This is a genomic window from Helicobacter pylori (assembly GCF_011140715.1).
In the GTDB taxonomy this organism is placed as follows: domain Bacteria; phylum Campylobacterota; class Campylobacteria; order Campylobacterales; family Helicobacteraceae; genus Helicobacter; species Helicobacter pylori_DA.
This window is the reverse complement of the sequence record NZ_SFZZ01000051.1, coordinates 1-56,343: the sequence shown is the minus strand read 5'-3', so window position 1 is coordinate 56,343 and position 56,343 is coordinate 1. Positions and strand designations below refer to the sequence as shown.

The window sequence follows — 56,343 nt, the reverse complement described above, 5'->3', positions numbered from 1 at the left end:
TTCTGCCAAAGCTTGTGAATTGAACGATGCTAAAGGGTGTTACGCTCTAGCAGCGTTTTATAATGAGGGTAAAGGCGTAACAAAGGATGAAAAGCAAACGACAGAAAACCTTGAAAAGAGTTGCGAGTTAGGATTAAAAGAAGCATGCGATATTCTCAAAGAACAAAAACAATAAATTTTCACCCCCAATCAAACCCCATTAAACAACTTTCGTTTAACTGGTCGCTTTCATAATGTCTAACAAACCTTTTGTCCTTTCAAAAAGAGGGAACGGCGATGGGATCTCTTGGTATCTGGCTTTTGGGGGTCTTTTGATCAAAGTGTTAGCGCATTTGGAAAAATCAATCAAATCCATCGTCGTTTTGATGTAGCTAGGCAAGTTTAATAAGCATATTTCAAAGAGCTTGTAGCTCGCTAAAGCGTCCGCGTAGGCTCTGTGGCTGACTTCTATGCCAAACCCTAAAAGCTCTTTTAAAAAACTCAAAGAATAACGCATGGACAAAATAGCGCGTTTGGATAAATCCAGAGTGCAAAGCTTTAAATTCAATAAAGGACAATGCAATTTTTCTACAAAATAACGCCCTAAAAAGTTGTAATCAAAATTAGCGTTGTGGGCTACAAACACGCTATTGCCTAAAAAAAGCCGCAATTCCTGTAAGGCTTCATGTGCGCTTGGGGCGTTTAGGGTGTCTTCATAGGTGATGCCTGTAAGCTCAGCGATATAATCAGGCACGCTTTTGACTTTCACAAGGGTTTCAAAACGATTGATAATTTCCCCCCCCTTCACTTGCACGGCCCCGATTTCTAAAATCTCATGTTTTATGGGGCAAGAGCCGGTGGTCTCTAAATCAATAAAGGAAAAAACCTCATCTTTAAGGGGGGTTTTAAGGTTTTTGAGCGTGATTAAATTTTCACTCGTTTCTATGAAATTAAGCCCGCATGCTTTTAAATACTCCAAATTGATTTCATCATAAATAAGGCGAGAGAGCGATTTTTCTAGCATGCCTAAGCTTAAATCCTGGTGCTTTAAGCGAGCGATTAGGACTTGAATATCTTTATGCAAGAGATTGTCTGACATTCTGTAAGCCTTCAATAGCCAGCTTACGATCTTTGGATTTAAAAATATAACTCCCTGAAACCACCACATCCACGCCCGCTTGTTGGAGTTCAAAGATATTTTTATCATTCACGCCCCCATCCACTTCTAAAAGACAGCCAGGGTTGTAGCGCTTAATCAATTCCTTGACTTTCAGACATTTTTCTAGCACCAGATCTAAAAACTTCTGCCCACCAAAGCCTGGATTCACGCTCATTAAAAGCACTAACCCCACGCTTTCTAGCAAGTATTTAATGCTTTCTTCATGCGTGTGGGGGTTTAGGACAACGCCTGGCGTGATGCCTGAATTTTTAATGAGTTGCAACACCCTGTGGGGGTGTTTTTCATTTTCTGCATGAATGCTGATGATTTGCGGTTTTAAAGGGGCGAATAATCCTACAAAAAAGCTCGCATTTTCTACCATTAAATGCACATCTAAAGGCACTTGGCTCATTTGAGTAACATCCTCTAAAACCACAGGCCCCATGGTTAAATTAGGCACATAATGCCCATCCATCACATCCACATGCAAAAAATCAGCGTTACTCACGCTCTCTATCTCTTTGGCTAAATGCATAAAATCAGCACTCAAAAGGCTCGGAGCTACTTTCAAAATACTTCCCTATTTTCAATGTTTTCAAGTAAAATATTAGCATCTTTAATCAAATCATAAAAGGGTTTTTATGGATTACAAACATTTTAAAGGCAAGCATGCAAACATCGTTATAGAAATCATCAGTCTTTTAGAAAAAGGGGTTAAAAAAGCCCAAGAGATTTTAGAAAAGCCGGACGCTGGGAGTTACACTAAGTTAGAAAACAGCAGCGGGGATACGCCTATTAAAGCGGATTTAGCCCTAGACAAATTTTTAGAAGAAGCTTTTTTGAGTTTAGAAAATGTCAAAAGCGTTTTTAGCGAAGAAAAAGAAACGCCTGTTACTAAAGAAAACGGCTTTTATCTGATCGCTTATGACCCCTTAGACGGGAGCTCCGTGATGGAGGCGAATTTCTTAGTAGGCACGATTATAGGGGTTTATGAAAAGGATTATAAGGCGCAAAATCTAGTCGCAAGCCTTTATGTGGTTTTTGGGCATAAAATTGAATTAGTGGTGGCTTTAGAAGAAGTTTATCGTTACTCGTTTTACCAGAACAAGTTCCATTTTATAGAAACCATCGTTTTAGAAAATAAGGGTAAAATCATCGCTAGCGGAGGCAATCAAAAAGATTTTTCTTTGGGCTTGAAAAAGGCTTTAGAAGGGTTTTTTGCAGAAAATTACCGCTTACGATACTCAGGATCTATGGTGGCTGATGTCCATCATGTGCTCATCAAAAAAGGCGGAATGTTTTCCTACCCGCAAAAGAAATTGCGAAAGCTTTTTGAAGTCTTTCCTTTGGCCTTGATCATTGAAAAAGCTAAAGGGGAAGCGTTTTATTTTGATAAGGGGGTTAAAAAGCGTTTGCTAGAGCAAAGCGTGGAAAGCTACCATGAAAAAAGCGAATGCTATTTAGCCAGCCAGCATGAAGCTCAGATTTTAGAAAAATATTTAAAGGGAGAATGATGCAAAATAGCGCTAAAAAATTAGAATATGAAGAGCGTTTTAATGACGCTCTTTTGAAATTACAAGCATGCCAAGAGGAAAAGCAAGTAACGAGTTGCTTGAAATGCGAGAAGGTTTTAAAATGCGAGATCCGCAACAGCTATGTGGATGCGGCTTATGAGAGCATGAGTTTAGGTGAAGCGGGTGGGTTTGATTTCAACTAAAATGGGATTAAAATGGTTAGTAATACTACCTTGCAAAAGAATTTAGACGCTTTTTACACCCACCCCAAAATCGCGCGATTTTGTTTGGATTTATTAAAAGATCTCATCAATCAAAATCTAGGGCTAGACTTAAACGCATTCCATTTTTTAGAGCCAAGTGCAGGGAGTGGGAGCTTTGTTGATGCATTAAAAGAATTAGGGATTGCTGATTGGGACGCCCTTGATATTGCCCCTAAAGCTCAAGGCATTCAAAAAAAAGATTATTTGTTGGAATTGATTGAGTTTGATAAAAAGCGTATTATTATTGGCAACCCTCCTTTTGGGCATAGAGGGAAATTAGCCTTAGATTTTTTAAACAAATCTTTAAACGAAGCGCCTATTACAGCGTTTATTTTGCCCAATTTATTCAAACGCTATTCTATTCAAAAACACATTGATAAGCGTGCAAAATTGGTTTTAAACGCTGATTTAGAGAAAAACGCTTTTATTTTTAATGAACGGCCCTATGATGTGAAATGCGTTTTTCAAATCTATATGCATAAAAATATCGCCCTAAATCTTAAAGACGAACGCATCATTGCACCCCCTAAAATCCGCCATAGTGACTTCATCACTTACATTCATAACAACACGCCACACACCCTAAAATATTTCAACAAAGAAAAATACCAATGGGATTTTGCGGTGGTGAGACAAGGCTTTTATGACTACAACGAAAAGATCACCAATGCAAATTTACTGGTTAAAAACCGACAATATTTTTTCATCAAAGCCCATTCTAAAGAAGCTTTAAGGATTATCCATAAAATTGATTTTAACAAACTCGCTCATAAAAACACGCAAGTTTTAGGGTTTTCTACTTATGATTTTGTGGAAGAATATTGCAAATTAAAGGAAATGCATGCTTGAAAAAGTGTTCCAAGAAATTACCAATAAAAGAAAGTTTTTTGCAAGTTCTAGCACAGGGGAGCAGTTTGAAAACCAATTTAGGAATGAATTAAAAAAACACTTTAGCGAAATCAATGGCGATTTAACAGAAGAATTAAGCCATATGAAGAAAAGCCTAATAAAGAAATCAAAACCGCTTTTAACCAACTCAAAAAGCAAGTTTTAGAAAAAAACCACCCACACACCCTTAAAAACCCTTTTTCAAACCTTACAAGCCATTTTTTATACCAGCCTTTTGGCTCACAAAATTACCCTGATTTTTTGGTTTTTATTTTTGATCATGTGGTGGGGATTGAAATTAAGTTTTCTAAAAACGATAAGGGTGAAAAAAATCTTCAAACTTCTCGCCCCATGTGGAATTCAAACCTGCCTAAACCCAATGCGATTTATGTGTATGGAGTCGCTAATGCAGACATCACTTTTTTTAAAGGCTCAGATATTTTGAGTTATGAAACCAGAGAGGTCTTACTCAAGTATTTTGATACTTTAGATAAAGATGAAGAAAGTTTGAAAAACGCCTTAAAGGATTTAGAAAACCCCTTTGGGTTTGCCCCCTACATCAGAAAAGCTTATGAGCATAAAAAGGAATTTTCTAACCACCACCAGATTGAAAGCTTCTTTTCGCATAATCACATTTTAAGAGAACAAAATGTCTTAAAATTTTTGAAAACGATCTCTCATTAGCATATTTGCTCTTATTTATCTATTTCTTGTAAAACACGAGTTTATTTTTAATATAAAGAAATTGATGATCAGTCTCATAAACAAGATAAATAAAGAAAGTTAAAAAGTTAAAAGAAACAACCTTTAAAGGTTGTTTTTCAAAAATCTCACTTCATTTGCAAAGCCACTTCTTCAGCGAAATTTTCTGCCTTTTTCTCAATGCCTTCGCCCAATTCAAAACGCGCATACTCAGTGATTTTTAAATCATCATCCCATTCTTTGGAACAATCAGCGATGACTTGAGCGATAGTTTTTTTATCGTCCATGACATAGAATTGCCCTAAAAGGGTCAGGCGTTGATCAATAAGGGTGTTATCGGCGATAAACCTTTCCATTTTTCCAGGAACGATTTTATCCCAGATTTTTTCAGGCTTGCCCTGCTCTTTTAGTTCGTCTTCAAAAGCCTTTTTTTGATGGGCTAAAACTTCATCGCTCAATTCAATGCGGCTCCCAAAAGCGGGGATATTTTTCAAAGGTTTGCCCAAGCGTTTAGCCTCTTCGTTGTCTTTTTCAATTTCAGCGATCAAGGCTAAAGTTTCTTTTTTGACAAAATCAAGGCTAAAGTCTTTGCAATCTAGCACTTGAGGTTTCATCGCTGCGGCATGCATAGCGATATTTCGGGCCAGTTCCACCACTTTTGGAGCGTTTTTCTCATTATCGTATTTTATACCGATTAACACGCCCACTCTGGCGTTAGAATGCGCATAACCATTGACAATATGAGAGCTAGGGGCTTTTAAATGAGCGATTTTCCTCACTAAAATGTTTTCACCGATCACAGCGATTTGAGAGTGCAAATATTCTTCAAAAGGCTTGTTTTCTAACGGGCTTTTAAGCAGCTCTTCTGTGGTATGAATGTTGTGGGCTTTGATCGTTTCTAAAGTTTTTTTAACCAATTCCTTAAAGCCCTCATTTTTAGCTACAAAATCCGTTTCGCTATTGATTTCTACCATCATCGCGCTTTTAAAATCAGGCGCTACTTTTAAAGCGACTACGCCCTCAGCAGCGATCCTATCGGCTTTTTTAGCGGCTTTGCTCAAGCCTTTTTCACGCAAGAAATCAATGGCCTTTTGCAAATCCCCAGCCACTTCAACAAGGGCTTTTTTGCAATCCATCATGCCCGCATCGGTTAAGTCCCTTAATTTTTTGACTAGTTGAGCGCTAATTCCTGACATTATTCGGCTCCTTGAGTGATTTCTTTTTGGATTTCAGCGAGCATTTCTTCTTTTTCTTCATTGCTCACGAACTCTATCTCTTCGCTATTTTCATCCGCATGGACAATTTCTTCTTGCATGAGTTCTCGCCCCTCTAAAATCGCTTCGCTCATTTCTTTACAAAATAGCCTAATAGAGCGGATCGCATCGTCATTTCCAGGAATGGGGTAATCCACTAAATCAGGATCGCAGTTAGTGTCTAAGGGAGCCACGATAGGGATATGGAGTTTTCTGGCTTCAGCGACAGCGATTTTTTCTTTAGCCACATCAATCACAAAAATCATATCAGGGATTTTTTTCATGTGGCGCACCCCGCCAAGATACTTATCCAGCTTTTCTTTTTTCCTTAAAATCATGAGCTTTTCTTTTTTGGTCAATAAATCAATTTGACCGCTATTTTCCATTTCTTCAATGATTTCTAATTTTCTCACTGATTTTCTAATGGTGCTAAAATTAGTCAGCATGCCACCAAGCCAGCGGTAATTGACATAAGGGACTTGAATGCTTTCAGCAAATTCTTTCAAAGTTTCATTGGCTTGTTTTTTAGTGCCTACAAACATGATGCTTTTGCCTTGAGCGCTCGCATCGCGCACGATGTTATAAGTGTATCTAAAATAGCGCAAAGTTTTTTGCAGATCAATAATATGGATATTTTTCCTAACGCCAAAAATGAATTTCTTGGTTTTAGGGTTCCAACGCCTTGTTTGGTGTCCAAAATGCACACCGCATTCTAATAAATCTTTCATGGTTACCATGAGAATATTCTCCTTAAAGTTATTTTGGTTCTCTTCCTCCATGCTCATTTGATTCTTAAATTTCTTAAGAACACCTAAATACAAGGATTAGCATGTGTGAATTTGACGCTGTCTTTGCCTTTGTTCCTATTAAAATGATAGAAAAAACGACAAAACCCTATGATTATAGCAAAAGATTAAAGTTTTTTAGCTTAAGTAAAAAAGGCTTTTAGGCTATAATAAAGGCAAAATAGAAATTTGGGGTAGCTCTAATGGATACAAAAAGACAATGCATGGCCTTAAAGGCTTCAGCAGGGAGCGGGAAGACTTTCGCTTTGAGCGTACGGTTTTTGGCCCTATTGTTTAAGGGGGCTAATCCTAGCGAGATTTTAACGCTCACTTTCACTAAAAAAGCCACCGCCGAAATGAAAGAGCGCATTTTAGACTATTTAAAAATTTTGCAAAAAGAAAACCTTGAAAATGAAAAAGAAAAATCCCAAAATATCCTAAAAGAATTAGAAGAAAAATACCATTTAAACCCTGATTTAGTGCAAAATAGCGCTCAAAAAATCTACCAACGCTTTTTAAACGCTGAAATCAGAATCAGCACCATTGACGCGTTTTTCCAAAGCATTTTGAGGAAATTTTGCTGGTTTGTGGGGTTGAGCGCGAATTTTGAAGTCAATGAAGACACCAAAGCGCACCAACAACAGCTTAATGAGGGTTTTTTGAGCGCTTTAAATAACGAACAGCTTGAGGAATTGAGCGTTTTTATCGCTCAATGCTTGAGTTATGATAATTACACAAGCGATCCTATTTTAGAGCGGTTGCGTTTTTTAAAAAACAAGCTCTATTTATTTGATCCTAATAAGAAAGAGCCTGCATTTGATGAAGAGGGTTTTTTAGAAAAACTAAGAAGCTTAAACAATCAAATTCAAAGCATAGAAACAGCGTCAAATGAGGCTAAAAAAGCCATTAAATGCGATAGTTTTAGGGGATTCTTAAACAGCTCTTTAACCTGGCTTAAAAAAAAGAGCGAATATCAATCTTTCAAAAAACTTAAAAGTGAAATCCCCACTTTAGAGAGCGAATGCGAAGAGATTGAAAACGATTTAAAACGCTATTATGAAGCCAAAGAAACCGTAATATTTAAAAAATTCCCTAAATTCATCCAACTTTATGATAACGCCACTTCTAAAATCCAAGTCTTAGATTTTGACGCGATTAAAGATAAGGTCCATGTCTTATTGAATGGTTATGAAGAAATGCCGGCGGAGTTTTTTTATTTTAGGTTGGACAGCAAGATCGCGCACATTTTGATTGATGAATTTCAAGACACGAGCTTGAACGATTATAAGATTTTAGCCCCTTTTATTGATGAGATTAAAGCCGGGATAGGGCAAGCGAAATGGCACAGGAGCGTGTTTTTTGTGGGCGATGTCAAGCAGAGCATTTATGCCTTTAGGGGGAGTTTTAGCTCCTTATTTGAAAGCGTTGCTAAGGATTTTTACCACGATAATTTACAATTCAACCACCGCAGTGCGCCTTTAATCATTAATTATGTGAACACCATTTTTAAAAAGGCTTATCAAAATTCCCCCACCGCTTATTTGGAGCAAAAATACCCTAAAACTTCTCAAAATAAACATGTTACAGACGGCTATGTGAAAGTCTCTTTAGTGGCTGATGAAAGAGAATTGCTATTAGATCAGGTCTTACAAGAAGCCCAAAACCTTTTAGATCATCGTATTGATCCTAAAGACATTACCATTTTATGCGCCACCAATAAGGACGCTTTAGAAATCAAAAATTATTTGCAAGAGAATTTGAGTGCCATTCGCCCAAGCACGGAATCTAGCGCTAATTTGTCTCAATTTGTAGAGTCTAAAATCATTAAGAACGCTTTAGAATACGCTCTAGCGGAAGAACCTTACAAGCCCTTTTATAAGCACAGCGTTTTAAAACTCGCTGGATACTTGCATGATGATGTGATCGCTTTACCTGGTTTTAACCCTAAAAAAGAGAGCGTGGCAGGCTTTGTGTGGAAGGTGATGGAGCAATTTGAGCTTTATGGAGAGCCTGCGCAAAGCTGTTTGGAATTGGCGGTTGGGTGCGAAGATGCCGATGGATTTTTAGAAAAATTAGAGGCTAAATCGATCGCTTCTTTCAATTCAAAAGGCGCTCAAATCATGACCATCCATGGATCTAAAGGCATGCAATTCCCTTATGTGATCGTGTGCGAACGCTTGGGCAAGCCTAATTCAAGCCATGCCAATCAACTCCTTGAAGAATATAACGGCGCAGAGCTTCTTCGCCTTTATTACAGAATGAAAAATCGTGAGGTGGTGGATAAAGATTACGCTAGGGCTTTAGACAAAGAAGAAGCGGCCAAAGATCACGAAGAAATTAATGTGTATTATGTCGCATTCACTAGGGCTGAGTTAGGGCTGATTGTCGTGGCCAAAGACAAGAAAGAAAGCAAAAAAGAAAGCAAAAACAAAAAAATGCGCGAACAATTGGATCTTGCGCCTTTAGAAGAGGGAGAAATTATGCCGGTTATTTCTCCTCAAAAAGAGCCTTTAATTACAAGCGCTCTCATCAAGCCCCATGCCTATGGCGAGCAAGTCCAAGAGATAGAAGAAGAGCCAGATAGCGATTATGAAAAGAATAACGACCAGGAAGCGATCAATTTTGGTATCGCCTTGCACAAGGGATTAGAATACCAATACGCTTATAACATTCCTAAAAAAAGCGTTTTAGAATATTTAAACTACCATCATGGTTTTTATGGTTTGGATTACCAAGCGTTAGAAGAAAGTTTAGAGCTTTTTGAAAACGATGCAGAGATACAAGCTCTTTTTAAAAATTATATTTTAAGGGGCGAAGCGGCTTTTTTATTTGAAGGGGTTGTGTCTAGGATTGATGTTTTGTTGTGGGATAAGGGGCAAAATTTGTGTGTTTTAGATTATAAAAGCTCTCAAAATTACCAACAAAGCCATAAGGCTCAAGTGTCTCATTACGCTGAGTTTTTGAAAACTCAAGCCCCCCAATTTAAGATACAAGCGGGCATCATTTACGCTCATAAAAGACTGCTTGAAAAATTATGGGTTTGAAATTAAAAATTTTAAGGTTGTCTATGAATCTCAAAAAAACAGAAAACTCGATCAGTGTAACGCTTAAAAGCTTTATTAAAAGCGAGTCTTTTGGAGGGATTTTCCTCTTTTTAAACGCTGTTTTAGCGATGGTGGTGGCTAATTCGTTTTTAAAAGAAAGTTATTTTGCGCTATGGCACACCCCTTTTGGGTTTCAAATAGGGGATTTTTTTATCGGCTTTAGTTTGCACAACTGGATTGATGATGTTTTAATGGCGTTATTTTTTTTAATGATAGGCTTAGAGATCAAGCGAGAATTGTTGTTTGGGGAATTATCCAGTTTCAAAAAAGCTTCTTTTCCTGTGATTGCGGCTCTTGGGGGCATGATAGCTCCAGGATTGATTTATTTTTTCCTTAACGCTGATACGCCCTCTCAGCATGGTTTTGGGATCCCTATGGCGACGGATATTGCGTTCGCTTTAGGCGTGATCATGCTTTTAGGCAAAAGGGTGCCAACCGCTTTAAAGGTTTTTTTAATCACTCTAGCGGTGGCTGATGACTTAGGGGCTATTGTGGTGATCGCGCTCTTTTATACCACGAATTTAAAATTCGCATGGCTTTTAGGGGCTTTAGGGGTGGTTCTTATCTTAGCGGTATTGAACCGCTTGAATGCCCGCTCGCTCGTCCCTTACTTGCTTTTAGGGGTGTTGCTTTGGTTTTGCGTGCATGAGAGCGGTATCCATGCGACGATCGCTGCGGTGGTTCTAGCTTTTATGATACCGGTGAAAATCCCTAAAGATTCTAAAAATGTAGAGCTTTTGGAATTAGGCAAACGATACGCAGAGACAAGTTCAGGAGCGCTTTTGACCAAAGAGCAGCAAGGAATCTTGCATTCTATTGAAGAAAAAGCGAGCGCCTTACAAAGCCCCTTAGAAAGATTGGAGCATTTTTTAGCCCCCATCAGCGGGTATTTCATCATGCCCTTATTCGCGTTTGCAAACGCTGGGGTGAGCGTTGATTCTAGCATCAATTTAGAAGCGGATAAGGTGCTTTTTGGGGTTATTTTAGGGCTTTGTTTGGGCAAGCCTTTAGGGATTTTCTTAATCACCTTTATGAGCGAAAAGCTCAAAATCACCGCGCGCCCTAAAGGCATCAGCTGGTGGCATATTTTAGGGGCTGGGCTTTTAGCAGGGATTGGCTTTACCATGTCTATGTTCATTTCTAATCTGGCTTTCACGAGCGAGCATAAGGACGCTATGGAAGTGGCAAAAATTGCGATTTTACTCGGATCTTTGATTTCTGGGATCATAGGGGCTTTGTATTTATTCGCGCTAGATAAAAGAGTAACTTTAAAGAAATAGTGAAAAATGCTATAATTTGAGATTAAAACATCTTTTAAGGAAATTTAATGGGACAAATTAGAGACATTCTAACAACGCTTTTACCCCTTGTGGTGTTGTTTCTTATTTTTTATTTTTTGATTGTTCGTCCGCAACGCCAACAGCAAAAAAAGCATAAAGAAATGATAGAGGGTTTGACTAAGGGCGATAAAATTGTCACTCAAGGAGGGCTCATCGTTGAAGTGCTTAAAGCGGAAGCGAATTTTTTTAGCGTGAAACTCAATGATGACACCACCGCTAGACTTTCTAAAAACTATGTAGCGTTCAAATTAGACGAATTGGATCAATTTGGTTTGGCAGAGCCTATAGCCATTCAGCAAGGCAGAGAAGAAATTCCGGCAAGATTATCCGGTGCTAAGACTTTGAAACAACGCCAAATAACAACTAAATGAAACTTTTTAACGCTCGTTTAATCGTTTTTATTTGCGCGCTTCTTTTAGGGGTAGGGTTTTCTGTGCCTTCTTTGCTAGAGACTAAAGGCCCTAAAATCACTTTAGGTTTGGATTTAAGGGGAGGGTTAAACATGCTTTTAGGGGTACAAACCGATGAAGCTTTAAAAAACAAGTATTTAAGCCTAGCGTCCGCTTTAGAATACAACGCTAAAAAGCAAAATATCTTGCTTAAAGACATTAAATCCAGCTTAGAAGGGATCAGTTTTGAACTTTTAGATGAAGATGAAGCGAAAAAATTAGACGCGCTTTTATTGGAATTGCAAGGCCATAGCCAGTTTGAAATCAAAAAAGAAGCGGAATTTTATAGCGTGAAGCTCACCCCTTTAGAGCAAGAGGAATTGCGTAAAAACACGATTTTGCAAGTGATAGGGATCATTCGTAACCGCTTGGATCAATTTGGTTTGGCAGAGCCTGTAGTCATTCAGCAAGGTAAAGAAGAAATTTCGGTGCAATTGCCTGGCATTAAGACTTTAGAAGAAGAGCGGCGCGCTAAAGACTTGATTTCAAGATCCGCTCATTTGCAGATGATGGCAGTGGATGAAGAGCACAATAAAGATGCGATGAAAATGACGGATTTAGAGGCTCAAAAATTAGGCAGCGTGTTGTTGTCTGATGTGGAAATGGGGGGTAAAATCTTACTCAAAGCGATCCCCATTTTAGATGGCGAAATGCTTACAGACGCGAAAGTGGTGTATGATCAAAACAACCAGCCGGTGGTGAGCTTCACGCTAGATGCTCAAGGGGCTAAGATTTTTGGGGATTTCTCAGGCGCGAATGTGGGCAAACGCATGGCAATCGTTTTAGACAATAAGGTTTATTCAGCCCCAGTGATCAGGGAGCGTATTGGCGGAGGGAGCGGGCAAATTAGCGGGAATTTTAGCGTGGCTCAAGCGAGCGATTTAGCGATCGCTTTAAGGAGTGGGGCGATGAGCGCGCCCATTCAGGTTTTAGAAAAAAGAATTATTGGTCCGAGTTTAGGGAAAGACAGCGTTAAAACTTCCATTATCGCTCTCATAGGGGGCTTTATTTTGGTGATGGGTTTTATGGTGCTTTATTACTCTATGGCGGGAGTGATCGCTTGTTTGGCGTTAGTGGTCAATCTTTTTTTGATCGTGGCGGTCATGGCGATTTTTGGAGCGACGCTGACTTTACCGGGAATGGCGGGGATTGTTTTAACCGTGGGGATTGCCGTGGATGCTAATATCATTATCAACGAGCGCATTAGAGAAGTCTTAAGAGAGAATGAGGGTATCGCTAAAGCGATCCATTTAGGCTATATCAATGCGAGCCGGGCGATTTTTGATTCCAATATCACTTCTTTGATCGCTTCAGTGTTGTTATACGCTTATGGCACAGGAGCGATCAAAGGCTTTGCCCTAACCACAGGCATTGGGATTTTAGCCTCTATTATCACCGCCATTGTAGGCACGCAAGGGATTTATCAAGCCCTTTTGCCTAAACTCACTCAAACAAAAAGCCTTTACTTTTGGTTTGGCGTGAATAAAAGAGCTTAGGAGGTTTTATGGAATTATTCAAACAAACTAGAATCTTAAGCTTCATGCGTTATTCCAATTATGGGGTGGTTGTTTCAGCGATCTTAGTTCTTCTAGCGTTAGGGCTTTTGTTTTTTAAAGGGTTTTCTTTAGGGATTGATTTTGCGGGGGGGAGTTTGGTGCAAGTGCGTTACACCCAAAACGCTCCCATTAAAGAAGTGCGCGATCTTTTTGAAAAAGAAGCTCGCTTCAAAGGCGTGCAAGTGAGCGAATTTGGCTCTAAAGAAGAAATTTTAATCAAATTCCCTTTTGTAGAAACGGCTGAAAATGAAGATCTGAACGCTATTGTGGCTAACATTCTAAAACCCAGTGGCGATTTTGAAATCCGTAAATTTGACACCGTGGGGCCTAGAGTGGGGAGTGAATTGAAAGAAAAAGGCGTTTTGTCGCTGATTTTAGCTTTAATAGCGATCATGGTTTATGTGAGTTTCCGCTATGAATGGCGTTTTGCCTTAGCGAGCGTTATTGCGCTTGTGCATGATGTGGTTTTAGTGGCAAGTTCAGTGATTGTTTTTAAGATTGATATGAATTTGGAAGTGATTGCGGCCTTGCTCACCTTGATCGGGTATTCCATTAATGATACGATCATTATTTTTGACAGGATCAGAGAAGAGATGCTCTCTCAAAAAACCAAAAACGCCACTCAAGCCATTGATGAAGCCATTTCCAGCACGCTCACGCGCACGCTTTTAACTTCTTTAACCGTGTTTTTTGTGGTGTTGATTTTGTGCGTGTTTGGGAGTAAGATCATCATTGGCTTTTCATTGCCCATGCTAATAGGCACGATTGTAGGGACTTATAGCTCTATTTTCATCGCCCCTAAAGTAGCGTTATTGTTAGGCTTTGATATGGGTAAATATTATGAGAATGAGGCTAGAAAAATCAAAAAAGCTCAAGAGAAAGAAAAAATGCGCCGTTTGTATGAGGGCGGTCAAGTTTAAGGAGTTTCTATGGATTGGGGTCGGGTCGTTCATGTGCTGTTTAGCCTTATTTCTTTAACCACCATTGCAGGGTTTTTGTATGAGCCTAATACGGTGGTGTTGTTTGTAGCGTTAGCTTTAAACCTTATTTCTGTTACGCTCAAAATTGGGGTGTGCAAGCGTTTCGCTTCAGAGCTGTTGGCCAGCTCTTTAGCTACCGTGTTGCACCTCATACCGGCGTTTGTGTTTTTACAGATTTTAAATAATTTGGTTACCGCTTACATGCTCATGATTGGGGCGTTGATTAGTAACGCTTTCAGCCTCATCTTTTTGTTGATTGAAAGCGTTGTAACGAGCGAAACGGATTAAGGGGTAACGATGGATTTTATCAATATAGAAAAAAAATGGCAAGAATTTTGGTGGAAAAATAAGAGTTTTGAACCTAAAGACGATTTTAATCTCCCTAAAAAATACATTCTAAGCATGCTGCCTTATCCTAGTGGGGAAATCCACATGGGGCATGTGCGCAATTACACCATTGGCGATGCGTTGGCGCGTTATTATCGTTTACACCATTACAATGTGTTACACCCTATGGGGTTTGATTCTTTTGGTATGCCTGCAGAAAATGCGGCCATTAAGCATGGTATCCACCCTAAAACCTGGACTTATGAAAACATTGAAGCCATGCAAAAAGAGTTTGAAGCTTTAGGGTTTTCTTTTTCTAAAAACAGGGAATTTGCCACTTCAGATCCGGATTACACGAAATTTGAACAGCAATTTTTCATTGATTTGTGGGAAAAGGGGCTGATCTATCGCAAGAAAGCCATGCTCAATTGGTGCCCTAACGACAAGACCGTTTTAGCTAATGAGCAAGTCATTGATGGGAGGTGTTGGCGTTGCGATACAGAAGTCATTCAAAAAGAACTCTATCAATATTATTTGAAGATCACAAACTACTCTGAAGAATTGCTAAAAGACTTAGAAACTTTAGAAAATCATTGGCCTTCTCAAGTCCTAACCATGCAAAAAAACTGGATAGGGAAATCTAGCGGGTTGCAATTTGGTTTTAAAATCGCTGATGAGTGCTTGAAAGCTTGCAATGGCATTCAAGAAATTGAAGTTTTTACCACAAGAGCGGATACCATTTATGGCGTCACTTACATTGCAATCGCCCCAGAACACCCTTTGGTAGAGCATGCCATCAAGCGAGTGAGCCAAGAAGATTCAAAGATAATTAAAGCGATTTTAAACACGACTCAAAGAGAAAGAGCTTTAGAGAAAAAGGGGGCGTTTTTAGGCATTTATGCTATCCACCCTTTAACGAAGCAAAAAATCCCTGTTTGGGTGGCTAATTTCGCCCTAGCCAATTATGGCTCTGGAGCGTTAATGGGCGTGCCAGCTTGCGATGAAAGGGATTTTGAATTCGCTAATCTTTATCATATCCCTATTAAAGTGATCACTCAAAGTTCTCAAAGTTTGCCCCACACCAAAGAAGAGGTTTTAAAAAATAGCGGGGAGTGGAGCGATCTTTCTAGCTCAGTGGCCAGAGAGCAAATCATCGCTTATTTTGAAAAAGAAAACCTCGGTAAAAGGGTGATCAACTACCGCTTGCAAGATTGGGGAGTGAGCCGTCAAAGGTATTGGGGAGCGCCCATCCCTATGATTCATTGCAAACATTGCGGGATTGTGTCTGAAACCCAACTGCCGGTAACTTTACCCGAAGACATTGTGATTGATGGGGAGGGCAATCCGTTAGAAAAGCATGCGAGTTGGAAATTCGCTCAATGCCCCAAATGCCACAAAGACGCTTTAAGAGAAACAGACACCATGGATACTTTCATCCAATCCAGCTGGTATTTCTTGCGTTATACCACGCCCAAAAATCAGCGTGAAAATCAAGCGTTTGATCAAAATTACTTGAAGTGTTTCATGCCAGTGGACACTTATATTGGCGGCATTGAACATGCGATTTTGCACTTGTTATACGCGCGCTTTTTCACTAAGGCTTTAAGGGATTTGGGCTATCTTCATTTAGATGAGCCTTTCAAACAGCTTATCACTCAAGGCATGGTCTTAAAAGATGGCGCTAAGATGAGCAAATCTAAAGGCAATGTCGTTAGCCCTAAAGAGATACTTAAAAAATACGGGGCCGATGCGGCAAGGCTCTTTATCCTTTTTGCTGCCCCACCGGCTAAAGAATTAGAATGGAATGACAGTGCTTTAGAGGGTGCACACCGGTTTATCAAGCGCTTATACGACAAAGCGAACGCCATTAGCCCTACTACTTCTAAGCCTGAATTTAAAGAAGTTGGCCTGAATGAAGCGCAAAAATTAGCCCGCAAAAAAGTCTATGAAGCGTTAAAAAAATCGCATGAAATTTTCAATAAGGCTGAAAGCGCTTACGCATTTAACACTTTGATCGCAAGCTGCATGGAGGCTTTAAACGCTTTGAACGCGCAAAGTGATGAACGAATTTTATGCGAGGGTTATTTTGTGTTGTTGCAAATTTTAGAGCCTATTATCCCGCACACCGCATGGGAGTTGAGCGAGAGGCTTTTTAAAAGAGAGAATTTCAAGCCTATAGCGATCGATGAAGACGCTTTGATGGAAGATTTTATGACTTTAGGGCTTACCATTAATGGCAAAAGGCGCGCGGAATTGAAAGTCAATATTAACGCCAGCAAAGAAGAGATTATTGTTTTGGCTAAAAAAGAATTAGAGAAATATTTAGAAAAGGCGAGCGTTAAAAAAGAAATTTATGTGCCTAATAAGCTTGTTAATTTTGTTACCGCATGAGGGCTTTACTTTTTTTTATTGTGTTGCTTTTGTTCAAGGGCTGTGGGTATAAACCCATCGCCACTTACGCTCAAAACGCGCTTGGCGATAGCGTGTATGTAAAACTCATTGTGAATTTGCCTAACCCTGAAAACTCTGTGGAGTTTAAGGATTTGATGAATCGTTTAGTCGTGCAACGCTTCCAAAACCGCCTGGCGAGCGAAAAAGATGCGGATTCTATTATCATTATAGAAATCACGAATGTAACCGATACGAGCATCACGCAAAATAAAGAAGGTTTTACGACTTTCTATCGCGCAACCGTGTCTGTGAACTACACCTATGATAATAAAAGAGGCGTTAGAAAGACTTTTCAAAATAGCGGATACTACAATTACGCCGTGAATTTGCAAGACCCCCTTAACACTTTCCAGAACCGCTATTACGCGATCAATCAGGCTGTGGAACAAACTTTGACTAAATTTGTGGCTCAAATCGCTTATGAGGGGAAATTCAATAATGAAAAATAGTCATGGGTTGAAGGCGTTTTTAGAAACAAAGCCTAAGGAATACCATCAGTTTGACCCTAGCCGTTTCATTCAAATTTATAAGGATTTTAAAAACGCTTTTTTTGAGGTTCAAGCCAAAGTCATTCATGTGGTAGGGACTAATGGTAAGGGCAGCACAGGGCGGTTTTTAACCCTTTTATTAGCCGATCAAAATTTTAAGGTGTTGCATTTCACCTCCCCTCATGTTTTTGAATTCAGGGAGCGCTTTTATTTGAATGGCTCTGTTGTTAAAGAAAGCGTTTTAGAAAACGCCCACCAGCAATTGCAATCGCACGCTTTCAGCAACGCTTGCTCGTATTTTGAATACGCTACCTTACTAGCCGTCATGCTCGCTAAAGATTGCGATTATTTAGTCTTAGAAGCGGGGCTTGGGGGGGAGTTTGACAGCACGAACGCTTTAGAAAAAACCCTAAGCATTTTCACCCCCATTGATTACGATCATAAGGAATTTTTAGGGGATAGTTTAGAAAGCATTGCGCAAACCAAATTAAAAGCGATGGGCTCTCTTAGCATCATCGCTCCCCAACAAGAACTGGTTTTAAATGTGGCTCAAAAAATCGCTAAAGACAAACGCGCGCAATTGATTGTGGTTCAAAATGAAATTTCAAAAGGAGTCAGGGATTATATTGAACGCCACCATTTAGCCCATTTTTTAGCGATGAATTTAGAAGTGGCCCTAAAAGCGTTTGAGACGCTAGTGCCATGCAATAAACAAGAAGTTTTAAAAAACCTAAAGCCCCTAGATTTAATCGGCCGTTGCGAGCTTTTAAGCCCTAACATTTTAATAGATGTGGGGCATAACCCCCATAGCGCTAAAGCCTTAAAAGAAGAAATCAAACGCATCTTTAACGCTCCAATCGTTTTGATTTATAATTGCTATCAAGATAAGGACGCTTTTTTGGTGCTAGAAATTTTAAAGCCTGTGGTTAAAAAGGTTTTGATTTTAGAATTGCATAATGAAAGAATTATCCAATTAGAAAAACTTAAAGGGATTTTAGAAACTTTAGGGTTAGAACACGCTTTGTTTGAAGATTTGAAAGAAAATGAAAATTATTTGGTGTATGGTTCATTTCTAGTAGCCAACGCTTTTTATAAACGCTATCAAAAGAAGAGGGATTGATGCCACAAAACCAGCTTGTGATCACCATCATTGATGAATCAGGCTCTAAACAGCTCAAATTTTCTAAAAATTTAAAACGCAACCTCATCATTTCTGTTGTCATTTTTTTATTGATCGTGGGGCTTGGCGTGGGTTTTTTAAAATTTTTAATCGCTAAAATGGATACGATGACAAGCGAGAGGAATGCGGTTTTAAGGGATTTTAGGGATTTGTATCAAAAAAATTACACTTTAACAAAAGAGATTAAAAACAAGCGAGAAGAGCTCTTTATTGTGGGGCAAAAGATTCGCGGGTTGGAATCCTTGATTGAAGTCAAAAGAGGGGCCAATGGGGGCGTGCATCTTTATGATGAAGTGGATTTAGAAAATTTGAATCTGGCTCAAAAACATTTAGCGCTCATGCTCATTCCTAATGGCATGCCCCTAAAAACTTATAGCGCGATCAAACCCACCAAAGAAAGGAACCACCCCATTAAAAAAATTAAGGGCGTTGAATCCGGGATTGATTTTATCGCGCCATTAAACACGCCTGTTTATGCGAGTGCTGATGGGATTGTGGATTTTGTGAAGACCAATTCTAATGTGGGGTATGGGAACTTGGTGCGCATTGAACATGCGTTTGGTTTTAGCTCCATTTACACGCATTTAGATCATGTCAATGTGCAGCCCAAAAGCTTTATCCAAAAAGGGCAGTTGATTGGGTATAGCGGGAAGAGCGGTAATAGCGGCGGTGAAAAATTGCATTATGAAGTGCGCTTTTTGGGTAAAATTTTAGATGTGCAAAAATTTTTGGCATGGGATTTGGATCATTTCCAAAGCGCTTTAGAAGAAAATAAATTTATTGAATGGAAGAATTTGTTTTGGGTTTTAGAAGACATTGTCCAGCTCCAAGAGCATGTGGATAAAGACACCTTAAAAGGTCAGTAGGGGTTTTTGGTGTTTTTAGACAGGCGTTTGATTGTGATGGTTACGGACTCTAAAGGGAGCCGTTACATTAATGTTCATATCTTATTCCGTCAAATTGGTTTGTATGCGCTGTTGAGCGTTGTGGGATCTTTATTGTTTTTAGGCATTTCGTTATTAGTTTTAAATAAAGAAATTAGAAATATTGAAAAGCAGCATGCTTTAATCACTAAGGAATTTGAGAAAAAAAAAGAGACGAATGAAAAGCTTTCCTTGCAAATGGATGAATTTTTAGACGATTTGCAACTTTCAGGGGAGCGCATCAACGATTTAGAAGAAGTGGTGGGAGTGAATAGGCCTGAAGAAGAAAAAGAAGAGGGCAATTTTTCCAGCCGCTTGGATGTCGCTGGGATTACCGGGCTTCAAAAAAGCTTTATCATGCGCCTTATCCCTAATGACTACCCGCTAGAATCCTATCGGCGCGTTTCAGCTGCCTTTAATAAAAGAATCCACCCTATTTTGCATGTGCTGCATAACCATACCGGGCTTGACTTGAGCACCGCTATTAACACCCCTGTGTATGCGAGCGCGAGCGGGGTAGTGGGGTTAGCGAGCAAAGGGTGGAATGGGGGGTATGGGAATTTGATTAAAGTTTTCCACCCTTTTGGTTTTAAAACCTACTACGCCCATTTGAATAAAATCGTCGTAAAAACGGGCGAATTTGTCAAAAAAGGGCAGTTGATTGGGTATAGTGGTAATACAGGAATGAGTACAGGGCCGCATTTGCATTATGAAGTGCGGTTTTTAAATCAGCCCATAAACCCCATGAGTTTCACCAAATGGAACATGAAAAATTTTGAAGAAGTTTTCAATAAAGAAAGGAGCATCAGATGGCAATCTTTGATAACAATAATAAATCGGCTAATGCAAAAACAGGACCAGCGACTATTATCGCTCAAGGCACAAAAATAAAGGGGGAGCTTCATTTGGATTACCATTTGCACATAGATGGCGAATTAGAAGGGGTGGTGCATTCTAAAAGCACGGTGGTGATCGGGCAAACCGGCTCGGTAGTGGGTGAGATTTTCGCTAATAAATTAGTGGTCAATGGCAAGTTCACTGGCACGGTGGAGGCGGAAGTGGTAGAAATCATGCCTTTAGGACGCTTGGATGGTAAGATCTCTAGCCAAGAGCTTGTGGTGGAAAGAAAGGGGATTTTGATTGGGGAAACTCGCCCTAAAAACCTTCAGGGGGGGGCGTTGTTGATCAATGAGCAAGAAAAGAAAATTGAAAATAAATAGGGAATGATCCAATCTAGCCTTTATAGAGCCTTAAACAAAGGCTTTGATTATCAAATACTCGCTTGTAAGGATTTTAAAGAATCCAAGCTCGCTAAAGAAGTCATAAGCTATTTTAAGACAAATATTAAAGCCATTCTTTTCCCGGAGTTTAGGGCTAAAAAAAACGACGATTTGCGTTCGTTTTTTGAAGAATTTTTACAGCTTTTAGGGGGTTTGAGGGAGTTTTATCAAGCCTTAGAAAACAAGCAAGAAACTATCATCATTGCCCCTATTAGCGCGTTATTGCACCCTTTACCCAAAAAAGAACTTTTAGAGAGCTTTAAAATCACTCTTTTAGAAAAATATAACCTTAAGGATTTGAAAGACAAGCTCTTTTATTATGGCTATGAAATTTTAGACTTAGTGGAAGTGGAAGGCGAAGCGAGCTTTAGGGGGGATATTGTGGATATTTATGTACCCAATTCTAAAGCGTATCGCTTGAGTTTTTTTGACACGGAGTGTGAGAGCATTAAGGAATTTGACCCTACCACTCAAATGAGCCTTAAAGAAGAGTTGTTAGAAATTGAAATCCCCCCCACGCTTTTTAGTTTGGACGAACCATCTTATAAGGATCTAAAAACAAAAGTGGAACAAAGCCCCTTAAATAGCTTTTCTAAAGATTTAACCAGTTTTGGTTTGTGGTTTTTAGGAGAAAAAGCGCAAGACTTGCTAAGCGTTTATAAAAGCGTTATAAGCCCTAAGGCTTTAGAAGAAATTCAAGAATTAGCGAGCTTAAACGAATTGGATGGTGAGCGTTTCAAATCTTTAAAGGTTTTAGAAAACCCGCAAGGCTATGAAGATTTAGAAATCCATGCGCATGCCCTAGAGGGCTTTATCGCTTTGCATTCAAATTATAAAATCACGCTCCTAGCCCCCAATAAAACGATTTTAGACAATGTATTAGGCGCGCTTGAAAAAAGCAACATGGAATGCGTCATCGCCCCCTTTGTGTTAAACTTTAAAACCCCTGATAGGATTTTTATCTCGCTCAATTCCTTTGAAAGGAAGAAAAAGCATAGAAAATCCAGGCTCGCCTTGAACGAATTGAATCCGGGCGAATGGGTGGTGCATGATGATTATGGGGTGGGCGTGTTTTCTCAATTAATCCAGCACAGCGTTTTAGGGAGCAAGAGGGATTTTTTAGAAATCGCTTATTTGGGCGAAGACAAACTGCTATTACCGGTAGAAAACTTGCATCTCATCGCTCGCTATGTGGCGCAAGGCGATAGCGTGCCGGTTAAAGACCGGCTAGGGAAAGGGAGTTTCCTTAAACTAAAAGCTAAAGTCAGGACCAAGCTTTTAGAGATTGCGGGCAAGATCATTGAATTAGCGGCTGAACGCAATTTGATCTTGGGCAAAAAGATGGACACGCATTTAGCGGAGTTGGAGATTTTTAAATCGCATGCGGGTTTTGAATACACCAGCGATCAAGAAAAAGCCATCGCTGAAATTTCAAGGGATTTAAGCTCTCACAGGGTGATGGATAGACTTTTGAGTGGGGATGTGGGTTTTGGGAAAACAGAAGTGGCGATGCATGCGATTTTTTGCGCGTTTTTGAACGGCTTTCAAAGCACTCTAGTCGTGCCTACTACTTTATTAGCGCACCAGCATTTTGAGACTTTAAGGGAGCGTTTTGAAAATTTTGGCGTTAAAGTGGCTCGTTTGGATCGGTATGCGAGCGAAAAAAACAAGCTTTTAAAGGCGGTGGAACTAGGGCAAGTTGATGTGCTAATAGGCACGCATGCGATTTTAGGCGCGAAATTTAAAAACTTGGGCTTGGTGGTGGTGGATGAAGAGCATAAATTTGGCGTGAAACAAAAAGAAGCTTTAAAAGAATTGAGTAAAAGCGTGCATTTTTTAAGCATGTCCGCTACGCCTATCCCGCGCACTTTAAACATGGCGCTCTCTCAAATTAAAGGCATTAGCTCTTTAAAAACCCCGCCCACAGACAGAAAGCCTAGCCGCACTTTTTTGAAAGAAAAGAATGACGAACTCTTAAAAGAGATCATTCATAGAGAATTACGCCGTAACGGGCAAATTTTTTACATCCATAACCACATCGCTAGCATTTCAAAAGTCAAAACCAAGCTAGAAGAGCTCATCCCTAAGCTTAAAATCGCTATTTTGCATTCCCAGATTAACGCTAACGAGAGCGAAGAAATCATGCTAGAGTTTGCTAAGGGGAACTATCAGGTTTTATTATGCACTTCTATTGTGGAATCAGGGATTCATTTGCCTAACGCTAACACGATTATTATTGATAATGCACAGAATTTCGGGCTGGCTGATTTGCACCAATTGAGAGGGCGTGTGGGGAGAGGCAAAAAAGAAGGCTTTTGTTATTTCCTTATAGAAGATCAAAAAAGTTTGAATGAACAGGCTTTAAAACGCTTGCTCGCTTTAGAAAAAAATTCGTATTTAGGCAGTGGGGAGAGTATCGCTTATCATGACTTAGAAATCAGGGGGGGCGGGAATTTGCTCGGGCAGGATCAGAGCGGGCATATTAAAAACATTGGTTATGCGCTCTATACGCGCATGCTTGAAGACGCGATTTATGAATTGAGTGGGGGGAAGAAAAGGCTTGAAAAAAGCGTAGAAATCCAACTTAGCGTGAGCGCTTTTTTAAACCCTGAACTCATTGCAAGCGATAGTTTGAGACTGGATTTGTATCGCCGTTTGAGTTTGTGTGAAAATGTAGATGAGGTGGGGCAAATCCATGAAGAAATAGAAGATAGGTTTGGTAAAATAGACGATTTGAGCGCTCAATTTTTGCAAATCATTACGCTTAAAATTCTAGCCAACCAGCTTGGCATCCTTAAACTTTCTAATTTCAATCAAAACATCACCATCACTTATAGCGATGAAAAGAAAGAAAGCTTGAAAGCCCCAAGCAAAGACGATAACGATATTTTAGAAACCCTTTTGAAACATTTGCGCGCTCAAATTTCTTTAAAGCGGCGTTAAAAGCGTTTGATTTTAGCCTCAATTTGTTATTTTAAAAAGATTATTAAGAGAGTTTGTGTAAAATAGGGATTTGCTATGCCTTTAGTCGTTAAAAGGTAATTATCATTAAGGAGTTTTTTAATCATGGCAGATATTCAAAGGCGTGATTTTTTAGGAATGAGCCTTGCTAGCGTTACAGCTATAGGGGCTATAGCCAGTCTAGTAGCGATGAAAAAGACTTGGGATCCGCTTCCAAGCGTTGTTTCAGCCGGTTTTACGACCATAGATGTGGCGAACATGCAAGAAGGGCAGTTTTCCACCGTGGAATGGCGTGGGAAACCGGTCTATATCCTCAAGCGTTCTAAAAAAGAGGGCTTTAATGAAAAGCACGATTTTAAAATTGGCGAGAGCGTTTTTACCACAGCCATTCAAATTTGCACGCATTTAGGGTGTATCCCCACTTATCAAGATGAAGAAAAAGGCTTTTTATGCCCATGCCATGGGGGGCGTTTCACTGCTGATGGCGTGAATATTGCCGGCACACCCCCTCCACGCCCTTTTGATATCCCGCCTTTTAAAATTGAAGGCACTAAGATCACTTTTGGTGAAGCCGGGGCTGAATACAAGAAAATGATGGCTAAAGCGTAAGGAGAGTTCCATGGCAGAGATAAAAAAAGCGAAGAATTTAGGCGAATGGCTAGACATGCGTCTTGGCACTAACAAGCTTGTTAAAGTGCTAATGACAGAATATTGGATCCCTAAAAATATTAATTTCTTATGGGCGATGGGGGTGATTTTATTGACCCTTTTTGGCGTGCTTGTAGTCTCAGGGATTTTCTTGCTCATGTATTACAAGCCTGATGCGAAAATGGCGTTTGATAGCGTGAATTTCACCATCATGCAAGAAGTGGCTTATGGCTGGCTTTGGCGCCACATGCATGCCACGGCAGCGAGCATGATTTTTGTCATCATTTATATCCACATGTTTGTCGGCATCTATTATGGCTCTTACAAAAAGGGGCGTGAGATGATTTGGATTAGCGGGATGATTTTGTTTGTGGTTTTTAGCGCGGAAGCCTTTAGCGGGTATATGCTGCCTTGGGGGCAGATGAGCTATTGGGCTGCAGCGGTTATCACGAATTTGTTTGGGGGTATTCCTTTCATTGGGGCTGATGTGGTGGAGTGGATTAGGGGCAATTATGTTGTGGCGGATTCCACTTTAACGCGCTTTTTCATGCTCCATGTGTTTTTACTGCCCATTGCGATCATTCTACTCATTGGGGTGCATTTTTATTCTTTACGCGTCCCGCATGTCAATAACCAAGAAGGCGAAGAGATTGACTTTGAAGCAGAAGAAAAGAAATTCATTGAGGGCAAGAAAAAAGAATCCAAAGTCATTCCTTTTTGGCCGGTGTTCTTGTCTAAAGATATTTTTGTGGTTTGTGCGTTCATGGTCTTTTTCTTTTACTTGGTGTGTTACCACTATGATTTTGCGATGGATCCTATCAACTTTGAAAGGGCTAACAGCCTTAAAACGCCGCCTCACATTTACCCTGAATGGTATTTCTTATGGAGCTATGAAGTCTTAAGGGGCTTTTTCTTTAGCGCTGATTTAGGGCTAATGGCCTTTGGCGTGGCGCAAGTGATTTTCTTCTTACTGCCCTTTTTGGACAGAAGCCCAGTCGTCGCTCCCGTGCACAAACGGCCAGCTTTTATGGTGTGGTTTTGGCTTTTAATCATTGACATGATTGTTTTAACGATCTATGGTAAATTGCCTCCGCTTGGGATTGGCAAATACATCGGCTTATTTGGTTCAATCACTTTCCTAGCCCTTTTCTTTGTGGTATTGCCCATTATCACTATCGCTGAAAGGAAGAAACAAGGGGGTTTTAGATGAAAGAATTTAAAATTCTCATCATCCTTATTGTGGTGATAGGCGTGATTTATTATGGGGTTGAGCCTTATGCGCATTCGGTGATGCACCCTAAAGTCGCTCCGGCGGATTTTGCTTTCAAGGATTTAGAGCCGATTGATTTAAAAAATGGCGACGCTAATAAGGGCAAACAGCTTGTAGCCGAAAATTGCACCGCTTGCCATGGCATTAAATCCCAAAACATTCCAGACCCTATGGATAGCCTTAGCGCGAGCAACTCTTTTGGGGTTGTGCCACCGGATTTAAGCCATGTGGCGGGGGTTTTGAATGCGAATTTCTTAGCCCACTTCATCAAAGACCCGGTGAAAACGGCGAAATTGAGTCATAAATTCAACGATGAAAGGCCCTATCCTATGCCGGCGTTTTCTCAATTTAGCGATCAAGATTTGAGCGATATTGTGGCGTATCTCACTTCTATTTTGCCTAAAAATTTGAGCGATAAGGAAGTGTTCGCGCAAAGCTGTCAAAGGTGCCATAGCCTGGATTACGCTAAAGACAAGGCCTTTAGCGATCCTAAAGATTTAGCCAATTATTTAGGCTCTCATGCACCTGATTTGTCCATGATGATTAGGGCTAAGGGCGAACATGGCTTGAACGTTTTCATCAACGATCCGCAAAAGCTTTTGCCTGGCACGGCCATGCCTAGAGTGGGATTGAATGAAAAAGCTCAAAAACAAGTCATTTCTTATTTGGAAAAAGCGGGCGATAGGAAAAAGCATGAAAGGAATACTTTAGGGATTAAGATCATGATTTTCTTTGCGGTGCTATCGTTCTTGGCTTACGCGTGGAAAAGAAAAGTTTGGAGCGAAGTGCATTGAATTGAAAAAGGGGGAGGTTTTATGATTTTTGATTTATGGTGGGTTGTTGAGTAGAATTTCCTTTGAATTAACCTTTTAATTAGGGGAATGATTGGAATTATATTTTCTAAACATGATGGCTTGGTAACAAAGAAAAAACTTATACCAAGTTTGATTGAAATTGATAAATTAGGTGGTTTTGATGATTTTAGATTCTAAATTTTTTGTGTTCATTCTTTTTAATGCGCTTTCAGCATGCTTTCTCTCTTCAATGAGTGCCGGCTTTATTTTCAAAGCATTTTTGTATAGCTTTATATGGCTTTTTATTGTTTATTGCACGATCAGTTTTATTAAGAACAAGTTTGTAACAGAAAGCCTAAAAAGTTTTATATTAGTTTTAGGGATTGTGTTTAGCTGTATAGATATTTTTGGTTTGTATTATTTTCATTTGCCTTTGTCTAATGAGCTGGGTAATATTTTATTCACCACGCATTATAAAGAGAGCTTAGAATTCCTCCATGCCTATGTTTATCCGCATTGGTATTTTGTGATAGGGCTTATTTTAATAGCTATAGGTTCTCTAAAACTATTCAGTCTCGTTCCTAACAAACCAATTCCTTTAAAAATGGCTAGTATTTTAAGCGTTTTATTTTTGATTGTAGAAGTGCCACACACTATAAAAACCATCAAAAAATATAAAGAAGATGAAGCGTTGTTGAATGCTGATGGAACGATAGAATACATTGCTTTGGCTAAAGGAGCGTATTATTTTTGGAGGAATATTAGCAGCTTGAGAGAAAGCAATAACTCCAGTCAAGCTTTAGAAAACGCTTCTTATCCTAAAGATTACTTAGTCAAAAATACAGGAAATATTGATAATGTGGTGTTAATTTTTGGCGAGAGTTTGAATAGAAATTTTATGGGTGTTTATGGCTATCAAACCCCTACAACCCCTTATTTAAGTGCTTTAAAAGAAAAAGGTTCGCTTTTAGCGTTTGATAATGTGATCAGTCCGGCTTTTTATACGGATAAAAGTTTCACAATGCTTTTAACTTACGCCAATAGGGATAATCTCAACCAAAAGGCATGGTATCAATATAAAAATCTAGCCCATATCCTTAAATTGAGCGATTATAAAAGCGTTTGGATCACCTCTCAAGGCTATGGACTCATGTGGGGCAATAGCTATTATCAAGTAGCTAAGCATTTTGATACTTATATAGAAAATGATAAGCCTTATGATGAAAACTTAGCCGCTCTTTTCAAGCGGTATTATAATAACGAGAGAGAGAGAGAGAGAGTAGAAAGCGTAAAAATTTTGTTGTTTTTCATTTGATCGGCAATCATTTTGAATATAAAAACCGCTTTCCTAAAGAATTTTCCCGCTTCAATCCCAACAACACTTCTTACTTTTCAAAAAACAAGTCTTTGCGGGTTACAAACAATGCTGATAAGCAAGTTGTAACCGATTACATTAACAGCGTTTATTATAATGATTATGTTTTGCATTCTTTGATTGAATTGTTTAAAGACAAGGATAGTCTCGTTATCTACTTGAGCGATCATGGCGATGACATGTTTGAATCAAGCGCTTTTAATACCCATGAATGCTCAAATGCTAGCGTAGAAATCCCATTTTTAATCTATATGAGCGATACATTCAAACAAAAACACCCCCAAATGGTAAAAAGTTTTAAAGAAGCTTTACACAAGCCTTTCATGAGCGATGATTTATTGCATACCTTGTTGCCATTGGCAGGAATCATAACCAAAGATCATGAAAAAACGAGGGATTTGTTTAATGAGAATTACAACGATAAACGCCCAAGGAAGCCATGCGATAATAAGGTTTATCCCATGAATAAATGAGCGGTATTTATAATTGTCAATTTAAAAAATCAATCAATGCTTGAAGTTCCTTTAAGTTAAAATTAAAAAATTTTTTAAGAATTTCTGTATTTTTTGGCTTATCTATCATTTTAGCGGTTGTAGTAACAGGATCTAGATCGTTTAACCCACAAGGAACAAAACCTCTCTCTAAACAAACAGAAAGCGTAATATAGGGTTGTAGCCAACATTTAGCATGTTTTTTTGCCCTCTTCTGATAGGTGTTTGATTCTGATTGGTTTCTTCAAAGGCTTCATCAAGAAGTGTGTCGTAATGTTGGCGGAATTTTGTGTAAAACGCTTCATTTTCACTTTCTTTTGCCATTTTTTCTAGCAAATGCTCTAATTCACAATAATTGAGATCGTGTTTAGTCTCATCATTTTCTGGCAATAAAAAAATCTTAATCTGGTTAAACTCTTCATCGTTTAAGCGGTGTTCTTCTTCTGGGTTTTCTTGGAGTTGTTTCTTTATCTCTTGAATTTTAGTCTCTTTTGTTTGGTTGTCTGAATCAAAAACGATGTAAATATCCTTAGCTTTTAGATATTCTTTAATACTCTCTGCTTCTTTAAAAAGCTTGGTATTGCCCTTACAACTAACAATATTTTCACCATTAATCCTTAAATTTCTAAATTCATTCAAAAGCGTTAAAAAGATTTTATCTGATTCGCCCTCCACATAAACGATTTTTTCTCGCATCAGCCTCTAACCTCCATGCCCCTATGGAGCGCTTCTTCTAGCATAGAATAGCTGTATCTGATAAAGCCAGAAGCGCTTTCTTTTTCAAGCTCAAACAAGGCTATATCTTTAAAAACTCCCGTTTCATTATTGGGCATGGTGTTGATAGCGTTCAATAAAAATTCCTTATTGTGCGTGGTGGCAAAAATTTGAATCTGTAATTTTTGAGCTAACTTAAACAGAGCTTTTAAAAACTCTTGCATTTTTGTATGGTGCAAACCGCTTTCTATTTCATCAATAAAAAGATACTTGACGCGATTATCAAGAAGAATGCTCGCCATGATAAAGAATTTGATAAAACCCCAACCAAACGAATTTAAAAGCCTTTTGGGACTTTCTTCTAGCGGTGTGTTTTCATCTTTGATTTGGATATAGACAGACTTTCTTATTGTATTAGCATTTAAAATATTAGGGTTGAAACATTGTAGGATTTCAATCAATTCTTTTTCTTTGCTTGCTAATTGTAAATTTTCCAATGCTTTAAGAGAATTAACAATAGATAATTCTATGGGAATAAACATCGCATTTTCTTTATAGGTTTGAGCGATTTTATCTAAATTAGAATGGATTAAACCTAGGTTTTGCCTTTCAAATTCATAAGTCATTGTCATGGGGGAAAGGGATGGATTGTAGGAAAATTGGAGCTGTGGCTTCGTTATTGTTTTGTTTATAAGGTTTGTCATATGAGCATCATCGCTATTCAAATTGATGTCTTTGTTGTAACTGGTTTGTGTGGGGTATTGGATAGTAAGAGGGATAGTAGCATGTTCAAATTCAGTGCGGATACTAATGGGATTAGCGGTATTCTCTTGATAAAAAAAGGTTTTTAGGTTGTCGGCATTGAGTTTGATTTTTCTGAATTCACTAATATTCACGGCATGTTCAGGAGGAAGACTGACTTGATTGGCAGTAGGATCACAAAGACCTGTATTGGTATAAAGAGCTTCTAAAAGATTGGTTTTACCCGTATCGTTTTGACCGGTAAAAAAGTTGATGAGTTTAAAATTTTCCATTTTAAGGTGCTTAAAATTTTTGTAATTTTCAATCTCTACGCTTTTAATCATTTGGATTTCGCCTTTTAATGAGTCTAGTTGATACCGCCAAGTTTATAGTTGCTCTAATTTTACATTATTTTGATTAAATTTTGAATACTCATCTATTGCAAACCTTGCGTTTAAATTATGGCAGCAAAGTTAATTCGCATTCTTTTTTAATTCAAGGGTTAGTTTTGATTATCTTTTTAGGGATTATGCAAGTCTCATTTTATTTAATTGGGATCAATCTAACTTAAACAGATTTTTTCTAATCCATCCTTTAAGTTTAGCTTCAAATCGCAGATCTAGTAGTCTAAAGCTTCTTCTTTGGAGTTTGGGTTTAAAAGAGCCTTTTATTTTATTTTAAAGCGGTTTTTTTCTAAAGCGTTTTGAATCGCAATAGAGGGCGATAGATAATTGTAACGCACTAAAATTTCGGTGATTTCTTTAAAAATGGGGGCTGCAATCTTGCTGGCGTAATACTCTTCCTTGCCATGCGAGCCTAAGATAACCACGCCGATAGTAAAAACCTGCCTTTCATCTTCAGCGAACCCAAAAAAAGAGCTGTTATAGGACTCCGCACTATAACTCCCGTTTTTAGCAACCCTAGCCGTGCCTGTTTTTCCCCCTATGTATAGCCCTTCAAATTGAGCGTTTTTGCCTGTGCCATAACGCACCACCTTAATTAAGGTTTCTTTCATTTTCCTAGCGCTTTTGGGGCTAATGACTTGAAAGGTGGGTTTGGGGCTAGGGATGTAAATATCGCCATTAGGGGCGGTTTCTCGTTGCACTAAATAGGGGGTAGTCAATTTGCCTTCATTAGAAAACACCGCATAAGCCCTTAAAAGCTGCAAAAAAGTTGCGTTCAACCCATAGCCATAAGAGACGCTCCCCTTTAACACTTCACGCTTGAAAGCGGACAAAGGAGGGATCTTTCCTGTGGCTTCTAAGGATAAATCAATGCCGGTTTTTTGAGAAAATCCATAGCCTAAAAGCCCGTTATAGAAATCCTCTGGGTTGAGGCTTTTACTGATTTTTATCATGCCCACATTGCTAGATTGGATCAAAACGTCTTCCACAACGGCTTTTTTACTGGGGATAAAGTCGTCTTTAATGGTGTATTTTCCTAATTGGTAATAACCATGGTTTAAATCAATGCGCTCTTTAGGGTTGATTAAATTTTTATCTAGTAGCAAGGAATAGACAATAGGCTTAATCGTGCTGCCTGGCTCAAAAACCTTTTCGGCAACGCTCAAATTCAAGTTTTCGTAATCGCTGGTTTTAATCGCATTAGGATCAAAGCGGTTGCTTGAAGCTAAGGATAAAATTTCCCCGCTTTTAGGGTTGATAATGCCCACCAGGATTTCTTTAGCCCTGAGTTTGTCTTTGGTTTTATCCAATAGGGTTTCAATTTCTCTTTGGAGTTTCAAAGGAACGCTCAAATACACCTCATAGCCATCAAGGCGCTCAACCTCTGTGTAAGAGTGGTTTTGAATGAAGTTAAAACTCACATCTCTTTTGCCTGTTCTTATGCCATTTTGTTGGGCTTTAAGCAAGTGATCTTGAGATTTTTCAACGCCTTTTTTACCGGTAGTTAAAGTGAGCTTGTCTTCTTCTTGTTTTTGCACATAGCCAATGATAGGCTCTAGGCTATTTTGATAAGGGTAATGCCTGGAAACGCCGCTCACTTCAATGTTTAACCCTTGCTTTTGCCACACTTTATCGTGCGCGTCTTTGAAATTTTGAAAAACCCCAAAGGCTAAAAATTTCTTATTCAAGTCTCTAATATTAGCGGCCATATTGGGCGTGAGATTGTAAGCTAAAATCGTGTAGCCTTTCGTATTGATGGCGTCTTTTAAGGACTTTTTAGGGATATTGCTATAAATAGAAAGGAAATCAATAAAAAAATCTTCTTTATTTGGGTTTAAAAACCTTGTGTCAAAGCCCAGTTTGAAAAGGGTTTGTGAAGTGGCTAGGCTGTAGTTGTCTTGACTATAAATAGTCCCCCTAGTAGCGGTGTCTTGTTTAATCATCACCAAAGTGGGCATGTTGGCTTGCGCAAAAAAAGCTTTTTTAAAAGCGACCATCAAAAAAATGAAAAAAAGCAACAAAAAGATTAACGCCGTAACCACACCCTTGTCTCTTTGGATTTTTAGAAATTGCTCTGGGTTGAAGTAAGGATCAATATTCTTATTATCCATAAGCGCTTACTTGAAAATGGCGTGGCGTTGGACTTTCACAACGCATGAGAGCATGAATTTTTGATGGCAAAATCCGTTAAAATGGGGTGTAGCAACAACAAACCCTCTCTTTAAAAAGGACCAAGCGATCATTTAAAGAGACGCCACTTAAGAGATTAGATCTGCGTTCTCAAAAGTTCTTTATAAGCGCTGATCGCTTTGTTACGCACTTCAAGCATGAGTTTCATGCTCGTTTCGGCCTTCCCTATGGCGATAGCCGCTTGGTGTAAATCCTTGATCTGCCCTGTCGCCATATCTGCCAAGGCTTTATCAGACTGCTCTTGAGTGTTGTTAAGCTCATTGATAGATTGTTTCAAGAGTTTAGAAAACTCCCCACCTTTTTGTTCTTTAAAGGTGCTACCCGATTCTTCTCTTTTAGTCCTGTTGTCCGTGTTAAGCTCAGAGAAAGGACTCAATAAGCTTTTATCATTGTGTATGGCTTGCATAGAACCTCCTTAAGCTCTTTTTTAAAAATTTAACTCTATTAAATATCTTATTCATTTCTGTATTCTACGAATCTTTGGCTAATACTACCTAAATTTCCTTATACTACCATAAATTGTTACAAATCATTCATGTTTGTAACATGCCAATCGCGTTTTGCGCCATGTTTTTAGCGCTTTGAAAGGCTGCGACATTGGCCTGATAAGCTCTAGTCGCTTCCACTAAGTCCGCCATTTCAACCACCGCATTCACATTGGGGTAAGCCACATAGCCTTGAGCGTTAGCGTCAGGGTGGCTCGGATCGTATTTCATCAACGGCTCGCTATCATCGCGCACAATCTTATCCACCACCACGCTTGTAATGGGGATTAAGGGGTTGTCATCGCCTTCATCTAAAGGGTCTTCATAGGGGGTGATTTGATTGTTTTGGGCGATTTTTTGGTTTAAAATCTCGTTGAAATCAAAAGCCTTAAACACCGCTTCTTGCCTCCTATAAGGGCCTCCTTCGCTCGTGCGCGTGGTGTTAGCGTTAGCGATATTAGAAGAAATCAAATTAGCCCTTAAGCGTTGGGCGGACAAGCCATAACCGCTAATATCAAAAGAAGATAAAAACATGCTTTTCTCCTAATTATAAATTCTTACTAGAGTCAATGGCGTAGTTGATCACGCCTCGATACTTTTTTAAGGCTGAACTCAAGGCTAAATACATGGTAGAGTTCTTGCCCATTTCACTCGTTTCAATGTCTAAATCCACGCTGTTGCCATCATTCTTAGCCAAATGCCCATCTCTAAAAAAAAGGCTCGCCCCATCTTTAGCGCTATTTTCAAAGTCTAAATGCCTAGGGTTAGTGTGGGCTAAAGGCAAAACTTTACTGGATTGGTTTTCAAAAATTTCCGCTTTTTTCTCCGCTAAAACGCTTTCAAAATCCAAATCCTTTGGCCTATAAAAAGGGGTATCCACATTAGCGATGTTAGAAGCGATCATATCCTGCCTTAAAGCCCTATAATCTAGCGCTTTATAAACCAACCCAAACGCTTTAGAAAAATCCATACAAAACCCCTTTTTTAAACCCTTGCAAATTAATAACATGCAAAAAGCATTCCAAAAATAGCTCATTCTCTCATTAAAGAATGCGATCAATTTCAAAGCATGCTTAAGCTTGAGCGATAAGCCAATTCAGAGCCATTATAGTGTAAAATACCCCTAAAATACCTTAAAATAACACCTATTCAAAAAACCAAAATATTAAGGAAATCCTAATGACTACAGACAGAAACCTGTTTTTTTGCGCTTCGCTGTTGATTTTTTTAGGGGTATTGATGAGCTATTCGCTCTCAACTTACACCACAGTGGTGCTGTATCATTATGGGGAATTCCATTTTTTTATACGACAGCTTGTGAGCGCGATCATGGGCATTATTATCATGTGGGGGTTGTCTAGGGTTGATCCTAGCAAGTGGTTTAGCCGTTTGGGGTTTTTTCTCCTTTTTGTCCCATCATTACTCATTATTGGCATGTTTTTTTTGCCAGAAAGCCTTTCTAGCAGCGCAGGGGGGGCGAAGCGTTGGATCCGTTTGGGGTTTTTCTCTCTAGCGCCTTTGGAGTTTTTAAAGATTGGTTTCACCTTTTTTCTTGCGTGGAGTTTGTCCCGCACCTTTGTGGCAAAAGAAAAGGCTAATGTCAAAGAAGAGCTGATCACTTTTGTGCCTTATTCGTTTGTGTTTGTGGCCTTAGCGATTGGGGTGGGGATTTTGCAAAACGATTTGGGGCAGATTGTTCTTTTGGGGGCGGTTTTAGCGGTGTTATTGGTTTTTTCTGGGGGGAGCGCGCATTTATTTGGCTTGATTGTTTCAGGGGCGTTTGCGATTAGCGTTTTAGCGATTGTTACAAGCGAACATAGGATTTTACGCCTAAAATTATGGTGGTCTAATTTACAAAATTCGCTTTTCACGCTCTTGCCGGACAAATTAGCGAACGCTCTTAGAATAAGCGACTTGCCCGAATCCTATCAAGTCTTTCATGCAGGCAATGCCATGCATAATGGGGGGTTATTAGGGCAAGGGCTTGGGCTAGGGCAAATCAAGCTTGGGTTTTTGAGCGAAGTGCATACGGACATGGTCTTAGCTGGGATCGCCGAAGAATGGGGGTTTTTGGGGTTATGCGTTTGTTTTATTTTGTTTTCTGTTTTGATTGTTTTGATTTTTAGGATCGCTAACCGCTTGAAAGAGCCAAAATATTCGCTATTTTGCGTGGGCGTGGTGCTGCTAATAGGGTTTTCTTTGGTGATCAACGCCTTTGGGGTGGGTGGGATTTTTCCGGTTAAGGGCCTAGCGGTGCCGTTTCTGAGCTATGGAGGGAGTTCGCTTTTAGCGAATTGCATCGCTATAGGGCTTGTTCTAAGCCTAGCACGATACACGAAAGGCTAAAAAATATCAGCCTTTTTTAAAAATTAATGCCATAAAAAGGGCTCAACTTCTGCATCATTCAAATCAAAAACCACCTTATAATAGTCTTTGACTATCGCATTAATATCCACGCCCTTAAACGCTTCAGGGTGGGCTTTTAAAGCGATAAAAAGACTAATGAGCGGGGCTCTAGGACCGCCAATATCCATCGTGGGGAGTTTATAAACTTGCTTGTTTTTAATGGCTTTAATAGTAGCAAATTTGGGGTTGTTTAACACGTCTTCAGGGCTAAGCGGGCTTATCCACCAAATGAAAATGATTTCAGGGTTTTCTTTAACAATCTTTTCCACGCTAATGTCAGCGCGCCCAAATTTAACATATTTCAAGCCAAAATTGTCTATACCCCCTTTTTCTAAAATATCTGAATCGAGGGCTTGATGACCGCTGATTTTATTGGCTTTATGGAAAAGCTCCACTCCCTTTTTCTTTTTGACATTTTTCAAACGCTCTTTGATAAAATCCAAAGTTTCTTGCATTTTGGCGAGTTTTTTAGAAGCGTCAATTTCTAAGGCTTTAGCTTGAGCGTCAATATCTTCCATGACTTCTGCAATGGTTTTTTCTTGGAAAGAAAGAAATAATATACCAAATTTTTTCGCATGCTCTACCGCTTTAGGGTTACCCACAAAGGTTACCACAAGATCAGGGCTAAGCTTTTTTAATAATTCCACATTCAACGCCGCCACATGATCACTGCTCATGGATTTAATGCGTTTAGGATCTTTGAGAGTGGCTTTAACAATATCAGATTTAAAAGCGTAATCCGAAACGCCTACAACCCTATCCCAAGTATGGAACATGGCAGGCACTTCTGCAAAGCTACCCAAGTAGATTATTTTAGAAACAGGAAGCTTGATGGCTTGATCCCCGAAATAATCCTTGACTTTAACTTCTTGTGCTGAAGCGTTAGCCACGCCTAATAAAGATGAAACAATGAGCGCGCCTAAAGAATAAGAGATTAAAGCTTTTTTAAAGCGAGTAACTAACATAACGATCCTTTTTGTATGATTTATGAAGCGATTATAACACCATTAAGGAAATACAAGCAGTAAAAATGAAACTATTTTTCACAAAATCCTAAAATATTAAAGAAAATATTTTTTCAATTAACTTTTTAAGATTATAATCCACTATGTTTCCGCTGGTTGAGTGGAAAGCATAATAAATTAAATCTGTTTTAGGTTTAATTTTGATCCAACAAAATTTTAAAACACTTAAGGAGTTGTATATGTTAGTTACAAAACTTGCCCCCGATTTTAAAGCACCTGCCGTTTTAGGAAACAATGAGGTTGATGAGTGCTTTGAGCTTTCTAAAAATTTAGGTAGAAGCGGTGCGATCCTTTTCTTTTGGCCAAAAGATTTTACTTTTGTATGCCCTACAGAAATCATTGCGTTTGACAAAAGAGTGAAAGACTTCCAAGAAAAAGGCTTTAATGTGATTGGCGTGTCTATTGACAGCGAACAAGTGCATTTCGCATGGAAAAACACCCCTGTGGAAAAAGGCGGTATTGGTCAAGTGTCTTTCCCTATGGTGGCTGATATTACTAAGAGCATTTCTAGAGACTATGATGTGCTGTTTGAAGAAGCGATCGCTTTGAGAGGTGCTTTTTTGATTGACAAAAACATGAAAATAAGACACGCAGTGATCAATGACTTGCCATTGGGTAGGAATGCTGATGAAATGCTTCGCATGGTAGACGCTCTCTTGCACTTTGAAGAACATGGCGAAGTATGCCCAGCAGGTTGGAGAAAAGGCGATAAAGGCATGAAAGCGACTCATCAAGGCGTTGCAGAATATCTTAAAGAAAATTCCATTAACCTTTAATGGTTTGATTCGCTGTTTGATCAAGAGAAACTTCGTTTTTCTTGGTTGAATCCTTTTCTTTTTATTCTTTGCCAGTTTCTAAAATTTTCGTATCGTTTTATCTTTTTATCATTTTTGAATTAATTTTTTTAATAAAGGGGTTTTTATGAATGCATTCAAGCGTGTTATTAGTGTGGGGGTAATTGCTTTAGGTTTGTTTAACCTTTTAGACGCCAAACACCACAAAGAAAAAAAAGAAAACCACAAAATCACTCGTGAGCTTAAAGTGGGCGCTAACCCTGTGCCGCATGCACAAATCTTGCAATCAGTCGTGGACGATTTGAAGGAGAAAGGGATCAAATTAGTGATCGTGTCTTTTACCGATTATGTGTTGCCCAATTTGGCGCTCAATGACGGCTCTTTAGACGCGAATTACTTCCAGCACCGCCCTTATTTGGACAGATTTAATTTGGACAGAAAAATGCACCTTGTTGGTTTGGCCAATATCCATGTGGAGCCTTTAAGATTCTATTCTCAAAAAATCACAGACATTAAAAACCTTAAAAAAGGCTCAGTGATTGCTGTACCAAATGATCCGGCCAATCAAGGCAGGGCGTTGATTTTACTGCATAAGCAAGGCCTTATCGCTCTCAAAGACCCAAGCAATCTATACGCTACGGAGTTTGATATTGTCAAAAATCCTTACAACATCAAAATCAAGCCTTTAGAAGCCGCGTTATTGCCTAAGGTTTTAGGGGATGTGGATGGGGCTATCATAACAGGGAATTATGCTTTGCAAGCAAAACTCACCGGTGCGTTATTTTCAGAAGATAAGGACTCGCCTTATGCCAATCTTGTAGCCTCTCGTGAGGATAACGCGCAAGATGAAGCCATAAAAGCGCTGATTGAAGCCTTACAAAGTGAAAAGACCAGGAAATTTATTTTGGATACCTATAAGGGGGCGATTATCCCGGCTTTTTAAGCCATTTGAATAACATTCGTCTTTAAGATGAATGGGGGCTTTAGGCGCTAATCAAAAGCTCTTTTCTTATTGAGTATTAAAAACGCTAAGAGTATTTTTAAAATAAAACGAAAAGAGCTTGCGTTAATCAAGCAACAATTTCTTAAAAAGCGTTATTTCTTAAGGGGGGGAATAGCGCAAAATAACCTCTCTCCTTATCCTTTAAGAAAATAATGATCAAATCTAAAACAATGAAGCGATTAACTAAAAACCATTTTTTAAAAAACATTAAATAAGACTTTAGTTATCAACATTTGATTAGAATAAAGCCAAAAATACAGCAAGCCTAAATCCAATTAAAGTTACGCTTTTAGAATGTTCTTTAATAAAGACCAGTTTTAAACCACCCGTTAGACTGGGTTATAGAGCGGTGGAATGAGTTGGAAACAAGTTGGCTGATTGTCTTTAGCGTTTGGGTTAATGCGTTTTTGAAAAAATTTGGGGTTTATTAAAGATAGCCAAGCTCATAGAGTTTGTTGCTCATTTTCACTAACAACCCCCCCAGTTTTGACCCTCCCTCCCCATGTTCTACTAAAATAGTGATAGCGTATTTGGGTTTTTCATAGGGCAAAAATGCGGTAATCCATGCATGGGATCGATGGAAATATTCCATATCCTTTTCTTTCATGCGGTTGACGATGTTTTGAGCGATTTCTACGACTTGCGCGGTGCCGGTTTTACATGCTAAAGTAACCTTAGAACCTCTTGTGGAATGATAAGCCGTGCCGTCTTTATGGTTGCACACTTCATACATGCCCACTCTCAAGGCTTGGAGTTTCTTTTTTTGAAAGCTATTCAGGGGATCTTTGAGCGGCTGTTGGTTATGGATAGCAAAATGAGGCGTTGCCAGTTTGCCTGTCGCAATGAGTCCCGTATAGGCTAGCACTTGTAAAGGCGTGGCTAAAAAAGAGCCTTGCCCAATAGCGGTAATGAGCGTGTCCCCAACGCGCCAGTCTTGATTGAAGCGTTTGAGTTTCCACAAATTATCCGGCACAATCCCCACAAATTCATTCGGCAAATCAACGCCCGTTTTTTCCCCAAAGCCCACTTCCCTTAAGGTTTTAGAGAGTTTTTCTATAGAGATTTCAAGCCCAAATTTATAAAAATACACATCCACAGACTCCCTAATGGCTTTATACAAATTAGAATTGCCATGCCCTGTTTTTTTCCAGTCTCTGAATTTGCGCTTACCCACTTCAATAAAAGGCGGGGTGGGGATAGTGGTGTTTTCTGTGATATTAAGGTTTTCTAAAAAGCTCAAGCCCACGCCCATTTTAACCACAGATCCCGGCGGATACAAGGCGTTAGCGAAGCGGTTTAGTAGGGGGTTATAAATATCATCTTGAAGTTTTTGCCATTTGTCTTGACTGATCCCGCCTACAAAATCGTTCAAATTGTATTCAGGGTAACTCCCTGCAACGAGCAATTCCCCATTTTCTGCGTTCATCACTAAAATAGCCCCCCTTTTATTTTCAAAGAGCTTGTCCGCTTCTTTTTGCAAGCGTTTGTCTAAACTCAATTGCAAGTGGTTATTGGTGCTTGGTGGCACGACCTCTAAGGTGGCTAATTCCTGATTGAGCGCATTGACATGCACGATTTTATAACCCACCTTGCCTTGTAAAAGTTTGTTGTATTCTTTTTCAATGCCGGTTTTGCCTACAATCTGGCTGTATTGATTCTCTTCATCGTCTTTTAAATCTTGCAAGCTTGCCACCCCCACATAACCTAAAACATGCGAAGCTAAAGCGTTATTAGGGTAGTAGCGTTTGTCTAAAGGCAGCACAAAAATGCCTTGAGTTTGGATGAGTTTGGTATAAAGAGGTTGCATGGTGGCATAAGGAATGAGACCCACTACTTTAATGAGGTTGTGGTTATAAAGCGAATTTTCTTTTTGGTAATTGTTTAAAAGCGTTTCTTTGGAAAAATTAGGGAAAAACTTTTGGATCATTTCAATTTTTTCTAAAAGCTCTTTTTGTTTCAATCCGCTAGGCAAAAACACGCCAAACATCAATTCGTTAGTGGCTAAAAACTCATCATTTCTGTCTGTAATATCGCCCCTTGTAGGGACTAGAAATTCCTTTTTGGTCATGTTGCGTTCGGCCAGTTTTTCATAGTATTCTTGATTTTTAACGCTTAGAATAAATAAATTTAAAACCAACAACCCCCAAAACCCTATAAAAACAAAGAGTAAAAGCTTATAGCGAAGATTTTTCATACAAACCCCACAAAACGCTCTCTATGAGCACAAAAAGAGCGAGAAAACCGATCGTCTTCAAATCCAAAGACACCGAAAAAAAGCGCGATAAATAGAGATAATAAACCAAAAAGACATGCAAAGTTTTGAATAAAAAGCCGTCATTAAAAAGCTTTAAAGAGTTTTTATAGACGATTTGGTGGTAGATTAAAAACAGCAAGGCTAAAACGCCTAAAGTCTTTAAATGCATGCTTTCAAACCAAAACAAACAACCAAACACGCTCAGGCTTGGCAGAAAATGATCGTATTTTTTCGCATAAAACAAGAATAAAAACCCAATCATCGGGGGCAAAAAAGGCATTAAGTCTCTTAAAAGGCTATAAAAATAAAACCCCAAGATCCCTAAGCATAAGAAAAAAAAGGAATCTTGTTTTAAAGAGAGCATGGTTTTTGCGGCTTATAAAGGGTTAGTGAGCAAGTGTTTTAGTAGGGTTTGGCGCACTATTTCAAGGGTTGGGTATTTTGAAGAAAGGGCGTTAAAATGGGTGGTATTGATTAAAAAAGGTTTAGGAGCGTTTAAAAAAAGGCGGTGTTGCTCATTTTTATTCAACTTGTCAAATTTCGTAAAAAGAGAGAGGTAGGCTTGATCGGGCCTTAAAAGGGCTTGAATGCTTTCTTTAGCGTTTTTGTCAATTTCTAAATCCAAATGGCGCGCATCCACTAAATGGATAAAAAGTTTGATAGAAACCCTAACGCTCAACAATTCCCATAAAAACCCCTCCCATTCTTTTTTCAAGCTTTTAGAAACTTTAGCGTAGCCAAACCCGGGCAAATCAATCACATTAAAGGTTGTTATTAAAGCGTTTTCTTTATCTTCCCAAGTGGTGGAAAAAAAATTCGCTAAACGGGTTTTTCCAGGCGTCGCTGAGCTTTTGGCGAGATTTTTCCCTAACAAGGTATTAATAAACGAGCTTTTGCCTACATTGCTGCGCCCTAAAATGACCATTTCAGAAGTCAAGCTCGCAGGGCATTGAAAAAGCTGGCTTGAAGAAGTGAGAAAATGAGCGTCTTTAATGGCGATCATGGTTTTTCGCCTTTCTTCTTCAATTTAGCCTTACGATTTTCTTCATTAATATCTTCCATATCAAACACAAACTTAGCGGGCCGCTTCGCGCTCCCCAACACGTCAGCATAACCCTTGGTTTTGTTTAAAATGATTTCATCGCCGGTGATGACATTGGATTTCCCCACTTCTCTAACCACCGCATTTTGCAATAATTTGTATTCCCCATTCAGCGCGTTATAAATGAGCTTGTCAGCGCTCCCGCTGATTTCACGATTATCCTCTGTAAAAATATTAAAGTGCGTGTTCCCTGTGGCTTCATAGCGCTCTGGCTTTCGTTTATCGTTTAAAAACACGCTCACTTTATCCGCAAACAACCGGTCTTTACCTTTTTTGATCTGCACATTGCCTTGAATAACGGCGGTTTTGGTTTTGTCGTTCGCTACAAATTGGTTGCCGGTAATCTCTAAAAGCTCTCTTTCTTTTTTCAAACCTTTATTGTCTGTTTTTTGAGCGTCCATCACGCTTAAAATACCAAAACAACACACCAAAAAACACCACCAACGCATTAAAACCCTCCTTTGAAAGTGGGGAATTTTTTCTTTTCTTTCTGGCTTTGTTTGATTTCATCTAAGAATAAATACGCTTGAATGCTTTGAGCTTCAATAATAGCTAATGCATGCGAATAAGAAATGTCAAGCCCTTCAACCTTGCTGTCCTTTGAAGTGAGAATGAAACGGCCCTTGCCTTTAAAATTTTGCTCCTTATGGTTATAAATCCCTGTTTCACTCCAAAAACTGGAATCATCGCTTCTTTTATAAGTTACCCCATTAGGGAAGAAATACAAATCCTGCTGCCGTTTGGCTTTAGGGGATTCAACGCTTTCTATCGTGTCTTCATCATAGCGCTTGATTTTGGAATCAAAAAAGATCTCGTGATCATCGTATTGTAAAGCTTTTTTGCCCTCTATGGACAGATCAAGGATCTTATCGTTGATTTGAAACGCTTTAAAATTTTCTAATTCAATTTTAGGGATATTTTCTTTAGAGATAACGCTAGTGGGTTGGGAACGCAAAAAGAAAAACACTAGCCCTATCGTGATGAAAGACAAAACCACAAAGAAGTTTAAAACGCTATTAGAGGTAAAGCTTGAGCGCTTCATCTTGCAAGCCTTCCAATTCTAAGAGATAATCAATCGCTTCCCTAACAGCCCCCTTGCCCCCTGAATTTTGCAACACCTTATAGGCCTTGCTTTTAAGCAAGGGGTGTGCATCAAAAGGAGCAAAACTCAAAGCACATGCCTTAAACATGCCTAAATCGTTATAATCATCGCCCACGCATGCGATTTCTTGCGCGCTCAATTGCAAGTCTTTTTTGAGCCGCTCTATAACGGCGTTTTTATTTTCAACGCCCATAAAAACAAACTGAACGCCCAAGCTCTCCATGCGTCTTTTCACCATGATTGAAGTTCTTCCTGTAATGATAGCGATTTTTTTGCCTAATTTTTGCCATAGCGTCATGCCAAGCCCGTCTTTGACATTAAAAGCCTTGATTTCGTGAAAATTTTCATCAAAATACAACGCCCCGTCCGTGAGCGTGCCATCCACATCTAAAAGCAATAACTTAATCATTCTCTCGTTAAAACCGCATTCTGGTTGTATTTTTTCATAAAATCCCTAGCCTCTTCTTCGCTTTGAAACCCTTGAACTAAAACTTTATACAAATCGTCTTTAAAAGCAACCTTAACGCTGTAATTCTTATTCTCTGCTTGCAATTTATCCGCTAGAGTTTGAGCGCCTATTTGGTTTCTAAAAGCCCCCATTTGCAAAGAAAATTTCCCTCCGCTCACGCTTTTTTCGCTCTCGCCGACTTTAAATTCTTTGTGTAAGATCTTTGAATAGTTGGCGTTAAAGGATTGTTCGTATTGTTTGGAGATAACCCCACCAAAACCCAAAACAATGAGGCGCACGCTAGCGGTGCCTTTTTGAACCATATCAATATCCCTAGCGGCCGCATTAGACAAATCAATGATGCGATCGCTCACAAAAGGCCCTCTATCGTTGATGCGCACGATGGTGCTTGAATTGTTATCAACGTTAATGACTTTCACCACGGTGTTCATGGGTAAAGTCTTGTGCGCGGCGGTGTGGGCATACATGTTATAGATTTCCCCATTACTGGTTTTTTTGGCATGGAAGTTAGGGCCATACCAGCTCGCAATGCCATCAAATTTCTCGCCTAAATCCACTTTAGTGGGGTAATACCACTTGCCTCCCACTTGATAAGGGCGCATGGTGGCTCTTTGGATCGCGCTAGAATCGCGCATGCCGTTATCTAGGGGTTGTTTTGTATTGTTACCTTGCGAATCGGTGTGGTGTTTGAAATGGCGTTCAAAAAAATTGCGTTTATAGGTGGCTTTTTTGGTTGTTGGGTCATAGTCTTTAGCGTTTTCATAAGCGCGCAAGCTTTCATGCTTGTAAGACAAATTCTTTATTCCCTCTTTTTTAACCGCACAAGCGCTAATCAAAAAAATAACGCCTAAAAAACAAACTTTTTTTAACGCCAAACCCATTAAAATTCCCTTGTAGCGATCAATTTCTTATTGGTAGGAATGATCAAGCGCTGGTGGATAAAAATATTAGAATCTTTGAGGTTATTGGCTAATTGGATACTGGAAATACTGACTTGATAGCGTTTAGCGATAGAAGATAAGGTTTCTTTAGGCAAGACCACATGGGTGATGAAAGGGCTTTTAGGACTGGCTTGAATGTTTTTATTTTGTTTGAGTTGGCGTTGTTTGAAAAGGGCGAGTTTTTCATAAGGGATATAAATGGTGTAGGTGGGGTCTTTAGAGGGCAGAATGTTATAGCGGAATTGGTGGTTGTAGGATTTTAAGGTTTCTAAACTCAAGTTTAAATTTTTGGCCACTTGGATTAAAGAAGTGTGCCTTTTAAACGGGACGCCCACCAAACTCACTCTCGCCCCACGATTGAGCAGATATTCTTTATCTTTGAGGTTGTCTAGGCTGTTGAATTTCAACGCCAGGCTTAGAATGGAGCGGATATACTCTCGTGTTTCTTTAGGGAGGTATTTCTTATCTTCATCCAGCAAAATCTTAATGTCTGAAGTGCCGGCGGCTTTAATAGCGTTTTGAACCTTGCGTAAGCCGTAATTATACGCCATAGCGACCAAATACCACTCTCCGGTTTGCTTGTAGAGCCGTTTCAAATAAGTGATCGCCGCTTGAGTGCTTTTAATGGGATCTCTTCTTTCATCAATGTAATGATTGACCTTAAGCCCTAATTCTTTAGCCGTGCTTGGCATGAACTGCCAAATCCCTACCGCTTTTTTCCTACTATAAGCCCTTGATGAAAACTTAGACTCGGCCATGGCTAAAAACAAAAATTCTTGTGGCACGCTCGCTTCTATGAGCATGTTTTTAATGATGGGGATGAATTGGTAATTCACGTCAAATCTTTTGACTAACTTTTTCCATTCTTCTTCTTTATTCATTTTCTTTAAAGCGTTGGGCATTTGGGATAAAAAGCTCGCATTAACCCCAAAGGCCTCTAACGCTTTGGTGTCAATATTGGATTCAAAAGCCATTTTCGCATGGCCTAAAGAAGCCAATAAAAGGGTAACAAAAAAAACCAACCATTTTTGACTAAAACACTTCATTCTTTTTGACATCGCATCCTAATAACTACAGCTATCCAGCTTTTAAAATAGCTTTGATTATAGCTAAACTTGAATAACGCTTTCTAACACAGCCTTATTTTAGGGGAAACTAAAGAGCGTTTGAGCGTTATGCGTGCTTAAAGAAGCGAGCTCTTCAGTCTCTATGTTGATGATTTCGGCAATTTTTTGAGCGATTAAAGGGATATAAGTGGGGCTATTCCTGGTGCCTCTAAAAGGGTGTGGGGTCAAATAAGGCGAATCCGTTTCTAAAAGAAGCCTGTTTTTAGGGATTTTAGGGAGGATCTCTACCAGTCTTTTAGCGTTTTTAAAAGTGCTAACCCCTCCTATACCATAGTAAAAACGATCGCTCAATTCTAAAAGCATGCTATCAGCGTTAAAGCAGTGCAACACCCCAAAAGCCTTAGGATAGCTTTTTAAAAGATTCAAACTATCAAAACTCGCCTCTCTGATGTGGATAATCAAGGGTTTGTTGTGTTGGATAGAAAATTCAATCTGTTTGGTAAAAATTTCTTTTTGTTTGCTTTTATAACTCTCTCTCTCATTCAATTCAGGCAAGCGGTAGTAATCCAGTCCGCATTCGCCTATCGCTACGCACTTTTGATGGCTGACAAATTTTTCAAACAGGCTTTCATCAAAGCTCTCCACATCATAAGGGTGAGTGCCTATAGCAAAAAACACGCCTTCAAATTTTTCGCTAATTCCTACCGCTCTCTTCAAATCCTTCATGTCCGCGCCCGGAATCACGCATTGAGTAACGCCTTTTTCCAGGCTTTCTTTTAACACTTCTTCTAAATCGTTTTCATAATCCCTGTGATCCAAATGGCAATGCGTATCAATAAACATGCTTTTATCCTAATGGTTTTATTTAATATGTTACAATATTTAAGCATTTTAACATAAGGAAAATAATCATTAACGATGTTCAGCGGTCTAATCCATCAAATAGCTAAAGTGAAAAGTTTCCACAACAATATTTTAAGCGTAGAGAGCGATCTCAATCCCAAGCTTGGCGATAGCATTGCGATTAATGGGGCATGTTTGACCGCCATAGAAAGTTCAAAAACGCATTTTAGCGTGGAATTGAGCCAAAAAACCCAAAACAGCGTAGCGTTAGAAAATTACAAGGATTTAGTCCATATTGAGCCAGCTTTAAAAGCTGATGCGAGTTTAGACGGGCATTTTGTGCAAGGGCATATTGACGCTATCGGGGTCATTGAAAAAATCATTCACAACGCTAATCAAGTGGATTTTTTCATCAGCGCTTCTAAAGAAACGCTTTTATTGTGCGTTGAGCAAGGCTCTATCGCCATTGATGGGGTGAGTTTGACTTTAAGCAAGGTAGAAGAAAAGGGGTTTTGGCTAACGATTATCCCTTACACTTTAAAAAACACCCTTTTTAAGACTTATAAACTCAAACGGCGCGTGAATATTGAAACGGACATGTTAGTCCGTAGTGTTGCGTCTATTTTGAAAAAAACAAAAGGGTTTGAAAAAAAATTCTCTTGGAATGATGCGGATTCTTTGACTTTAGGGTATTAGATGAATAAAACCATAAAAGCCGCCGCTCTAGCCTATAACATGGGGCAAGATCATGCCCCAAAAGTGATCGCAAGCGGGGTGGGCGAAGTGGCTAAAAGGATCATTCAAAAAGCAAAGGAATACGATATAGCGCTCTTTTCTAACCCCATGCTGGTGGATTCGCTTTTAAAGGTGGAATTAGATTGCACGATACCTGAAGAATTGTATGAAAGCGTGGTGCAAGTGTTTTTATGGCTCAATAGCGTGGAAAATAACGCGCAAATGTCCAAGTGATCGGGATGTAAAGTTAAAACGATGGTAGTAGAATTAAAAAACATTGAAAAGATTTATGAAAATGGGTTTCATGCTCTAAAAGGCGTGAATTTGGAATTGAAAAAAGGCGATATTTTAGGCGTGATAGGCTATTCAGGGGCGGGGAAATCCACGCTCATTCGCTTAATCAATTGTTTAGAGCGCCCTAGTTCTGGCGAAGTTTTAGTCAATGGGGTCAATCTATTAAACTTAAAGCCTAAAGAATTGCAAAAAGCGCGCCAAAAAATAGGCATGATTTTCCAGCATTTCAATTTATTGAGCGCTAAAAATGTGTTTGAAAATGTCGCTTTCGCTTTAGAAATCGCCCGATGGGAAAAAACTAAGATTAAATCAAGGGTGCATGAATTGTTGGAATTGGTGGGGCTAGAAGATAAAATGCATTTTTATCCTAAACAGCTCAGCGGTGGGCAAAAACAACGAGTGGCGATCGCTAGGAGTTTAGCGAATTGCCCTGATTTATTGCTTTGCGATGAAGCCACATCCGCGCTGGATTCTAAAACCACGCATTCTATTTTAACGCTTTTAAGCGGCATTCAAAAAAAGTTTGATTTGAGTATCGTTTTCATCACGCATGAAATTGAAGTGGTTAAAGAATTGTGCAATCAAATGTGTGTGATCAGCAGCGGCGAAATTGTGGAAAGAGGCTCGGTGGAAGAAATTTTTGCTAACCCTAAACATGCCGTCACTAAAGAACTGCTTGGCATCAAAAACGAGCATGGGGATCAAAAATCGCAAGACATTTATCGCATCGTGTTTTTAGGGGAGCATTTAGACGAGCCGATCATTTCTAATTTGATCAGGCGTTTTAAAATAGACGTGAGCATCATTTCAGGCAACATTGAAGAGCTTACGACTAAAGATATAGGGTATTTAGTGGTGCGGTTTTTAGGCAATGTTGCAGAGATACAAAGGGCTTTAGAGTATTTAAACGCTTTAGGCTTACAAGTGGAAAAATTAAAGGATTAAAATGATTTCTCAAATGCTCATTCAAGCCACGCTAGAAACGCTTTATATGGTGTTTGTGGCGAGCTTTTTGGCGGTTGTTTTTGGCTTGCCTTTAGGGGTTTTATTGTTAGTGAGTAAAAAAGGGCATTTGTTAAACAAACCCCTTTTGCATAAGATTTTAGACACTTCTATCAACATGACTCGCTCTTTCCCTTTTATCATTCTCATTATTTTGCTCTTGCCTTTATCGCGCTTTTTGATTGGCACAAGCATTGGCTCTAGCGCGAGCATTATCCCGCTAGCCATTTCAGCCATTCCTTTTGTCGCAAAGCTTTTTGAAAATTCTTTAATGGAAGTAGAGCATGGCAAGATTGAAACCACTTTAAGTTTGGGAGCGTCTCATTTGGAAGTCGTTAAAATGATGCTTTTAGAGAGCCTGCCCTCTTTAGTGAACAATATCACCATCACCTTAATTTCTTTAATAGGCTATTCGGCTATGGCGGGAGCGTTAGGGGCTGGGGGCTTGGGGGATTTAGCCATTAGGATTGGCTATCAAAGTTATAGGGGCGATGTGCTTTTTTATGCGGTGGTCGTGATTATTGTTTTAGTGCAAATCATTCAAAGCACAGGGGATTATGTGGTGAAACGCCTAAGAAAGCATAAGTATTAGGGATTTGGTTTTCATCAAATGCGAACATTCAAAGCCAACTTTAACTCTTTGTTTTTTAAACGGGATTTCTAAGCTTTGTTCATGGCGGAATTCGACTCTTTAAAAACGCTTTTAAAGGTTATCGCTCAACACTGGATTAAAGCTTTTTGCGATCAAATATTCCATTAAATCCTCATGCAAAAATGGGCTTTATTTTGCGCCATTGATAAATTGATTCATCTGCTCTTCTAATCCTATGATTTGGGTTATCGCTCCCTCTAAAATTTCAAAATTTTGAGCGTTTTTTGGGGCAACGCATGCGAGTTTGTTGGAAGTTTTTTCTAACGATCGGATGTCTTTAAGCAAGGTTTTTAAAACCCCTACGCTTTTAAAATCCTTTTCAAAATAATCATCAAATTGTTGCTCTGTTTGAGACAAATTCTCTAAAAAATCGTTTTGAATACGCATTTGGGTGCGATCATGCCCGGTTTCAATACAGGTTTTATAGGTTTTATTGATCGCAGTCAAAACCTCTTTGGCTTTCAAAAAAGCCTTGGAAAGTTCAGCGATGATTTCATAATGTTCGCCCTCTGCTCTTAAAAACCCTAAAAATAGTGAAATGAGCAATAACTTTTTTAGCATTTTATCCCTTTACCATTGATAAGAAAAGCTCACCCCATAGCGGCTACTGCCCTTAAAATCGCTAGAGATTTCAGGATAGAGCATCCATTGCTTAGGTTTGTAGCGTGAAGTGAACAAATAGGCAAACCCCCATGCGATAAGGCTGCCGATCGTAACTTGCAAGATCGTGTGTTGTCTTGCCACCACTCTGCTGGCATCAGTGAGGATTGCAAGAGCGATCACAGGAAGAGCCGGCTTCCACCCATAGCGGTAATACACAAACCCAGCCGCGCTAAACACCCCCCCAGCATGCCCGCTTGGCATGCCTCTCCAAGAATTACAACATGGGCGTTTAGCAAATTCCACTCTAGCCCCATCTTTATGGGCGTTGCTAAAAGCTCCTTTAAGGCCATAAATCACGCCTTGAGTAACCAATGTGCCGACCGCTAATTCCCCTAAACCTCTATAATCGCGCATCGCCAAACTGACCGTGCCTACAAAAATAGGCAAAAACCTAAGCACATCGCCAATCTCTTCTAAAATGTATGCCCCCTCATTGATCGGCTCACTCCTTAAAGGATAGAACCATAAGAGCAGGATCAAAAAAAGACCTTTGAGCTTTTTCATTAAAACGCTCGCTTTTCTAAAGCGCAAACTTGCCTATTCAAATAAGCATAGCCTATTAAATAGCATGCGATAAAGACTAGGCTAATCACAATGAGCGCGTAAGAATTTAAGCGGAATAAGACGCTGATTAAAATAAAAGGCAGGTTGCACAGAATAAGGATAAACGCGCATAAAGGGTTGGGGTAATTGAAAGAGCGTTGTTGCAAGAATTTAAATAAAAGGGTGTGCAAATGCAAATTATCCGGCATGGTGGCTTTCTGGCGTTTTATTTTGCGCCTAAGGATGCTAAAAAGCACCTCTATGACTGGATAAAGCATTAAATTGAGCCCAAAAAACACGCTGATTTTTTGCTCCAAACTCAAATCCAAAAGGGAAATCCCGCACACCAAGCCCAAAAAATACGCCCCTCCATCGCCTAAAAAAATCTTTCCTGAAGGGAAATTTAACACCATAAACCCAAGCACCATGTAAGCGAGCAAACAAGACAAACTGCTAGGGTCTATATAATGAATGACTAAAAGCACGATCGCGCAAATCCCGGACGCAAGCCCGTTAAACCCGTCAATAATATTAATGGCGTTACTGATACCCACCAGCATAAAAATAGCGAATAAAAAAGCGATAAAATAAGGCAAGCTAAAAAGGGGCGAAAAATCGCTCACCACTAAAGGCGTTGATGAGATGATGCAAACGACCCCTACAGCTTGCAAAATAAGGCGTATTTTGGGGCTTAATGAAAGGTTAATATCTTCTAAAAAACCGCTCAAAAACACTAGCGATAGCCCTAAGAAAACAAAAGGCCCCTTAAAAGGCATCTCAAAAGGTTCAAGATAACAAGCCAACGCAAAAGAAAGAAAGATTCCAAGCCCCCCAGCTCGTGGGGTTCTCGCATGATGAAAGCCTTGTATTTTATTGGCGTTATCCACAAAGAGCATGGATTTTTTAGACCACAAAACAACCAAAGAGCAAATAAATAAACTGGTTAAAAAATATAGCACCCACAACACTTTTATTGGATTTAATTGACATTTTGTTTTGGGTATTATAGCATTTTTAAAAGATAGCTTGATGACAAAATCTTATAAGCATAAGGAGGGGTTTTATGTTACAATTCCAAAAATCATTATTATAAAATAAAGGATAGTCATGCGTTTTGGATTGAATATTGATCACATTGTTACTTTAAGGGAAGTGAGAAAGACTTATGAGCCTGAGATTTTAGAGGCTCTGTTTATCGCTAAAAACACCCATAAAGTGGATTTAATCACCATCCATTTGAGGGAAGACAAACGGCACATTCAAAATGAAGACGTTTTGAGACTGCTTGAAATTAGCCCCTTGCCTATCAACATTGAATGCTCTATTAATGCTGAAATCACTGATTTTTTATGCTCTTTAAAAAATAAGCCAAGTAAGGTTACCATCGTGCCTGAAAACAGAAATGAGGTTACGACAGAGGGAGGGTTGGATTGTTCATTAAAGGGTTTGGGGGAAGTTATTAGAGCGTATCACAATAAAGGCATTGAAGTGTCTTTGTTTGTTGATCCTTTAAAAGACGCTCTGCATTTTGCAAAGGAGCATCAAGTCAAACAAGTGGAGTTCCACACTGGGGTGTATGCGAATTTGCACAACGCTTTATATTCTAACGCTAACAATCAAATCCATGCCATTAGCGCGCTCAAAGACAAATGCCCCAAAGAATTGAAAGAAGAATTGCATAACGCCTTTTTGCAATTAAGAAGAATGAGCAAAGAAGCGTTTTTTATGGGTATTGTGGTGTGTGCTGGGCATGGGTTGAATTATTCTAACGTGAAAGAATTGCTAAAAATCCCCTCTTTAAGAGAGCTTAATATCGGGCATAGCGTGATTTCAAAAGCGGTTTTAGTGGGTTTAGAAAAAGCGATTTTAGAAATGGCGCAACTCATCAAGCGATAAAATGGCTAAAAAGAAAATCGCGATCAGCTGTGGGGACATTCAAGGCGTGGGCTTAGAATTGATCTTAAAAAGCCATAAGGAAGTGAACGCACTTTGTGAGCCGTTGTATCTCGTTCATGGCGAACTTTTAGAGCGGGCCAATCAATTGCTTGATAACGCTTATGAAACTAAAACGCTTAATGCGATCGCTATCCATTCCCCCTTACCCTTATTAAACTCTAGCACGATAGGCAAAGTCAGCGCTCAAAGCGGGGCGTATAGCTTTGAGAGTTTTAAAAAGGCTTGCGAGTTAGCGGATAGTAAAGAAGTGGATGGCATTTGCACTTTGCCTATCAACAAACTCGCATGGCAACAAGCTCAGATCCCTTTTGTGGGGCATACCGATTTTTTGAAACAACGCTATAAAGATCATCAAATTATTATGATGCTTGGGTGTTCAAAACTCTTTGTGGGGCTATTTAGCGACCATGTGCCTTTAAGCGCGGTTTCTCAGCTCATTCAAGTGAAAGCGTTAGTTAAGTTTTTATTAGCGTTTCAAAAAAGCACTCAAGCTAAAATCGTTCAAGTGTGTGGCTTTAACCCCCATGCGGGCGAAGAGGGATTGTTTGGGGGAGAAGATGAAAAGATTTTAAAAGCCATTCAAGAGGGCAACCAAACGCTGGGCTTTGAATGCTTTTTGGGGCCAATACCGGCTGATAGCGCTTTTGCCCCCAATAAACGCAAAATAACCCCCTTTTATGTGAGCATGAGCCATGATGTGGGACTAGCCCCTTTAAAAGCGCTCTATTTTGATGAAAGCATCAATGTGAGTTTGAACGCCCCCATTTTACGCACCTCCACTGACCACGGCACGGCGTTTGACATTGCTTATCAAGACAAAGCGAACAACAAAAGCTATTTGAATGCGATTAAATATTTGGCTTAAAGGCTTTTTCTAAAAAGGGGGCTTATTTTATTCAAAGCTTTAATTTTAGATTTCATCTCTTTATTCTTCATGCTCAATGTTTAATTCTAGCTTTCTATAATCATTGGTATTTTTGTCATTGGTATTTTTGTAAATCCACTTTTTAGTTTTGGTTTAAAGGCTTTAGAGTGTTGCTAACAAGGTATAATTCAAGCAAAAACACTACCCAAAGATAAAGACATGATTTTAAGCATTGAAAGTTCTTGCGATGACAGCTCTTTAGCCCTTACGAGAATAGAGGACGCCAAGCTCATCGCTCATTTTAAAATCTCTCAAGAAAAGCACCACAGCTCTTATGGGGGCGTTGTGCCTGAGCTTGCGTCGCGCTTGCATGCTGAGAATTTGCCGCTCTTATTAGAACGCATTAAAATCAGCTTGAATAAGGATTTTTCCAAGCTCAAAGCCATCGCTATCACGAATCAGCCAGGTTTGAGCGTTACTTTAATAGAAGGTTTGATGATGGCAAAAGCCTTGAGCTTGTCTTTGAATTTGCCCTTGATTTTAGAAGATCATTTGAGAGGGCATGTGTATTCGCTCTTTATTAATGAAAAACAAACCTGCATGCCTTTAAGCGCACTGTTAGTCTCTGGGGGACATTCTTTGATTTTAGAGGCTAGAGATTATGAAGACATTAAAATCGTTGCCACGAGTTTGGACGATAGCTTTGGGGAGAGTTTTGATAAGGTTTCCAAAATGCTTGATTTAGGCTATCCAGGAGGCCCCATAGTGGAAAAATTAGCCCTTGATTACGCACATCCAAACGAGCCTTTAATGTTCCCTATCCCTTTAAAAAACAGCCCGAATCTGGCTTTTAGTTTTTCAGGTTTAAAAAATGCGGTGCGTTTGGAGGTTGAAAAAAACGCCCCCAATTTGAATGAAGCGATCAAACAAAAGATTGGCTATCATTTTCAAAGCGCAGCTATTGAGCATTTAATCCAGCAAACTAAACGCTATTTTAAAATCAAACGCCCTAAAATTTTTGGTATTGTGGGGGGAGCGAGCCAAAATCTAGCCTTAAGAAAGGCGTTTGAAGATTTGTGTGTTGAGTTTGATTGCGAGCTTGTTTTAGTCCCTTTAGAATTTTGCAGCGACAATGCCGCCATGATAGGGCGATCAAGCCTAGAGGCTTATCAAAAAAAGCGCTTTGTCCCTTTAGAAAACGCCAGCATTTCGCCAAGAACGCTGTTAAAAAAGGCTTTTGAGTGAATGGATACAAAAAGAAAGCGCATGATAAAACGCCCTAAAATTTATCAATCTTTTATCTGTATTTGAGAGATTAAATTTGAATAAAAGTGTATTAAAACTGAATTTAACGAGTAAGCAAAAAGCCTTGAAACGCTTGACGAGAATTGTTTTATTATGGGCAGATTATTAGATTAAATACGGATTAAATCTACAATTTTATACAAAACCGCTATCATTTAAGTTAAATTTAATGATTATTGCATTATAGTTTCATCACAAAAAGGGTTTAAAAAATCCTTAAAGAGCTGGTAACTCTTAATGATCTGTATTTGGTGTAGTGGTGTTACGAGCACCATTAACTTGTCATGATTATGATCAGCTTCATGCTTACTCCTTTCTTGTTTAGATTTTAGTGTGTTTCTTAGCATGCATTATTCTTTCAAGCCATTAGGTTTGTGGTTAATGGTTTCAAACATCTATTAAGGAGCACATGTTTTGAATTGTATCATGTAAAATATATTATTTAGTCTAGTCCCATTAAAATTAAAATATTAAGCATAAAATAGAATTTTTATAAATTCCTTATTTTAAGCTTAAGCTGAATTTTGGTGTATTTACTTGTAAAAAGCATAATTACAAGACACTGAGAAGAGCAGAGTTAATTCTATTAACAAGGTTTTTATAGCATTTAAAAATGCTAATGCATTCATTTCAAACGCCAAAGATACTTGGGATTTCTTGCTTGAATGGGTTTAAATTTTTTATTAAAAGAGCGTTTTTAATCAAATTTAATCTTATTTTTGTTATAATTCCAGGTTGTTAAGTTTTAGTTTAAAAAGGGAAAAAATGCTCCGCTCTCTCTATAGTGCCACTTCAGGGATGCTCGCCCAACAAACGCACATTGATACCACTTCAAACAATATCGCCAATGTCAATACCACCGGGTTTAAAAAATCTCGTGCGGATTTTAATGACTTGTTTTACCAAGCGATGCAATACGCTGGCACTAACACAAGCAACACGACTTTATCGCCAGATGGCATGGAAGTGGGCTTAGGCGTGCGCCCTAGTGCGATCACTAAAATGTTTTCGCAAGGCAGCCCTAAAGAAACGGAAAACAATTTAGATATTGCCATTACGGGTAAAGGCTTTTTTCAAGTCCAGCTTCCTGATGGCACCACCGCTTACACAAGAAGCGGGAATTTCAAGCTAGACGAGCAGGGCAATCTTGTAACGAGCGAGGGCTATCTTCTCATCCCTCAAATCACTTTGCCCGAAGACACCACGCAAGTAAACATCGGTGTGGATGGCACAGTGAGCGTGACTCAAGGCTTGCAAACGACTTCTAACGTGATTGGGCAAATCACTTTGGCTAATTTTGTCAACCCGGCGGGGCTTCACTCTATGGGGGACAATTTGTTTTCAATCACCAACGCTAGCGGCGAGGCGATTGTGGGCAATCCGGATTCTCAAGGATTAGGCAAGTTAAGGCAAGGCTTTTTGGAATTGAGCAATGTGAGACTGGTAGAAGAAATGACGGATCTAATCACCGCTCAAAGGGCTTATGAAGCCAACTCTAAAAGCATTCAAACCGCTGATGCCATGCTCCAGACGGTCAATTCTCTCAAACGCTAAAAGGGGATTTTACTCTCTTTAACGCTCTTTAATCTTCTGCTCCCTTGTTGTTTTTGTGCTTGGAGTGGTTTTGTGTTTTAGAGCGGTTGTTGCCATTCTTTAATTCTTGTGGCTAGGGTTTTTAAGTTTTTCAACGCCGCTTTTTGGGTTATTGCTTGATTGGCGTTTCCCTTTCATGTAAAAAACAGCCAAAACGGCTAGACCGATAAGAACGATAGAGATGATAACTAGATACCACATTTTCTCAGTTTTATCCGCTTCTTGTTGCGCTTTCTGTTTTGCTTGTTCCGCTTTCAGTCTTGTTTGTTCTGCTTCTTGTTCTGCTTTTAATTTTTTGCGTAAGGTGGCAACTAAAACGCATGCCGGCACGGTTACCCTATAAGCCGGCCCAGCAAGATTGACACTCACTAACGCACCTATAATGACCCAACCAATAGGGCCAGCTAAAATACCCAAAGTTTTTTTAAGTGCTACTTTACCCACCACAGACGATAAACCATGCCCTAGAGTTTGTCTTACCATTGCATCTGCAACAGATACAGCCAACGCATAAGAATGAGAGCCACCCGCTTTAAACAGCGTTAAAACAGATGCGATTAGGACTTGTTTGTTTTAACCAATCATTTTATCAATATTTGTCATGCCCAATCCATCGCAGAGTTCTTTAATCTCTCTCCCATTCATTTTTTCTAAACTATCTTTCAAAAGTTTAGAAAGCATGTTTTGCTCAATCAAAGAGGTTGCAGATCTTTCATTGTAATTAATATCTAAATGATCGCACGCATCGCACAAAATCTCTTTGTATAAGACCCCTTCGTTTCTAAAAAATTCATGAAACTATTGCCCCCATAACACTGCAGTTCTTCAGCGATCCTTCTTGGGTATTTGGCGTAATCGCTACCACACCTTTTATATTCTGTTGAATTTGTCAATTTTTCATCATGTCTGTATGCCATGCAATCCCTTTAATTTTATTCCTACCGCTCGCTCAAATTCCACCAATCCCCTTTTTTAGTGATTAGTGATTAGTGATTAGTGATTAGTGATTAGTGATTAGTGATTAGTGATTAGTGA

At 39.3% G+C, this 56,343-nt stretch carries 56 protein-coding genes and 3 pseudogenes (1 of these 59 only partly in view); 34 read left to right on the top strand and 25 right to left on the bottom strand.

The genetic code is table 11. The annotated features are described in order from the left end of the window. Window positions 1-175 carry the end of a tetratricopeptide repeat protein gene (locus EWZ81_RS04890; RefSeq protein ID WP_165549203.1) on the top strand. The gene continues 476 nt to the left of window position 1, outside the view, so 175 of the gene's 651 nt are visible here — the last part of the coding sequence; its start codon lies off the left edge, out of view; its stop codon occupies window positions 173-175. Between the two features lie 39 nt (window positions 176-214). Here the strand turns inward: EWZ81_RS04890 and EWZ81_RS04885 are convergent, their stop codons facing one another. Both EWZ81_RS04885 and rpe read right to left on the bottom strand, forming a co-directional pair. Then, complete coding sequence (locus EWZ81_RS04885; RefSeq protein ID WP_165549202.1) at window positions 215-1,078, bottom strand: 3'-5' exonuclease; 864 nt, start codon at window positions 1,076-1,078, stop codon at window positions 215-217. After that, window positions 1,056-1,709 (bottom strand): ribulose-phosphate 3-epimerase, encoded by a 654-nt coding sequence (gene rpe, locus EWZ81_RS04880; RefSeq protein ID WP_165549201.1) that lies wholly within the window; start codon window positions 1,707-1,709, stop codon window positions 1,056-1,058. Before rpe ends, EWZ81_RS04885 begins: the two co-directional genes overlap by 23 nt. Window positions 1,710-1,779: 70 nt before the next feature. Between rpe and EWZ81_RS04875 the strand changes: the two genes are divergently transcribed. From EWZ81_RS04875 to EWZ81_RS04860, 4 genes and pseudogenes are all read left to right on the top strand, one after another. Then, on the top strand, window positions 1,780-2,652 hold the full coding sequence (locus tag EWZ81_RS04875) for a class 1 fructose-bisphosphatase (protein ID WP_165549200.1): 873 nt from the start codon (window positions 1,780-1,782) through the stop codon (window positions 2,650-2,652). Then, a complete protein-coding gene (locus EWZ81_RS04870; protein WP_001887733.1) occupies window positions 2,652-2,855 on the top strand; it encodes a hypothetical protein in 204 nt (67 codons plus the stop codon). Before EWZ81_RS04875 ends, EWZ81_RS04870 begins: the two co-directional genes overlap by 1 nt. A 12-nt stretch (window positions 2,856-2,867) precedes the next feature. Next, on the top strand, window positions 2,868-3,764 hold the full coding sequence (locus EWZ81_RS04865; protein ID WP_165549199.1) for an SAM-dependent methyltransferase: 897 nt from the start codon (window positions 2,868-2,870) through the stop codon (window positions 3,762-3,764). After that, window positions 3,757-4,487 (top strand): annotated as a pseudogene (locus tag EWZ81_RS04860) (type II restriction endonuclease). The gene EWZ81_RS04865 and the pseudogene EWZ81_RS04860 overlap by 8 nt, the downstream one beginning before the upstream one ends. Window positions 4,488-4,633: 146 nt before the next feature. On the opposite strand, the gene tsf reads toward EWZ81_RS04860, so the two are convergent. Next, window positions 4,634-5,701, bottom strand: a complete 1,068-nt coding sequence (tsf, locus tag EWZ81_RS04855) for a translation elongation factor Ts (RefSeq protein ID WP_165549198.1) — start codon at window positions 5,699-5,701, stop codon at window positions 4,634-4,636. Further along, window positions 5,701-6,495 carry a 30S ribosomal protein S2 gene (gene rpsB, locus EWZ81_RS04850; protein WP_000258276.1) on the bottom strand — a complete coding sequence of 265 codons (795 nt, stop codon included), beginning with the start codon at window positions 6,493-6,495 and terminating at the stop codon, window positions 5,701-5,703. The genes tsf and rpsB overlap by 1 nt, the downstream gene beginning before the upstream one ends. Before the next feature lie 251 nt (window positions 6,496-6,746). Here rpsB and EWZ81_RS04845 point away from each other — a divergent pair, with 251 nt between their 5' ends. The 18 genes from EWZ81_RS04845 (at window position 6,747) to EWZ81_RS08610 (ending at window position 28,142) form a co-directional block, all read left to right on the top strand. Continuing rightward, window positions 6,747-9,587, top strand: coding sequence for a RecB-like helicase (locus EWZ81_RS04845; protein ID WP_165549197.1), 2,841 nt, complete (start codon window positions 6,747-6,749; stop codon window positions 9,585-9,587). 23 nt (window positions 9,588-9,610) lie between these two features. Further along, entirely contained in the window at window positions 9,611-10,927 is a 1,317-nt protein-coding gene (nhaA, locus tag EWZ81_RS04840) for a sodium/proton antiporter NhaA (protein ID WP_165549196.1), read from the top strand. 47 nt (window positions 10,928-10,974) lie between these two features. Next, the gene (yajC, locus tag EWZ81_RS04835; protein ID WP_165549195.1) at window positions 10,975-11,358 is read left to right on the top strand and encodes a preprotein translocase subunit YajC; all 384 of its coding nucleotides are present in this window, start codon (window positions 10,975-10,977) and stop codon (window positions 11,356-11,358) included. Then, complete coding sequence (gene secD, locus EWZ81_RS04830; protein ID WP_165549194.1) at window positions 11,355-12,932, top strand: protein translocase subunit SecD; 1,578 nt, start codon at window positions 11,355-11,357, stop codon at window positions 12,930-12,932. The genes yajC and secD overlap by 4 nt, the downstream gene beginning before the upstream one ends. Window positions 12,933-12,940: 8 nt before the next feature. After that, window positions 12,941-13,912 (top strand): protein translocase subunit SecF, encoded by a 972-nt coding sequence (gene secF / locus EWZ81_RS04825; protein WP_165549193.1) that lies wholly within the window; start codon window positions 12,941-12,943, stop codon window positions 13,910-13,912. 9 nt (window positions 13,913-13,921) lie between these two features. Continuing rightward, the gene (locus EWZ81_RS04820; protein ID WP_000383774.1) at window positions 13,922-14,260 is read left to right on the top strand and encodes a DUF6394 family protein; all 339 of its coding nucleotides are present in this window, start codon (window positions 13,922-13,924) and stop codon (window positions 14,258-14,260) included. A 9-nt stretch (window positions 14,261-14,269) separates the two neighbouring features. Continuing rightward, the gene (leuS, locus tag EWZ81_RS04815; RefSeq protein WP_165549192.1) at window positions 14,270-16,690 is read left to right on the top strand and encodes a leucine--tRNA ligase; all 2,421 of its coding nucleotides are present in this window, start codon (window positions 14,270-14,272) and stop codon (window positions 16,688-16,690) included. Continuing rightward, window positions 16,687-17,199, top strand: a complete 513-nt coding sequence (gene lptE, locus EWZ81_RS04810; RefSeq protein WP_001202130.1) for an LPS assembly lipoprotein LptE — start codon at window positions 16,687-16,689, stop codon at window positions 17,197-17,199. The genes leuS and lptE overlap by 4 nt, the downstream gene beginning before the upstream one ends. Further along, window positions 17,189-18,358: a Mur ligase family protein gene (locus EWZ81_RS04805; protein WP_165549191.1), complete on the top strand. Its 1,170-nt coding sequence runs from the start codon at window positions 17,189-17,191 to the stop codon at window positions 18,356-18,358. The genes lptE and EWZ81_RS04805 overlap by 11 nt, the downstream gene beginning before the upstream one ends. After that, window positions 18,358-19,284, top strand: a complete 927-nt coding sequence (csd2, locus tag EWZ81_RS04800; protein WP_165549190.1) for a M23B family cell shape-determining DD-metalloendopeptidase Csd2 — start codon at window positions 18,358-18,360, stop codon at window positions 19,282-19,284. The genes EWZ81_RS04805 and csd2 overlap by 1 nt, the downstream gene beginning before the upstream one ends. A gap of 9 nt (window positions 19,285-19,293) precedes the next feature. Continuing rightward, window positions 19,294-20,232: a peptidoglycan DD-metalloendopeptidase Csd1 gene (csd1, locus tag EWZ81_RS04795; RefSeq protein ID WP_165549189.1), complete on the top strand. Its 939-nt coding sequence runs from the start codon at window positions 19,294-19,296 to the stop codon at window positions 20,230-20,232. Further along, window positions 20,151-20,561 carry a bactofilin family protein gene (locus tag EWZ81_RS04790; protein ID WP_001917026.1) on the top strand — a complete coding sequence of 137 codons (411 nt, stop codon included), beginning with the start codon at window positions 20,151-20,153 and terminating at the stop codon, window positions 20,559-20,561. Before csd1 ends, EWZ81_RS04790 begins: the two co-directional genes overlap by 82 nt. 3 nt (window positions 20,562-20,564) lie before the next feature. Further along, window positions 20,565-23,564, top strand: coding sequence for a transcription-repair coupling factor (gene mfd, locus EWZ81_RS04785; protein WP_165549188.1), 3,000 nt, complete (start codon window positions 20,565-20,567; stop codon window positions 23,562-23,564). 123 nt (window positions 23,565-23,687) lie between these two features. After that, a complete protein-coding gene (petA, locus tag EWZ81_RS04780; protein WP_140489579.1) occupies window positions 23,688-24,191 on the top strand; it encodes a ubiquinol-cytochrome c reductase iron-sulfur subunit in 504 nt (167 codons plus the stop codon). Window positions 24,192-24,201: 10 nt separating this feature from the next. Beyond that, complete coding sequence (locus EWZ81_RS04775) at window positions 24,202-25,440, top strand: cytochrome b (protein WP_165549187.1); 1,239 nt, start codon at window positions 24,202-24,204, stop codon at window positions 25,438-25,440. After that, on the top strand, window positions 25,437-26,294 hold the full coding sequence (locus tag EWZ81_RS04770) for a cytochrome c1 (RefSeq protein WP_097696245.1): 858 nt from the start codon (window positions 25,437-25,439) through the stop codon (window positions 26,292-26,294). The genes EWZ81_RS04775 and EWZ81_RS04770 overlap by 4 nt, the downstream gene beginning before the upstream one ends. A gap of 181 nt (window positions 26,295-26,475) precedes the next feature. Continuing rightward, entirely contained in the window at window positions 26,476-27,609 is a 1,134-nt protein-coding gene (locus EWZ81_RS08615; RefSeq protein WP_165549186.1) for a sulfatase-like hydrolase/transferase, read from the top strand. Then, the gene (locus EWZ81_RS08610; RefSeq protein ID WP_165549185.1) at window positions 27,606-28,142 is read left to right on the top strand and encodes a sulfatase-like hydrolase/transferase; all 537 of its coding nucleotides are present in this window, start codon (window positions 27,606-27,608) and stop codon (window positions 28,140-28,142) included. Before EWZ81_RS08615 ends, EWZ81_RS08610 begins: the two co-directional genes overlap by 4 nt. A gap of 16 nt (window positions 28,143-28,158) precedes the next feature. Here EWZ81_RS08610 and EWZ81_RS08475 read toward each other — a convergent pair. From EWZ81_RS08475 to flgB, 7 genes and pseudogenes are all read right to left on the bottom strand, one after another. Beyond that, window positions 28,159-28,856, bottom strand: a pseudogene (locus EWZ81_RS08475) (DUF3226 domain-containing protein). Next, window positions 28,856-29,959 (bottom strand): AAA family ATPase, encoded by a 1,104-nt coding sequence (locus EWZ81_RS04750; protein WP_165549184.1) that lies wholly within the window; start codon window positions 29,957-29,959, stop codon window positions 28,856-28,858. The pseudogene EWZ81_RS08475 and the gene EWZ81_RS04750 overlap by 1 nt, the downstream one beginning before the upstream one ends. Before the next feature lie 323 nt (window positions 29,960-30,282). Further along, a complete protein-coding gene (locus tag EWZ81_RS04745) occupies window positions 30,283-32,130 on the bottom strand; it encodes a peptidoglycan D,D-transpeptidase FtsI family protein (RefSeq protein ID WP_165549183.1) in 1,848 nt (615 codons plus the stop codon). Between the two features lie 6 nt (window positions 32,131-32,136). Then, window positions 32,137-32,262 (bottom strand): hypothetical protein, encoded by a 126-nt coding sequence (locus EWZ81_RS04740; RefSeq protein WP_001881465.1) that lies wholly within the window; start codon window positions 32,260-32,262, stop codon window positions 32,137-32,139. A 23-nt stretch (window positions 32,263-32,285) separates the two neighbouring features. After that, window positions 32,286-32,615 carry a flagellar hook-basal body complex protein FliE gene (fliE, locus tag EWZ81_RS04735; RefSeq protein ID WP_001147918.1) on the bottom strand — a complete coding sequence of 110 codons (330 nt, stop codon included), beginning with the start codon at window positions 32,613-32,615 and terminating at the stop codon, window positions 32,286-32,288. A 127-nt stretch (window positions 32,616-32,742) separates the two neighbouring features. Beyond that, the gene (flgC, locus tag EWZ81_RS04730; protein WP_000480093.1) at window positions 32,743-33,228 is read right to left on the bottom strand and encodes a flagellar basal body rod protein FlgC; all 486 of its coding nucleotides are present in this window, start codon (window positions 33,226-33,228) and stop codon (window positions 32,743-32,745) included. 13 nt (window positions 33,229-33,241) lie between these two features. Next, the gene (gene flgB, locus EWZ81_RS04725) at window positions 33,242-33,664 is read right to left on the bottom strand and encodes a flagellar basal body rod protein FlgB (RefSeq protein ID WP_000347746.1); all 423 of its coding nucleotides are present in this window, start codon (window positions 33,662-33,664) and stop codon (window positions 33,242-33,244) included. 209 nt (window positions 33,665-33,873) lie between these two features. Here flgB and EWZ81_RS04720 point away from each other — a divergent pair, with 209 nt between their 5' ends. Then, on the top strand, window positions 33,874-35,040 hold the full coding sequence (locus tag EWZ81_RS04720; protein WP_156533900.1) for an FtsW/RodA/SpoVE family cell cycle protein: 1,167 nt from the start codon (window positions 33,874-33,876) through the stop codon (window positions 35,038-35,040). 23 nt (window positions 35,041-35,063) lie between these two features. On the opposite strand, the gene EWZ81_RS04715 is transcribed toward EWZ81_RS04720, so the two are convergent. Further along, window positions 35,064-36,065 carry an ABC transporter substrate-binding protein gene (locus tag EWZ81_RS04715; RefSeq protein WP_165549182.1) on the bottom strand — a complete coding sequence of 334 codons (1,002 nt, stop codon included), beginning with the start codon at window positions 36,063-36,065 and terminating at the stop codon, window positions 35,064-35,066. 239 nt (window positions 36,066-36,304) lie between these two features. Here EWZ81_RS04715 and EWZ81_RS04710 point away from each other — a divergent pair, with 239 nt between their 5' ends. Then, window positions 36,305-36,901: a peroxiredoxin gene (locus tag EWZ81_RS04710; RefSeq protein ID WP_165549181.1), complete on the top strand. Its 597-nt coding sequence runs from the start codon at window positions 36,305-36,307 to the stop codon at window positions 36,899-36,901. 145 nt (window positions 36,902-37,046) lie between these two features. Next, a complete protein-coding gene (locus EWZ81_RS04705) occupies window positions 37,047-37,862 on the top strand; it encodes a MetQ/NlpA family ABC transporter substrate-binding protein (RefSeq protein WP_165549180.1) in 816 nt (271 codons plus the stop codon). Between the two features lie 487 nt (window positions 37,863-38,349). On the opposite strand, the gene mrdA is transcribed toward EWZ81_RS04705, so the two are convergent. From mrdA to EWZ81_RS04660, 9 genes are all read right to left on the bottom strand, one after another. Further along, a complete protein-coding gene (gene mrdA / locus EWZ81_RS04700; protein ID WP_165549179.1) occupies window positions 38,350-40,116 on the bottom strand; it encodes a penicillin-binding protein 2 in 1,767 nt (588 codons plus the stop codon). Next, entirely contained in the window at window positions 40,097-40,540 is a 444-nt protein-coding gene (locus EWZ81_RS04695; protein ID WP_165549178.1) for a hypothetical protein, read from the bottom strand. Before EWZ81_RS04695 ends, mrdA begins: the two co-directional genes overlap by 20 nt. A gap of 12 nt (window positions 40,541-40,552) precedes the next feature. Continuing rightward, the gene (gene yihA, locus EWZ81_RS04690; protein ID WP_165549177.1) at window positions 40,553-41,179 is read right to left on the bottom strand and encodes a ribosome biogenesis GTP-binding protein YihA/YsxC; all 627 of its coding nucleotides are present in this window, start codon (window positions 41,177-41,179) and stop codon (window positions 40,553-40,555) included. Further along, window positions 41,176-41,727: a lipopolysaccharide transport periplasmic protein LptA gene (gene lptA, locus EWZ81_RS04685; protein WP_001267774.1), complete on the bottom strand. Its 552-nt coding sequence runs from the start codon at window positions 41,725-41,727 to the stop codon at window positions 41,176-41,178. The genes yihA and lptA overlap by 4 nt, the downstream gene beginning before the upstream one ends. After that, complete coding sequence (locus tag EWZ81_RS04680) at window positions 41,727-42,320, bottom strand: hypothetical protein (protein ID WP_097562882.1); 594 nt, start codon at window positions 42,318-42,320, stop codon at window positions 41,727-41,729. Before EWZ81_RS04680 ends, lptA begins: the two co-directional genes overlap by 1 nt. Beyond that, window positions 42,295-42,789, bottom strand: a complete 495-nt coding sequence (locus EWZ81_RS04675) for a KdsC family phosphatase (protein ID WP_078284924.1) — start codon at window positions 42,787-42,789, stop codon at window positions 42,295-42,297. The genes EWZ81_RS04680 and EWZ81_RS04675 overlap by 26 nt, the downstream gene beginning before the upstream one ends. Continuing rightward, window positions 42,786-43,730, bottom strand: a complete 945-nt coding sequence (locus EWZ81_RS04670) for a septal ring lytic transglycosylase RlpA family protein (protein ID WP_165549176.1) — start codon at window positions 43,728-43,730, stop codon at window positions 42,786-42,788. Before EWZ81_RS04670 ends, EWZ81_RS04675 begins: the two co-directional genes overlap by 4 nt. Then, the gene (locus tag EWZ81_RS04665) at window positions 43,730-44,848 is read right to left on the bottom strand and encodes a lytic transglycosylase domain-containing protein (protein ID WP_000044474.1); all 1,119 of its coding nucleotides are present in this window, start codon (window positions 44,846-44,848) and stop codon (window positions 43,730-43,732) included. Before EWZ81_RS04665 ends, EWZ81_RS04670 begins: the two co-directional genes overlap by 1 nt. Window positions 44,849-44,935: 87 nt before the next feature. Next, on the bottom strand, window positions 44,936-45,700 hold the full coding sequence (locus EWZ81_RS04660) for a TatD family hydrolase (RefSeq protein WP_165549175.1): 765 nt from the start codon (window positions 45,698-45,700) through the stop codon (window positions 44,936-44,938). A gap of 75 nt (window positions 45,701-45,775) precedes the next feature. Between EWZ81_RS04660 and ribE the strand changes: the two genes are divergently transcribed. From ribE to metI, 4 genes are read left to right on the top strand one after another with little or no spacing between them, the layout of a single operon-like run. After that, entirely contained in the window at window positions 45,776-46,396 is a 621-nt protein-coding gene (gene ribE, locus EWZ81_RS04655; RefSeq protein WP_165549174.1) for a riboflavin synthase, read from the top strand. Next, window positions 46,397-46,669: a FlhB-like flagellar biosynthesis protein gene (locus EWZ81_RS04650; RefSeq protein ID WP_001044054.1), complete on the top strand. Its 273-nt coding sequence runs from the start codon at window positions 46,397-46,399 to the stop codon at window positions 46,667-46,669. Window positions 46,670-46,690: 21 nt separating this feature from the next. Further along, complete coding sequence (locus tag EWZ81_RS04645; protein ID WP_165549173.1) at window positions 46,691-47,674, top strand: methionine ABC transporter ATP-binding protein; 984 nt, start codon at window positions 46,691-46,693, stop codon at window positions 47,672-47,674. A gap of 1 nt (window position 47,675) precedes the next feature. Next, window positions 47,676-48,323, top strand: a complete 648-nt coding sequence (metI, locus tag EWZ81_RS04640) for a methionine ABC transporter permease MetI (protein WP_000625465.1) — start codon at window positions 47,676-47,678, stop codon at window positions 48,321-48,323. A gap of 189 nt (window positions 48,324-48,512) precedes the next feature. Here the strand turns inward: metI and EWZ81_RS04635 are convergent, their stop codons facing one another. Genes EWZ81_RS04635 through wecA form a run of 3 tightly spaced genes read right to left on the bottom strand, consistent with a single transcriptional unit; the run spans window position 48,513 to window position 50,557 of the window. Continuing rightward, window positions 48,513-48,944, bottom strand: coding sequence for a hypothetical protein (locus EWZ81_RS04635; protein ID WP_165549172.1), 432 nt, complete (start codon window positions 48,942-48,944; stop codon window positions 48,513-48,515). Between the two features lie 9 nt (window positions 48,945-48,953). Continuing rightward, window positions 48,954-49,550 carry a lipid A 4'-phosphatase gene (gene lpxF / locus EWZ81_RS04630; RefSeq protein WP_165549171.1) on the bottom strand — a complete coding sequence of 199 codons (597 nt, stop codon included), beginning with the start codon at window positions 49,548-49,550 and terminating at the stop codon, window positions 48,954-48,956. Then, window positions 49,550-50,557, bottom strand: coding sequence for an undecaprenylphosphate N-acetylglucosaminyl transferase WecA (wecA, locus tag EWZ81_RS04625; protein WP_165549170.1), 1,008 nt, complete (start codon window positions 50,555-50,557; stop codon window positions 49,550-49,552). Before wecA ends, lpxF begins: the two co-directional genes overlap by 1 nt. A gap of 139 nt (window positions 50,558-50,696) precedes the next feature. On the opposite strand from wecA, the gene pdxJ reads away from it, so the two are divergent. From pdxJ to flgG, 4 genes are all read left to right on the top strand, one after another. Further along, entirely contained in the window at window positions 50,697-51,485 is a 789-nt protein-coding gene (pdxJ, locus tag EWZ81_RS04620; RefSeq protein ID WP_001210886.1) for a pyridoxine 5'-phosphate synthase, read from the top strand. Window position 51,486: 1 nt separating this feature from the next. After that, on the top strand, window positions 51,487-52,410 hold the full coding sequence (gene pdxA, locus EWZ81_RS04615) for a 4-hydroxythreonine-4-phosphate dehydrogenase (protein ID WP_165549169.1): 924 nt from the start codon (window positions 51,487-51,489) through the stop codon (window positions 52,408-52,410). A 219-nt stretch (window positions 52,411-52,629) separates the two neighbouring features. Continuing rightward, window positions 52,630-53,655: a tRNA (adenosine(37)-N6)-threonylcarbamoyltransferase complex transferase subunit TsaD gene (gene tsaD, locus EWZ81_RS04610; RefSeq protein WP_165549168.1), complete on the top strand. Its 1,026-nt coding sequence runs from the start codon at window positions 52,630-52,632 to the stop codon at window positions 53,653-53,655. A gap of 825 nt (window positions 53,656-54,480) precedes the next feature. After that, entirely contained in the window at window positions 54,481-55,269 is a 789-nt protein-coding gene (flgG, locus tag EWZ81_RS04605; protein WP_096424433.1) for a flagellar basal-body rod protein FlgG, read from the top strand. Window positions 55,270-55,368: 99 nt separating this feature from the next. Here flgG and EWZ81_RS04600 read toward each other — a convergent pair. After that, window positions 55,369-56,216: pseudogene (locus EWZ81_RS04600) on the bottom strand (YaaW family protein); the annotation flags it as partial. Window positions 56,217-56,343: the final 127 nt, after the last annotated feature.

Bases quoted from the DNA above. Each gene is read 5' to 3' on its own strand.
- EWZ81_RS04770 (WP_097696245.1), top strand. From the start codon at position 25,437: ATGAAAGAATTTAAAATTCTCATCATCCTTATTGTGGTGATAGGCGTG.
- EWZ81_RS04745 (WP_165549183.1), bottom strand. From the start codon at position 32,130: ATGGATAATAAGAATATTGATCCTTACTTCAACCCAGAGCAATTTCTA.
- pdxJ (WP_001210886.1), top strand. From the start codon at position 50,697: ATGCGTTTTGGATTGAATATTGATCACATTGTTACTTTAAGGGAAGTG.
- flgB (WP_000347746.1), bottom strand. From the start codon at position 33,664: ATGGATTTTTCTAAAGCGTTTGGGTTGGTTTATAAAGCGCTAGATTAT.
- EWZ81_RS04865 (WP_165549199.1), top strand. From the start codon at position 2,868: ATGGTTAGTAATACTACCTTGCAAAAGAATTTAGACGCTTTTTACACC.
- lptA (WP_001267774.1), bottom strand. From the start codon at position 41,727: ATGCGTTGGTGGTGTTTTTTGGTGTGTTGTTTTGGTATTTTAAGCGTG.
- ribE (WP_165549174.1), top strand. From the start codon at position 45,776: ATGTTCAGCGGTCTAATCCATCAAATAGCTAAAGTGAAAAGTTTCCAC.
- EWZ81_RS04695 (WP_165549178.1), bottom strand. From the start codon at position 40,540: ATGCTCTCTTTAAAACAAGATTCCTTTTTTTTCTTATGCTTAGGGATC.
- csd2 (WP_165549190.1), top strand. From the start codon at position 18,358: ATGCCACAAAACCAGCTTGTGATCACCATCATTGATGAATCAGGCTCT.
- EWZ81_RS04650 (WP_001044054.1), top strand. From the start codon at position 46,397: ATGAATAAAACCATAAAAGCCGCCGCTCTAGCCTATAACATGGGGCAA.
- lpxF (WP_165549171.1), bottom strand. From the start codon at position 49,550: ATGAAAAAGCTCAAAGGTCTTTTTTTGATCCTGCTCTTATGGTTCTAT.
- pdxA (WP_165549169.1), top strand. From the start codon at position 51,487: ATGGCTAAAAAGAAAATCGCGATCAGCTGTGGGGACATTCAAGGCGTG.
- EWZ81_RS04740 (WP_001881465.1), bottom strand. From the start codon at position 32,262: ATGATCGCTTGGTCCTTTTTAAAGAGAGGGTTTGTTGTTGCTACACCC.
- EWZ81_RS04885 (WP_165549202.1), bottom strand. From the start codon at position 1,078: ATGTCAGACAATCTCTTGCATAAAGATATTCAAGTCCTAATCGCTCGC.
- lptE (WP_001202130.1), top strand. From the start codon at position 16,687: ATGAGGGCTTTACTTTTTTTTATTGTGTTGCTTTTGTTCAAGGGCTGT.
- EWZ81_RS04775 (WP_165549187.1), top strand. From the start codon at position 24,202: ATGGCAGAGATAAAAAAAGCGAAGAATTTAGGCGAATGGCTAGACATG.
- EWZ81_RS04710 (WP_165549181.1), top strand. From the start codon at position 36,305: ATGTTAGTTACAAAACTTGCCCCCGATTTTAAAGCACCTGCCGTTTTA.
- EWZ81_RS04845 (WP_165549197.1), top strand. From the start codon at position 6,747: ATGGATACAAAAAGACAATGCATGGCCTTAAAGGCTTCAGCAGGGAGC.
- EWZ81_RS04790 (WP_001917026.1), top strand. From the start codon at position 20,151: ATGGCAATCTTTGATAACAATAATAAATCGGCTAATGCAAAAACAGGA.
- EWZ81_RS04645 (WP_165549173.1), top strand. From the start codon at position 46,691: ATGGTAGTAGAATTAAAAAACATTGAAAAGATTTATGAAAATGGGTTT.
- fliE (WP_001147918.1), bottom strand. From the start codon at position 32,615: ATGCAAGCCATACACAATGATAAAAGCTTATTGAGTCCTTTCTCTGAG.
- petA (WP_140489579.1), top strand. From the start codon at position 23,688: ATGGCAGATATTCAAAGGCGTGATTTTTTAGGAATGAGCCTTGCTAGC.
- yajC (WP_165549195.1), top strand. From the start codon at position 10,975: ATGGGACAAATTAGAGACATTCTAACAACGCTTTTACCCCTTGTGGTG.
- EWZ81_RS04705 (WP_165549180.1), top strand. From the start codon at position 37,047: ATGAATGCATTCAAGCGTGTTATTAGTGTGGGGGTAATTGCTTTAGGT.
- EWZ81_RS04720 (WP_156533900.1), top strand. From the start codon at position 33,874: ATGACTACAGACAGAAACCTGTTTTTTTGCGCTTCGCTGTTGATTTTT.
- mfd (WP_165549188.1), top strand. From the start codon at position 20,565: ATGATCCAATCTAGCCTTTATAGAGCCTTAAACAAAGGCTTTGATTAT.
- yihA (WP_165549177.1), bottom strand. From the start codon at position 41,179: ATGATCGCCATTAAAGACGCTCATTTTCTCACTTCTTCAAGCCAGCTT.
- tsf (WP_165549198.1), bottom strand. From the start codon at position 5,701: ATGTCAGGAATTAGCGCTCAACTAGTCAAAAAATTAAGGGACTTAACC.
- EWZ81_RS04675 (WP_078284924.1), bottom strand. From the start codon at position 42,789: ATGATTAAGTTATTGCTTTTAGATGTGGATGGCACGCTCACGGACGGG.
- flgG (WP_096424433.1), top strand. From the start codon at position 54,481: ATGCTCCGCTCTCTCTATAGTGCCACTTCAGGGATGCTCGCCCAACAA.
- EWZ81_RS04750 (WP_165549184.1), bottom strand. From the start codon at position 29,959: ATGATTAAAAGCGTAGAGATTGAAAATTACAAAAATTTTAAGCACCTT.
- EWZ81_RS04715 (WP_165549182.1), bottom strand. From the start codon at position 36,065: ATGTTAGTTACTCGCTTTAAAAAAGCTTTAATCTCTTATTCTTTAGGC.
- EWZ81_RS04680 (WP_097562882.1), bottom strand. From the start codon at position 42,320: ATGAAGCGCTCAAGCTTTACCTCTAATAGCGTTTTAAACTTCTTTGTG.
- EWZ81_RS04635 (WP_165549172.1), bottom strand. From the start codon at position 48,944: ATGCTAAAAAAGTTATTGCTCATTTCACTATTTTTAGGGTTTTTAAGA.
- EWZ81_RS04660 (WP_165549175.1), bottom strand. From the start codon at position 45,700: ATGTTTATTGATACGCATTGCCATTTGGATCACAGGGATTATGAAAAC.
- secF (WP_165549193.1), top strand. From the start codon at position 12,941: ATGGAATTATTCAAACAAACTAGAATCTTAAGCTTCATGCGTTATTCC.
- EWZ81_RS04820 (WP_000383774.1), top strand. From the start codon at position 13,922: ATGGATTGGGGTCGGGTCGTTCATGTGCTGTTTAGCCTTATTTCTTTA.
- rpsB (WP_000258276.1), bottom strand. From the start codon at position 6,495: ATGGTAACCATGAAAGATTTATTAGAATGCGGTGTGCATTTTGGACAC.
- metI (WP_000625465.1), top strand. From the start codon at position 47,676: ATGATTTCTCAAATGCTCATTCAAGCCACGCTAGAAACGCTTTATATG.
- secD (WP_165549194.1), top strand. From the start codon at position 11,355: ATGAAACTTTTTAACGCTCGTTTAATCGTTTTTATTTGCGCGCTTCTT.
- EWZ81_RS04870 (WP_001887733.1), top strand. From the start codon at position 2,652: ATGCAAAATAGCGCTAAAAAATTAGAATATGAAGAGCGTTTTAATGAC.
- tsaD (WP_165549168.1), top strand. From the start codon at position 52,630: ATGATTTTAAGCATTGAAAGTTCTTGCGATGACAGCTCTTTAGCCCTT.
- mrdA (WP_165549179.1), bottom strand. From the start codon at position 40,116: ATGAAAAATCTTCGCTATAAGCTTTTACTCTTTGTTTTTATAGGGTTT.
- nhaA (WP_165549196.1), top strand. From the start codon at position 9,611: ATGAATCTCAAAAAAACAGAAAACTCGATCAGTGTAACGCTTAAAAGC.
- flgC (WP_000480093.1), bottom strand. From the start codon at position 33,228: ATGTTTTTATCTTCTTTTGATATTAGCGGTTATGGCTTGTCCGCCCAA.
- EWZ81_RS04875 (WP_165549200.1), top strand. From the start codon at position 1,780: ATGGATTACAAACATTTTAAAGGCAAGCATGCAAACATCGTTATAGAA.
- EWZ81_RS08615 (WP_165549186.1), top strand. From the start codon at position 26,476: ATGATTTTAGATTCTAAATTTTTTGTGTTCATTCTTTTTAATGCGCTT.
- EWZ81_RS04805 (WP_165549191.1), top strand. From the start codon at position 17,189: ATGAAAAATAGTCATGGGTTGAAGGCGTTTTTAGAAACAAAGCCTAAG.
- leuS (WP_165549192.1), top strand. From the start codon at position 14,270: ATGGATTTTATCAATATAGAAAAAAAATGGCAAGAATTTTGGTGGAAA.
- EWZ81_RS04665 (WP_000044474.1), bottom strand. From the start codon at position 44,848: ATGTCAAAAAGAATGAAGTGTTTTAGTCAAAAATGGTTGGTTTTTTTT.
- EWZ81_RS04670 (WP_165549176.1), bottom strand. From the start codon at position 43,730: ATGGGTTTGGCGTTAAAAAAAGTTTGTTTTTTAGGCGTTATTTTTTTG.